At 68.1% G+C, this 56,746-nt stretch carries 51 protein-coding genes and 2 pseudogenes (2 of these 53 cut by a window edge); 21 read left to right on the top strand and 32 right to left on the bottom strand.

Translation table 11 applies throughout. From position 1 onward, the window contains the following. The 3 genes from ACW175_RS10480 to ACW175_RS10490 all read left to right on the top strand — a co-directional run. Window positions 1-1,067, top strand: partial view of a PQQ-like beta-propeller repeat protein gene (locus tag ACW175_RS10480; protein ID WP_492104424.1) — the 3' portion only. 364 nt of this gene lie to the left of the window's left edge; only the last 1,067 of its 1,431 coding nucleotides appear in the window; its start codon lies beyond the left edge, outside the window; its stop codon occupies window positions 1,065-1,067. Between the two features lie 145 nt (window positions 1,068-1,212). Further along, window positions 1,213-2,988 carry a ribosome biogenesis GTPase Der gene (gene der, locus ACW175_RS10485; protein ID WP_492104425.1) on the top strand — a complete coding sequence of 592 codons (1,776 nt, stop codon included), beginning with the start codon at window positions 1,213-1,215 and terminating at the stop codon, window positions 2,986-2,988. A gap of 90 nt (window positions 2,989-3,078) precedes the next feature. Then, the gene (locus ACW175_RS10490) at window positions 3,079-4,185 is read left to right on the top strand and encodes a serine hydrolase domain-containing protein (RefSeq protein ID WP_492104426.1); all 1,107 of its coding nucleotides are present in this window, start codon (window positions 3,079-3,081) and stop codon (window positions 4,183-4,185) included. Between the two features lie 70 nt (window positions 4,186-4,255). Here the strand turns inward: ACW175_RS10490 and ACW175_RS10495 are convergent, their stop codons facing one another. The 6 genes from ACW175_RS10495 to radA form a co-directional block, all read right to left on the bottom strand. Next, the gene (locus ACW175_RS10495) at window positions 4,256-5,665 is read right to left on the bottom strand and encodes a methyl-accepting chemotaxis protein (protein WP_492104427.1); all 1,410 of its coding nucleotides are present in this window, start codon (window positions 5,663-5,665) and stop codon (window positions 4,256-4,258) included. A gap of 194 nt (window positions 5,666-5,859) precedes the next feature. Continuing rightward, a complete protein-coding gene (locus ACW175_RS10500; RefSeq protein ID WP_492104428.1) occupies window positions 5,860-6,615 on the bottom strand; it encodes an SDR family NAD(P)-dependent oxidoreductase in 756 nt (251 codons plus the stop codon). 48 nt (window positions 6,616-6,663) lie between these two features. Further along, window positions 6,664-7,653 (bottom strand): bile acid:sodium symporter family protein, encoded by a 990-nt coding sequence (locus ACW175_RS10505; protein WP_492104429.1) that lies wholly within the window; start codon window positions 7,651-7,653, stop codon window positions 6,664-6,666. 9 nt (window positions 7,654-7,662) lie between these two features. After that, window positions 7,663-9,162 (bottom strand): amidophosphoribosyltransferase, encoded by a 1,500-nt coding sequence (purF, locus tag ACW175_RS10510; RefSeq protein WP_492104430.1) that lies wholly within the window; start codon window positions 9,160-9,162, stop codon window positions 7,663-7,665. Beyond that, entirely contained in the window at window positions 9,159-9,776 is a 618-nt protein-coding gene (locus tag ACW175_RS10515; protein ID WP_492104431.1) for a CvpA family protein, read from the bottom strand. Before ACW175_RS10515 ends, purF begins: the two co-directional genes overlap by 4 nt. Continuing rightward, window positions 9,773-11,155 (bottom strand): DNA repair protein RadA, encoded by a 1,383-nt coding sequence (gene radA / locus ACW175_RS10520; RefSeq protein ID WP_492104432.1) that lies wholly within the window; start codon window positions 11,153-11,155, stop codon window positions 9,773-9,775. The genes ACW175_RS10515 and radA overlap by 4 nt, the downstream gene beginning before the upstream one ends. A gap of 121 nt (window positions 11,156-11,276) precedes the next feature. On the opposite strand from radA, the gene ACW175_RS10525 reads away from it, so the two are divergent. After that, window positions 11,277-11,891 (top strand): hypothetical protein, encoded by a 615-nt coding sequence (locus ACW175_RS10525; protein WP_492104433.1) that lies wholly within the window; start codon window positions 11,277-11,279, stop codon window positions 11,889-11,891. 10 nt (window positions 11,892-11,901) lie between these two features. Here ACW175_RS10525 and ACW175_RS10530 read toward each other — a convergent pair whose 3' ends face one another. The 8 genes from ACW175_RS10530 to rpsF form a co-directional block, all read right to left on the bottom strand. Further along, window positions 11,902-14,079 (bottom strand): DUF6311 domain-containing protein, encoded by a 2,178-nt coding sequence (locus tag ACW175_RS10530; protein WP_492104434.1) that lies wholly within the window; start codon window positions 14,077-14,079, stop codon window positions 11,902-11,904. A gap of 40 nt (window positions 14,080-14,119) precedes the next feature. Beyond that, the gene (gene alr, locus ACW175_RS10535) at window positions 14,120-15,217 is read right to left on the bottom strand and encodes an alanine racemase (RefSeq protein ID WP_492104435.1); all 1,098 of its coding nucleotides are present in this window, start codon (window positions 15,215-15,217) and stop codon (window positions 14,120-14,122) included. 39 nt (window positions 15,218-15,256) lie between these two features. Beyond that, window positions 15,257-15,943: a MarC family protein gene (locus tag ACW175_RS10540; protein ID WP_492104436.1), complete on the bottom strand. Its 687-nt coding sequence runs from the start codon at window positions 15,941-15,943 to the stop codon at window positions 15,257-15,259. Window positions 15,944-16,055: 112 nt separating this feature from the next. Further along, a complete protein-coding gene (locus tag ACW175_RS10545; protein WP_099577442.1) occupies window positions 16,056-17,573 on the bottom strand; it encodes a replicative DNA helicase in 1,518 nt (505 codons plus the stop codon). A 214-nt stretch (window positions 17,574-17,787) separates the two neighbouring features. Continuing rightward, on the bottom strand, window positions 17,788-20,229 hold the full coding sequence (locus ACW175_RS10550) for a TonB-dependent receptor plug domain-containing protein (RefSeq protein WP_492104437.1): 2,442 nt from the start codon (window positions 20,227-20,229) through the stop codon (window positions 17,788-17,790). Between the two features lie 196 nt (window positions 20,230-20,425). Continuing rightward, entirely contained in the window at window positions 20,426-21,010 is a 585-nt protein-coding gene (gene rplI, locus ACW175_RS10555; protein ID WP_492104438.1) for a 50S ribosomal protein L9, read from the bottom strand. Between the two features lie 13 nt (window positions 21,011-21,023). Then, complete coding sequence (gene rpsR / locus ACW175_RS10560; RefSeq protein ID WP_004615089.1) at window positions 21,024-21,302, bottom strand: 30S ribosomal protein S18; 279 nt, start codon at window positions 21,300-21,302, stop codon at window positions 21,024-21,026. Window positions 21,303-21,316: 14 nt separating this feature from the next. Continuing rightward, window positions 21,317-21,697 (bottom strand): 30S ribosomal protein S6, encoded by a 381-nt coding sequence (gene rpsF, locus ACW175_RS10565; protein ID WP_099577449.1) that lies wholly within the window; start codon window positions 21,695-21,697, stop codon window positions 21,317-21,319. 269 nt (window positions 21,698-21,966) lie between these two features. On the opposite strand from rpsF, the gene ACW175_RS10570 reads away from it, so the two are divergent. After that, entirely contained in the window at window positions 21,967-22,626 is a 660-nt protein-coding gene (locus ACW175_RS10570) for a hypothetical protein (RefSeq protein ID WP_492104439.1), read from the top strand. Here the strand turns inward: ACW175_RS10570 and ACW175_RS10575 are convergent. The 3 genes from ACW175_RS10575 to ACW175_RS10585 all read right to left on the bottom strand — a co-directional run bounded on the left by ACW175_RS10575 (window position 22,601) and on the right by ACW175_RS10585 (window position 25,228). Further along, window positions 22,601-23,425 (bottom strand): sterol desaturase family protein, encoded by an 825-nt coding sequence (locus ACW175_RS10575; protein ID WP_492104440.1) that lies wholly within the window; start codon window positions 23,423-23,425, stop codon window positions 22,601-22,603. The genes ACW175_RS10570 and ACW175_RS10575 overlap by 26 nt on opposite strands. A gap of 73 nt (window positions 23,426-23,498) precedes the next feature. After that, complete coding sequence (locus tag ACW175_RS10580) at window positions 23,499-24,626, bottom strand: helix-turn-helix domain-containing protein (RefSeq protein WP_492104441.1); 1,128 nt, start codon at window positions 24,624-24,626, stop codon at window positions 23,499-23,501. A 68-nt stretch (window positions 24,627-24,694) separates the two neighbouring features. Continuing rightward, window positions 24,695-25,228 (bottom strand): peroxiredoxin, encoded by a 534-nt coding sequence (locus tag ACW175_RS10585; protein ID WP_492104442.1) that lies wholly within the window; start codon window positions 25,226-25,228, stop codon window positions 24,695-24,697. 162 nt (window positions 25,229-25,390) lie between these two features. On the opposite strand from ACW175_RS10585, the gene fabD reads away from it, so the two are divergent. The 7 genes from fabD (at window position 25,391) to gmk (ending at window position 31,684) form a co-directional block, all read left to right on the top strand. Next, entirely contained in the window at window positions 25,391-26,335 is a 945-nt protein-coding gene (gene fabD, locus ACW175_RS10590) for an ACP S-malonyltransferase (RefSeq protein WP_492104443.1), read from the top strand. 20 nt (window positions 26,336-26,355) lie between these two features. Further along, window positions 26,356-27,096, top strand: a complete 741-nt coding sequence (fabG, locus tag ACW175_RS10595; RefSeq protein WP_492104444.1) for a 3-oxoacyl-[acyl-carrier-protein] reductase — start codon at window positions 26,356-26,358, stop codon at window positions 27,094-27,096. 252 nt (window positions 27,097-27,348) lie between these two features. Continuing rightward, window positions 27,349-27,585, top strand: coding sequence for an acyl carrier protein (locus ACW175_RS10600; protein ID WP_004615098.1), 237 nt, complete (start codon window positions 27,349-27,351; stop codon window positions 27,583-27,585). A 172-nt stretch (window positions 27,586-27,757) separates the two neighbouring features. After that, window positions 27,758-29,038 (top strand): beta-ketoacyl-ACP synthase II, encoded by a 1,281-nt coding sequence (fabF, locus tag ACW175_RS10605; RefSeq protein ID WP_492104445.1) that lies wholly within the window; start codon window positions 27,758-27,760, stop codon window positions 29,036-29,038. Then, a complete protein-coding gene (mltG, locus tag ACW175_RS10610) occupies window positions 29,035-30,165 on the top strand; it encodes an endolytic transglycosylase MltG (RefSeq protein ID WP_492104446.1) in 1,131 nt (376 codons plus the stop codon). Before fabF ends, mltG begins: the two co-directional genes overlap by 4 nt. Before the next feature lie 3 nt (window positions 30,166-30,168). Continuing rightward, complete coding sequence (locus tag ACW175_RS10615) at window positions 30,169-31,050, top strand: YicC/YloC family endoribonuclease (RefSeq protein ID WP_492104447.1); 882 nt, start codon at window positions 30,169-30,171, stop codon at window positions 31,048-31,050. Then, the gene (gene gmk, locus ACW175_RS10620; RefSeq protein ID WP_492104448.1) at window positions 31,043-31,684 is read left to right on the top strand and encodes a guanylate kinase; all 642 of its coding nucleotides are present in this window, start codon (window positions 31,043-31,045) and stop codon (window positions 31,682-31,684) included. Before ACW175_RS10615 ends, gmk begins: the two co-directional genes overlap by 8 nt. Window positions 31,685-31,801: 117 nt before the next feature. On the opposite strand, the gene ACW175_RS10625 is transcribed toward gmk, so the two are convergent. The 9 genes from ACW175_RS10625 to lptF all read right to left on the bottom strand — a co-directional run bounded on the left by ACW175_RS10625 (window position 31,802) and on the right by lptF (window position 42,655). Next, a complete protein-coding gene (locus ACW175_RS10625; protein ID WP_099577473.1) occupies window positions 31,802-32,059 on the bottom strand; it encodes a GlsB/YeaQ/YmgE family stress response membrane protein in 258 nt (85 codons plus the stop codon). A gap of 279 nt (window positions 32,060-32,338) precedes the next feature. Beyond that, complete coding sequence (locus tag ACW175_RS10630; RefSeq protein WP_492104941.1) at window positions 32,339-33,967, bottom strand: sensor histidine kinase; 1,629 nt, start codon at window positions 33,965-33,967, stop codon at window positions 32,339-32,341. A gap of 164 nt (window positions 33,968-34,131) precedes the next feature. After that, complete coding sequence (locus ACW175_RS10635; protein ID WP_492104449.1) at window positions 34,132-34,590, bottom strand: GNAT family N-acetyltransferase; 459 nt, start codon at window positions 34,588-34,590, stop codon at window positions 34,132-34,134. A gap of 3 nt (window positions 34,591-34,593) precedes the next feature. Next, the gene (rsmA, locus tag ACW175_RS10640) at window positions 34,594-35,412 is read right to left on the bottom strand and encodes a 16S rRNA (adenine(1518)-N(6)/adenine(1519)-N(6))-dimethyltransferase RsmA (protein WP_492104450.1); all 819 of its coding nucleotides are present in this window, start codon (window positions 35,410-35,412) and stop codon (window positions 34,594-34,596) included. 12 nt (window positions 35,413-35,424) lie between these two features. Further along, entirely contained in the window at window positions 35,425-36,426 is a 1,002-nt protein-coding gene (gene pdxA / locus ACW175_RS10645; RefSeq protein ID WP_492104451.1) for a 4-hydroxythreonine-4-phosphate dehydrogenase PdxA, read from the bottom strand. Between the two features lie 11 nt (window positions 36,427-36,437). Continuing rightward, complete coding sequence (locus tag ACW175_RS10650) at window positions 36,438-37,808, bottom strand: peptidylprolyl isomerase (protein ID WP_492104452.1); 1,371 nt, start codon at window positions 37,806-37,808, stop codon at window positions 36,438-36,440. Between the two features lie 179 nt (window positions 37,809-37,987). Continuing rightward, the gene (locus tag ACW175_RS10655; RefSeq protein ID WP_492104453.1) at window positions 37,988-40,420 is read right to left on the bottom strand and encodes an LPS-assembly protein LptD; all 2,433 of its coding nucleotides are present in this window, start codon (window positions 40,418-40,420) and stop codon (window positions 37,988-37,990) included. Next, window positions 40,413-41,519: an LPS export ABC transporter permease LptG gene (gene lptG, locus ACW175_RS10660; protein WP_492104454.1), complete on the bottom strand. Its 1,107-nt coding sequence runs from the start codon at window positions 41,517-41,519 to the stop codon at window positions 40,413-40,415. The genes ACW175_RS10655 and lptG overlap by 8 nt, the downstream gene beginning before the upstream one ends. Then, window positions 41,516-42,655, bottom strand: coding sequence for an LPS export ABC transporter permease LptF (gene lptF, locus ACW175_RS10665; protein ID WP_492104455.1), 1,140 nt, complete (start codon window positions 42,653-42,655; stop codon window positions 41,516-41,518). Before lptF ends, lptG begins: the two co-directional genes overlap by 4 nt. 224 nt (window positions 42,656-42,879) lie before the next feature. On the opposite strand from lptF, the gene ACW175_RS10670 reads away from it, so the two are divergent. The 4 genes from ACW175_RS10670 to ACW175_RS10685 all read left to right on the top strand — a co-directional run bounded on the left by ACW175_RS10670 (window position 42,880) and on the right by ACW175_RS10685 (window position 47,752). Next, window positions 42,880-44,361 (top strand): leucyl aminopeptidase, encoded by a 1,482-nt coding sequence (locus ACW175_RS10670; protein WP_492104456.1) that lies wholly within the window; start codon window positions 42,880-42,882, stop codon window positions 44,359-44,361. A gap of 2 nt (window positions 44,362-44,363) precedes the next feature. Continuing rightward, a complete protein-coding gene (locus ACW175_RS10675; RefSeq protein WP_492104457.1) occupies window positions 44,364-44,825 on the top strand; it encodes a DNA polymerase III subunit chi in 462 nt (153 codons plus the stop codon). Continuing rightward, window positions 44,822-45,187, top strand: coding sequence for a peptidase inhibitor I78 (locus ACW175_RS10680; RefSeq protein WP_492104458.1), 366 nt, complete (start codon window positions 44,822-44,824; stop codon window positions 45,185-45,187). Before ACW175_RS10675 ends, ACW175_RS10680 begins: the two co-directional genes overlap by 4 nt. A gap of 90 nt (window positions 45,188-45,277) precedes the next feature. After that, window positions 45,278-47,752, top strand: a complete 2,475-nt coding sequence (locus ACW175_RS10685; protein ID WP_492104459.1) for an MASE1 domain-containing protein — start codon at window positions 45,278-45,280, stop codon at window positions 47,750-47,752. Here ACW175_RS10685 and ACW175_RS10690 read toward each other — a convergent pair. Together ACW175_RS10690 and ACW175_RS10695 are read right to left on the bottom strand one after the other, a co-directional pair. Continuing rightward, window positions 47,749-48,147, bottom strand: coding sequence for a hypothetical protein (locus ACW175_RS10690; RefSeq protein WP_099577498.1), 399 nt, complete (start codon window positions 48,145-48,147; stop codon window positions 47,749-47,751). The genes ACW175_RS10685 and ACW175_RS10690 overlap by 4 nt on opposite strands. A gap of 92 nt (window positions 48,148-48,239) precedes the next feature. Beyond that, entirely contained in the window at window positions 48,240-50,102 is a 1,863-nt protein-coding gene (locus ACW175_RS10695; RefSeq protein ID WP_492104460.1) for an ABC-F family ATP-binding cassette domain-containing protein, read from the bottom strand. 94 nt (window positions 50,103-50,196) lie between these two features. Here ACW175_RS10695 and ndk point away from each other — a divergent pair, with 94 nt between their 5' ends. Continuing rightward, window positions 50,197-50,616 carry a nucleoside-diphosphate kinase gene (gene ndk / locus ACW175_RS10700; protein WP_492104461.1) on the top strand — a complete coding sequence of 140 codons (420 nt, stop codon included), beginning with the start codon at window positions 50,197-50,199 and terminating at the stop codon, window positions 50,614-50,616. Between the two features lie 9 nt (window positions 50,617-50,625). Here the strand turns inward: ndk and ACW175_RS10705 are convergent. After that, a pseudogene (locus ACW175_RS10705) lies at window positions 50,626-50,871 on the bottom strand (hypothetical protein); the annotation flags it as partial. On the opposite strand from ACW175_RS10705, the gene ACW175_RS10710 reads away from it, so the two are divergent. Then, window positions 50,752-51,354 (top strand): YoaK family protein, encoded by a 603-nt coding sequence (locus ACW175_RS10710; protein WP_492104942.1) that lies wholly within the window; start codon window positions 50,752-50,754, stop codon window positions 51,352-51,354. The pseudogene ACW175_RS10705 and the gene ACW175_RS10710 overlap by 120 nt on opposite strands. Here the strand turns inward: ACW175_RS10710 and purN are convergent. The 3 genes and pseudogenes from purN to purM form a co-directional block, all read right to left on the bottom strand. Then, window positions 51,351-51,932, bottom strand: coding sequence for a phosphoribosylglycinamide formyltransferase (purN, locus tag ACW175_RS10715; RefSeq protein WP_492104462.1), 582 nt, complete (start codon window positions 51,930-51,932; stop codon window positions 51,351-51,353). The two genes, ACW175_RS10710 and purN, sit on opposite strands and share 4 nt — an antisense overlap. Window positions 51,933-51,947: 15 nt before the next feature. Beyond that, window positions 51,948-52,033 (bottom strand): annotated as a pseudogene (locus tag ACW175_RS10720) (hypothetical protein); the annotation flags it as partial. Window positions 52,034-52,043: 10 nt separating this feature from the next. Then, window positions 52,044-53,069: a phosphoribosylformylglycinamidine cyclo-ligase gene (gene purM / locus ACW175_RS10725; protein ID WP_492104463.1), complete on the bottom strand. Its 1,026-nt coding sequence runs from the start codon at window positions 53,067-53,069 to the stop codon at window positions 52,044-52,046. A 134-nt stretch (window positions 53,070-53,203) separates the two neighbouring features. Between purM and rnd the strand changes: the two genes are divergently transcribed. The 3 genes from rnd to ACW175_RS10740 form a co-directional block, all read left to right on the top strand. Further along, window positions 53,204-54,373, top strand: coding sequence for a ribonuclease D (rnd, locus tag ACW175_RS10730; RefSeq protein ID WP_492104464.1), 1,170 nt, complete (start codon window positions 53,204-53,206; stop codon window positions 54,371-54,373). Between the two features lie 173 nt (window positions 54,374-54,546). Further along, the gene (locus ACW175_RS10735; protein ID WP_492104465.1) at window positions 54,547-56,232 is read left to right on the top strand and encodes a response regulator; all 1,686 of its coding nucleotides are present in this window, start codon (window positions 54,547-54,549) and stop codon (window positions 56,230-56,232) included. Between the two features lie 127 nt (window positions 56,233-56,359). Next, window positions 56,360-56,746, top strand: the start of a protein-coding gene (locus ACW175_RS10740; RefSeq protein ID WP_492104466.1) for a serine hydrolase domain-containing protein. It continues 903 nt past the right edge of the window; only the first 387 of its 1,290 coding nucleotides appear in the window; the start codon lies at window positions 56,360-56,362; its stop codon lies off the right edge, out of view.

Here is a 56,746-nt window from a genome sequence, read left to right on the forward strand (position 1 = left end):
CGCCGCCGGTTTCGGCCGAGGGCCGCATCTTCGTGATGGACGGCGAGGCCGATGTCGTGGCGATCGACGCCAAATCGGGTTCGCAGATCTGGCGCAAGGACCTGCGTCCGGCCGCCGGTTCGATCAAGAAGGCGGGCTTCATGGGCTTGCTGCCCAAGAAGAATGACCGCACGGGCTTCGGCGGCGGCCTCGCCGTCGGCGCCGACAACAAGCTCTATGTCGCCTCGGGCTTCCGCTTCGTGGCCCAGATCGACGCCGCCTCGGGCAATCTGAACTGGACGCAGCAGGTCACCACCCCGATCCACGCCGCGCCAACCGTCGCCGACGGCCGGGTGTTCGTGGTCTCGACCGACAACGAACTGCTGACCTTCGACGCCGCTACCGGCGCGCCGGGTTGGACCTACCAGGCCCTCAGCGAACCGGCGCGCATTCTGGCCGCCTCGACCCCCGCTGTCAGCGGCGACACCGTCGTGGCCGGCTTCGCCTCGGGCGAACTGGTGGCCCTGCGCGCGACCAACGGCAACGACTTGTGGAGCGAGGCCCTGAGCCGCGCCAGCCGCACCAACGCGCTGTCGGAAATCCGCGACATCCCGGGCCGCCCGGTGATCTACAAGGGCGACGTCTTCGCCGTCAGCCACTCGGGCGTCTTCGCCGCCACCGACCTGCGCTCGGGCCAGGCCCGCTGGAGCCTGCCGGTCACCGCCATCACCACCCCATGGGTGTCCGGCGACGTCGTCTATGTGGTCGACAAGGCCGGCCAGGTGATCTGCGTCTCGCGCGAGAACGGCTCGGTCTACTGGATCCAGGACCTCAACAACACCGAGGCCCTGTCCAAGAAGCAGAAGAAGAAGCGCGCCAAGCACCCGATCCTTTGGTCGACCCCGATCCTGGCCAATGGCCGCCTGATCACGGTGTCCAGCACCGGTGAAGCCGTCGCTCTGAACGCCAAGACCGGCGTCAAGGAAAAGACCCTGAAGATCGGCGCTTCGGTGCTGATCAACCCGATCGCGGTCGGCGACATGATCTACCTCGTCACCGACGAGGCGGAGCTGGTCGCCATCCGCTAAGCCTGATGCGGGCTTTCGGGCTCGCTCGACAACTTGAAACGCTCTTGAGCCCGGGTCCGCGAAAGCTGGCCCGGGCGTTCGCTTTTCCAGCGCCTTTCGCGGGCGCGTTTTGCGACTTGGGCGAAAATCGACTACTGGACGCCCTATGCCTTTGAAACTCGCCATCGTCGGCCGCCCCAATGTGGGCAAGTCCACGCTGTTCAACCGTCTGGCCGGCAAGAAGCTGGCCATCGTCGACGACCAGCCGGGCGTCACCCGTGACCGCCGCTACGCCGACGGCCGCCTGGGCGACCTCGACCTGCATCTGATCGACACCGCTGGCTTCGAGGACGTCGCCGACGAGAGCCTGGAGGCGCGGATGCGCGCCCAGACCGAGTTGGCGATCGAAGAAGCCGACCTCTCGCTGTTCATCTACGACGCGCGCGAAGGCGTGACGCCGCTGGACGAGGTGTTCGCCGCCCTGCTGCGCCGTCGCGGCAAGCCGGTGATCATCGCCGCCAACAAGGCCGAGGGCAAAGCCGGCCAGTCGGGCATCGGCGAGGCCTACAAGCTGGGCCTGGGCGAGCCGATCCCGATCTCGGGCGAACATGGCGAAGGCATGGCCGAGCTCTACGCCGCCATGCTGGAGGCTGTCCCCGAGGATCAGTATTCCGACGAAGAGGACGACGAGGACAAGCCCATCCGTCTGGCCATCGTCGGCCGCCCGAACGCCGGCAAGTCCACCCTGATCAACCGCCTGATCGGCGAGCAACGCCTGCTGACCGGCCCGGAGGCCGGCATCACCCGCGATTCGATCTCGGTCGACTGGATCTGGGGCGACAAGAAGGTCCGCCTGGTCGACACCGCCGGCCTGCGCAAGAAGGCCAAGGTGCAGGAGAAGCTGGAAAAGCTCTCCACTCAGGACACCATCCGCGCCATCACCTTCGCCGAGGTCGTGGTGCTGGTGATGGACGCCACCCACCCGTTCGAGATCCAGGACCTGCAGATCGCCGACCTGACCGAGCGGGAAGGGCGGGCCCTGGTGTTCGTGCTGGCCAAGTGGGACCTGATCGAGGATCAGGCCGCGACCCTGGCCGCCTTCCGCGAGCACGCCGAGCGCATGCTGCCCCAGGTGCGCGGCGCGCCGGTGGTGGCGCTGTCGGGCGAAACCGGCAGCGGCGTCAACAAGCTGATGCCGGCCGTGCTGAAGATCCACAAGGACTGGTCGACCAAGGTCAAGACCCGCGACCTGAACGACTGGCTGCAGATGGCCATGCAGCGCCACCCGCCGCCCGCCGTCAGCGGCCGCCGCGTGAAGCCCAAATATATGGCCCAGACCAAGGCCCGCCCGCCGACGTTCGTGCTGTTCTCCAGCCGCGCCGACCAGATGCCCGACCACTATCGGCGCTATCTGATCAATTCCTTGCGGGAGAGCTTCGACCTGCCGGGGGTGCCGCTGCGCATCACCATCAAGTCGGGCGCCAACCCCTATGCCGACGGCGAGGCCAAGGGCCACAGCGGCCGGGGCAAGCGGGAATTCGAGCGTCGCGAACGCGAGGAGGAGCGCATCCGCGCCTCGCGCAACACGGTCAAGAAGTCCAAGCGCATCGCCGACGAAGCGGCCGCCAAGGCCGCGATCGAGGCGGGCCTGCCCGACCCCCGCGAGGCCAAGCCGGTCAAGAAGAAGGCTCCGGCGGCGTCGGCCAAGGCCGCTCTGGCTGTCGAGGGCGCGCCCAAGGACGTCGGGGCCGTCGAGCCCGGCAAGGCCGCGGTCAAGTCGGTCAAGAAGCTGGGTCCCAAGGTCCAGAAAAAGGTCTCAACCACGCCCAGCTACAAGGTCGGCGCCAAGGCCGCCGGCGGCAAGGCGGCGGGACCCAAGCGTCCGGTGTCCGGCGCGCGCACCGTCCGGGGCAACACCGGTCCGGGCCGCACCAAGCGCTAGCCTAAACTTCGCCATACGCGTTCAGCCTTATGGGCGGAACGTGGAGGGACGGCGATGCGAAGCTTAGGTCGAGGCTGGGGGCTGACGTTGATGTTGATGGCGCTGCCGGTGGCGGCGTCGGCGGCTGACTACAAGCCCGTGGTCTGCACCAGTGCGGTGACCTATGCCGGGCCGCCGCTGCGCGCCGCCGTCGCGCCGCCGTTGCTGGCCGAGGTCCCTAAGGCTCCGCTCGATCCCGAAACCGTCGCGCGTCTGGAGGCGGCTTTCGCCCGGGCCAAGGCCGCGACCAACGCGCCGGCCCTGACCGCCGCCGTGCTGATCCCCGGCAAGGGGACCTGGACGCGCACCGACAGCGGCGAGCAGCCTCCGATGCTGTTCTGGGCCAGCGCCGGCAAGAGCCTGGTGGCCGTCGTCGTCCTGCAGTTGGCCGAGGCCGGCAAGCTCAAGCTGGAAGATCCGATCTCGAAGTATGTCGCCGGCGTGCCCAACGGTGACGTGGTGACCCTCCGCGACCTGCTGGCTCACACCGGCGGCCTTTTCAGCGCCAACGAGGATCTGAAGGCCCGCGCCCAGCGCCGCGCTCACAGCCTGGACGAGGATCTGAAGATCATCGCCCGCCATGGGGCCATGTCCTGTCCCGGCGAGCGCTGGCGTTATTCCAACACCGGCTACGCCCTGCTGGGCAAGGTGATCGAGACGGTCGACGGCCAGTCCTGGCAGGCCGCCGTCGAGGCGCGGATCGTCAAGCCGCTCGGCTTGAAGTCGCTGCGGATGCTGGCCGACGGCGACAAGGCCGAGGACGTCGCCAAGCTGGTCTCGGCCAAGGAGGCTCCGATCGAGCCCGCCTGGGCCGGCGCGGCGGGCGGCGCCGTGGGTTCGGCCGAGGACATGGCCCGGGTGTGGGCGGCGCTTTTGGGCGGCAAGCTGCTGAAGCAGGAGACGCTGACGGCGATGTTCGACCAGCTCTACCCGATGTTCGACGCAGGCAGCTTCTACGGCCTGGGCGCCATGGTCATCGAGGTCCCCGAGGCCGACGGCTCGAAGAGCCTTTGGCTAGGACATCTGGGCGGAACGCCGGGCGCCAGCGCCGTCGTGGCCTATTCGGTCAGGGACAAGGCGATCGTGGCCGCCGCCCTGACCGGAGACGGCTCGGCCACGGCCACGGCGAACCTGCTGCTGAGGCAGCTACGCCCTTAGAATTCCCGCCAATTCGCCGTCGGGCGACCGCCCTTGCGGATGGAGGCTTTGATGGGCGTGCGCGGCTCCGTCACCGGATGGCGTGGCCACGCGTCGGCTCTGGACGACGCGCGAAGCTTCGTCCGGTCTGGAACCGCGATACCTGGCGGGCAAGATTCCGGGCCTCGCTCCGCAGCGACGCCGACGCGGCCGTGGCCTGCTCGACCATGGCGGCGTTCTGCTGGGTGACCTGATCCATCTGGTTGACCGCGGCGTTGACCTGGTTCAGGCCCGTGGCCTGTTCCTGGGACGACTCCGCGATCTCGCGGATCAGGCCGTGGATCTCGCCAACCCTGCCGACGATGTCGCTGAGCGCCGCGCCGGTGTCTCCGACCAGGCGTACGCCGCGCTCGACCTGGGCGGTCGAATTGGCGATCAGGTTCTTGATCTCCTTGGCGGCGTCGGCCGAGCGCTGGGCCAAGGCCCGGACTTCCTGGGCGACGACGGCGAAACCGCGACCCGCTTCGCCCGCGCGGGCGGCTTCGACCCCGGCGTTGAGGGCCAGCAGGTTGGTCTGGAAGGCGATCTCGTCGATGACGCCGATGATCTGGGTGATCTGGCCCGAGGACTTTTCGATCTCGCCCATCGCGCTGACGGCCTCGCGGACGACCTCGCCGGAACGGTCGGCGTCGGCGCGGGCGGCCGAGGCCGCGGACGAGGCCAGCTTGGCGCCATCGGCGCTGCGGCGGATCGTGACGGTGATTTCGTCGAGCGCCGCGGCTGTCTCTTCCAGGCTGGCGGCCTGCTGCTCGGTGCGCTTGGACAGATCGCTCGCGGCGCTGGCGATCTCGTTGGAACCGCTCTCCATGCCTCGGGTCGCGTCGGCGATCCCGTCCATGGCCTCTTTCAGGCTGTCGATGGCGCTGTTGAAGTCGTTTTTCAACCGGGCGTACCGCCCGGTGAACTGGGCCTCGATGCTGGCGGTCAGGTCGCCCCGCGCCAGGCGGGTCAGGCTGTCGGCCAGCGCCGACACGACGTGTTCCTGCTCGTCCTGCACGGCCTTGCGCTCGGCCTCGACCTGATGGCGCTCGGTCTCGATGGCGGTGATGTCGGAGGCGAACTTGATGATCTTCACCGGCTTGCCGGTCTTGTCGAAGACGGGATTATAGGAGGCCTGGATCCAGACCTCCTTGCCGCCCTTGCCGATGCGCTTGTACTTGTCCGCGAAGAACTCACCCGCGTTCAGGCGGCGCCAGAATTCCCGATAGTCGTTGCTCGCGGCGTAGACTTCATCGACAAAAAGGCTGTGCTTCCGGCCCTTGATCTCGCTCAGGGGGTAGCCAAGCGTTCTCAGGAAATTCTCGTTGGCGGTAATGATAGTGCCGTCGAGATCGAACTCGATGACCGCCTGGGACCGCTGGATAGCGCCCACAATGCCTTCGAGATCGGCGATCCGAGCTGCGACGCCACCAGTGTCACGGCCGCGGGAAAACAACGCCATCTGCGAACTCCAAACGGCATGTTCGCCGTGTGGCACGATGTCGCGGGCAGCCGGTTAAATAAGCGCTAACCCATCGCTGATGTGCGAAGAGTTCATCCTCGGAATTGGCGCTTCAATAGTAATTCAAATAGCCACAACTCAGACGGTTATCTGTGGAATAGTAGTCGACATCTGAGTGGATCGCGGGGTGCGTCTCAAGCGTCGACGCTAGGCGCTTCCTGGCCGCGATCCTTGAAGCGAACCACACCCTTGGGCGGTTCGCGGTCAGGGCGGACCAGGTCGATGACGAACGGCACGATGGTCTCGGGCGCTGGAACGGTCCGGGGATCCTCGCCGGGGAACGCGCCCGAGCGCATCCGGGTGCGCATCGCGCCGGGATCGACGCACAGGGCGCGGACGGGGGTGTTCTCCATCTCGTCGGCATAGACGTCGACAATGGCTTCCAGGGCCGCCTTGGTGGCCGCGTAGGCGCCCCAGAAGGCCGGACGGGTCTTGGCCACGCTGCTGGAGAAGAACAGCGCCCGGCCGGCGTCCGACGCGCGCAGCAGCGGATCCATGGCGCGGATCAGGCGCCAGTTGGCCGTCAGGTTGGTGGACAGGATCATGTCCCAGCCCTTCGGCTCCAGGTGGCTCACCGGCGTGAGCGGACCCAGCAGGCCGGCCGCGCCGACCACGATGTCGAGCTTGCCCCAACGCTGATGGATGGCCGCGCCCAGGTGGTCCAGGCCGTCGGGCTCGCGGAGGTCCAGCGGGACGAGGGTGGCGCGCTCGCCGGTCGCTTCCAGGATGGAGTCGTCCAGGGCCTCCAGGGCGCCTTGGGTGCGGCCCACCGCGATCACGTGAGCGCCGGCCTGGGCCAGGCCAAGGGCGACCGCGCCGCCGATGCCGCGCGTGGCGCCGGTGACGAGGGCGATGCGGCCGGCCAGCGGCTTTTGGGAGTCGGAAGTCATGGGCGGGTTCTAGAACAGACGAGGGCGGACGGAAACCGGGGCAAGCCCTTAAGCTCGCATCTCCTGCTCCGCGATTTTCCGGGCGTAGTGCTGGGCGATGACCGAACAGGCCATCAGCTGGATCTGGTGGAAGATCATCAGCGGCAGGACGATGATCCCCGCCGTGGGACCGGGGAACAGGATGCCCGCCATCGGCACGCCGGTGGCCAGGCTCTTCTTGGAGCCGCAGAAGGTGATGGCCCTCTCGTCCTCGGGCGAAAAGCCAAGGGCGCGGGCGCCGAAGGTGGTGGCGGCCAGCACGACAGCCAGCAGAACGCCGCACACCGCCAGCAGGATCGCCAGCTGCAGCGGCGAGATCTTGTGCCAGATGCCGCCGACCACGGCCTCGCTGAAGGCAGCGTAGACGACCAGCAGGATCGAGCCGCGGTCGACATAGCCGATCAGCTGCTTGTGGCGCTCGATCCACCTGGCGATCAGGGGGCGGGCCAGCTGGCCGGCGATGAACGGCAGGAGAAGCTGGACGACGATGTCCTGCACCGACTTCCAGCCGCCCGAGGCGCCGCCCTGGGTATGCATCAGCAGGCTGACCAGAACCGGGGTGATGAAGATCCCGAACAGGTTCGAGGCGCTGGCCGCCACGACGGCCGCCGCGACATTGCCGCGTGCGATCGAGGTGAACGCGATCGATGACTGCACCGTGGAGGGCAGGCAGCACAGGAACAGGATTCCCGCGGCCAGGGTCGGCGGCAGCAAGTTGAGCTTGCTGGCCAGCAAGCCCAGGATCGGGAACATCACGAAGGTGAAGGCCAGGATCAGCAGGTGCAGCCGCCAATGGGTGAGGCCCGCCACCACGTTGTCGCGCGACAGCTTGGCCCCGTGCAGGAAGAACAGCAGGGCGATGGCCAGCTTGACGACGATGTTCAGGCCGTGCGCGGCCTCGCCACGCACGGGCAGGATCGAGGCCAGCACGACCATGCCGAACAGGGCGAGGACGTACGGCTCGAGCTTCAGCTTGTCGAGAACGCTCTTCAGGGTCACGTAAAAGACTTAGGCGCTGAGCAGCGAAAGCTGCTTGTCGTTGGTCTCGTTGCGGCCTTCGGCGATTTCACGATCCGTCAGGCGGGTCGGATAGTCGCCAGTGAAGTAGTGGTCGGTGAACTGCGGGGCGGCCGGATCGCGCGGGCCTGCCTCCAGGGCGTCGTACAGACCCTCGACCGAGAGGAAGCCCAGGCTGTCCACTTCCAGGAACTTGGCCATCTCTTCCAACGACTTGTTGGCCGCCAGCAGCTGTTCGCGCTCGGGCATGTCGATGCCGTAGAAGTCGGGCCACTTGATCGGCGGGCTGGCCGAGCGGAGGTGAACCTCGGTGGCGCCGGCCTCGCGGACCATGCGGACGATCTTCAGCGAGGTGGTGCCGCGCACGATCGAGTCGTCGATCAGGACAACGCGCTTGCCGGCCAGGATGGCGCGATTGGGGCTGTGCTTCATGCGCACGCCAAGTTCGCGCACGCCCTGGGTCGGCTGGATGAAGGTGCGGCCCACATAGTGGTTGCGGATGATGCCCATCTCGAACGGGATGCCGCTCTCCTGGGCGAAGCCCAGGGCCGCGGGCACGCCCGAGTCCGGCACCGGCACCACGACATCGGCCTCGACGCCGGTTTCCTTGGCGAGGTTGCGGCCCATGCGCTTGCGCACGCCATAGACCGAGCGACCGTTCACGACGCTGTCGGGACGGGCGAAATAGACATACTCGAACACGCAGGGGCGCGCGGCCTGGGTCTGGAACGGCTTGGTCGAGGTGATGCCGGTCTCCTCGATCACCACCATCTCGCCGTGCTCGATGTCGCGCACGAAGCGGGCGCCGATCATGTCGAGGGCGCAGGTCTCGGACGCCAGGACGGGTTTGCCTTCCAGGTCGCCAAGCACCAGCGGGCGGATGCCCAGCGGGTCGCGCAGGCCGATCATCTTCTTGTTGGTGATGGCCACCAGGGCGTAGCCGCCTTCGATCTGGCCGACGGCGTCGACGAAGCGGTCGACGATCTTTGCCTTCCGCGAACGGGCGATCAGGTGAAGGATCACCTCGGAGTCCGAGGTCGACTGGAAGATCGCGCCTTCCTGCACAAGGCGCTCGCGCAGGGTCAGGAAGTTGGTCAGATTGCCGTTGTGGGCGATGGCCACGCCGCCGGTTTCCAGATCGGCGAACATCGGCTGGACGTTGCGGATGCCCGCGCCGCCGGCGGTGGAGTAGCGGGTGTGGCCGATGGCCAGGGCGCCCGGCAGGCGCTGGACGAGGTCAGCGCCGGTGAAGGCGTCGCCGACGTGGCCCATGTGGCGTTCGGTGTGGAAGCGGGCGCCGTCGTAGGCGGCGATGCCGCAGGCTTCCTGGCCGCGGTGCTGCAGGGCGTGCAGGCCCAGCGCCGCGATGGCGGCGGCGTCACGCACGCCGAACACGCCGAATACGCCGCATTCCAGGCGCAGGGTGTCGTCCTCGGGATCGCGCCACGGCGACGAGGAATAGCGGTCGGTCGACTGGCCCAGGAAGGTCATCGTGATTTCTCCACCAGGTCGTCGAGCTTCCGACGCTGGTCATCATCATAGCCTTTATCCGACGACTTCTCGCCGGACGTATTGTCGCCGCCCTCATGAACGGCTTCCTTGATCGCGGGGGCCAGCTTGCCGGCCAGGGCCTTGCCCTTCGGGGCGAAGACCTTGAGCACCGTGCCGCTGGCTTCGGACAAGGGATAGAACATCGAATCCTGGACCCAGTGCGGCATGCGGTCCGGCGGCGTCGCCAGGTGCAGCAGCAGGTTGAAGACGCCCAGGATGACCACGGCCCGGATCACGCCGAAGGTCGCGCCGACCGCGCGGTCCAGCGTGCCAGCCGAGGTCTCGTGCAGGCCGGCGGTGAGTTGGCCGCCGATCAGGCGAATGATCAGGAAAAAGACGACGAACACCACCACGATCGCGGCGGCCGTGGCGGCCCAGTCCGGGTCCATGAGGCCGCGGAAGATCGGACCCGAAATGCGCAGGCCGAACAACGAGATGGCGGCGGCGATGATGAACGACAGGGCCGAGGTCAGCTCCCGCGAGGCGCCGCGCGTCCAGCCGGTGAGGGCGGAGACCAGCAGCAGCAGCCCGGCGATGATGTCGAACGGCGTCACGTCAGGCTGCTCCAGATCTCGTCGCCGATGCGGCGGACGGCGTCCGCGACACGGGCGACGCCCGCGACCGGCAGGGCTCCGCCGCCTTCGGGAAGACCCGAGAGCGGGCCGAGGGCCCGGCCAAATCCCAGTTTCGCGGCTTCCTTCAAACGCGTCTCCATCCGGCTGACGGGCCGTACTTCACCCGACAGGCTGAGCTCGCCGAACACGACGCAGTCCTGGGGCAGGGCGACGTCCAGAGCGGAGGAGGCCAGGGCCGCCGCCGCCGCGAGATCCGCCGCCGGCTCCGTGATCCGGATGCCGCCAGCGACGTTCAGATAGACGTCCTTATCGCCAAAACCAAGGCCGCATCGGGATTCCAGGATCGCCAGGACCATGGCGAGGCGTCCGGAGTCCCATCCGACCACGGCGCGGCGCGGCGTCCCATACGCGGAAGGCGCGACCAGGGCCTGGAATTCCACCAGGACGGGCCGCGAGCCTTCGATGCCGGCGAACACCGCCGCGCCGGCCGAGCGTTCCCCGCCCTCGTTGAGGAACAGGGCCGAGGGGTTCTTGACCTCGCGAAGGCCGACGTCGCCCATCTCGAAGACGCCGATCTCGTCGGTGGCCCCGAAGCGGTTCTTGGCCCCGCGCAGGATGCGGAACGGATAGCCACGCTCGCCTTCGAAGGCCAGGACGGCGTCGACCAGGTGCTCGACCACGCGGGGACCGGCGATCTGCCCATCCTTGGTGACGTGGCCGACCAGCAGGATCGCCACGCCCTTCTTCTTGGCCAGGCGCACCAGTTCGGTGGCGCAGGCGCGGACCTGGGTGACGGTGCCGGGCCCGGCCTCGTGCGCATCGCTCCACATCGTCTGGATCGAGTCGATGACCACGAGATCGAAGTTGTCGCGTTTCAGGCCGTCCAGGATGTCACGCAGCGAGGTCTCGGCGGCCAGGCTGACATTGGCCTGGGCGAGGTCCATGCGGTCGGCGCGGCCGCGGATCTGCTCGACGGCTTCCTCGCCCGAGATATAGGCGCAGGAGACACCGCGCAGGGCGGCGCTGGCGCAGACCTGGAGCAGCAGGGTCGACTTGCCCACGCCCGGGTCGCCGCCGATCAGGATGGCCGAGCCCGGCACCACGCCGCCGCCGCAGACGCGGTCGAACTCGTCGACGCCCGTCATGATGCGCGGGGGCGGGGCGGTGTCGCTCTGCAAGCCCGTGAACTGCAGGCCGCGCACGCGGGTGGCCTTGGTCGATGACAGGGCGCCGGGCGGCTTGGCGCCGACCTCCTCGACCAGGGTGTTCCAGCTCTGGCAGGCAGGGCACTGTCCGGACCACTTGGTCTGGACCGCGCCACAGGACTGGCAGGCGTAGACGGCGCCGTCGCGGGCCATGAGGTCTCCTGATTCTCGGATAGCGGGAGACTACAGGGTGGCGGGCCGCTGCGCCAAAGCCGGACGCAGCCAAGCTGTGAGCCGATGCGTTTGTATAGGGCGAATGTCGAGGAGCGAGACCATGTGGAATAGGGCCTTGGGCGTGGCGATCCTGGCGACGGCGGCCCTGGCGGCCTGCGGGCGCTCCCAGTCGAAGGACCCGGACGCCTCGGCGCGCGTCGAGGTCAATGGCGGCGAGGTTACGGTCGGCCAGTTGCAGAAGGACTCCGCCCGCGCCGAGAGGGCGGCGGTGAAGGGAACGAAGCCCCTGGCGCCGGCCAGCCTGCCGGCCTTGCTGCCGGCCACGGTCGGCGGCTTCGCGCGCACCGATGTGCGGACCCAGGCCGGGACGGAGCCAGGCATGACCACGGTCAGCGCGCGCTACGTCAAGGGCGCGGCGAGCTTCACAATCGAGTTCGTGGACATGGGCGCGATCGGTTCGGTGGGCGCCAGCGACGACGCGGTCGGCGCGTACAGCACCCGTCGCACGGCCACCGGCTATGAAACCGTAACCACGGCCGCCGGCCACGCCGTCACCGAGCAGTGGGACGAAACCGCGAAGAAGGGCCGCTACGCCGTTGTCGCCGCCGACCGCTACAGCATCGTGGCCGATGGCGCCGCCGACAGCGCCGCCGTGCTGAAGGCGGCCGTCGAGACGGTCAACGCCGCGCGGCTACGGGCGTTGGCGGCCCCGTAGCGCGCGACGCCTACTGGCTGATGATCACCTTCTCGACGCCCAAGCCGATCCTGCGCTGGTCCTCGGGCGTCGAGGGCATGGGAGCGCCGATCGTGTAGTCGATCGTCAGAGGCTGGCCCGGCGTGACGAGGTCGGCCGGAACGCTGACGCGATACGGTCGCCAGTTGGCCCTCTCGACATTCCAGGTGACCAGCTTGCGGCCCTTTACCGACACCTCGATCTTCTGCATCACCGATGGCGGCGTCGTGAAGCTCATGGCGTGCAGCTCGACGATCAGCGGCGCGCCGGGCGCGATGCCGGGGACGTCGACGGTCATGGTCGAGTGCGGGCCGTTGGACCAGACGCCCTTCGGGTCCGCGCCGGACCAGCCGGAGACCAGTTCCGGCGGATTGACGCCCTTGTCGAAGTAAGCCGTCGCCAGCACGCGGCTGCCGTTCGGGACGTAGGGCGCGATCTCGGTCAGGCCCGGAACCTTGTCCAGCCCCTGGCCGCACATCAGCCCGCGCAGGAAGCGGTGGCAATCCGTGCGCTGGGTGAAGCGGCCGTACTCCGCGCCGGCGCTCTCTTCCATGACCACGGTGATGCGCGGATCATTGGGCGCGGCGACCTTGAACAGGTCTTCCGGCGTCTGGCACGCGATGCCCTGGTCGCGGGCCGTGGAGGCGCTGTTCGACGTTCCGCCGGTGCGCACCGCCGCCAGGGTCAGCTGCGAGATCTCCATCTGGTCGATGACGTTGTTGGCGCAGAAATAGGTCGGAGCGAACACCCAGGGGCGGTTGTGCAGCACCGTCGATTTCTCGAGGTCGACCGGGTGATAGGACGGCGCGCCTTCGCTGAAGGTGTGGCGCACGCCGGCCCGCATCTCGTGGCTGTCGCCCCATTGCAGGCCGACGGCGATCGCGGCGATGGCCAGCAGGGTGATGGGACGGGCGTAACGGCCGATCTGCACGATCGAGACGGCGGTCAGCAGATAACCGGCGGCCCAGAACAGGCGGCCATGGGCGCGGAACAGGCTCAGCCACTCGAACACTCCCGACAGCTTCGGACCGGTGAACAGCAGGCGCTGGGCCAGATAGGGGTTGGGACCGATGGCCCAGACGGTCAGCACGACCATGGCCAGGGCCAGCGGCAGCCAGCGGCGGCTCCACACGTGAGCGGGCGTCGGCAGCCAACCGTGGCGCACCGACAGGAAGACGCCGGCGGCGGTCGTGAAGAGCACGCCCGCGCCCAGGTAGTTGTAGCCCTCGAACCACTGGCCGCCGTTGGGATCCAGGGTCTGCTTGAACCAGCCGCCCTCGAAGGTCTGGCCGAACAGAGCCGAGCCCTGCGGCAGGATCGGGCCTAGGATGTTCATCGAGTAGTAGCCGATGATCGGACTCTTGCCGCCGCCCGCGCCCTGGCCGACGCCGTAGCCCAGCAAGATGGCGGTCAGGACCATGCCGCCCAGCACAAGGCCCGCGGCCTTGGCGCAGCTCAGCCAGGCCTTCGGGCGCTTCTGGGCGATCTCCGAGGCCATGGCGGCGGCGAAGCAGAAGCCTATCGGCGGCAGGTGATAGGCGTGAACGCCCATGGCCAGGGCCGCCAGGCCCGCGAAGACGCCGGCGCGGCGCAAGGTCAGGCCGTGGCGAATGCTGTCGACAGCAGCGGCCAGGGCGAAGATCACCACCCAGTGACCGCTCAGGGCCACGTGGCCATGGCGCATCAGGAAGGCTGGCGTCAGCAGGGCCAGCAGAGCGCCGGTCGCCAGCAGCACGACCTGACGGACGTCCAGGGCGCGGAGCAGGGCGATCATCGCCACTGGCTGCAGAGCGTAGGACACGAGGAAGAACAGGCCCAGGCCGTTCAGCCAATGCCAAAGGCCCGTGACCTTCAGCACCACCGTCATCCAGGGGATGCTGTCGGTATAGACCGTAGACAGCAGGGTCGGGTGCAGCAGGCGGTCGGTGACGACCAGCGGGAAGCGCCAGGCCTGGCGGAAGACCGCCTCCTGGCCGGCTAGCATGGTGGCCATGTCGTTGTGCGGCGCGCGCCAGAAGTCGGCATGGGCGCCGATCAGCTTGAAGCCGATCAGATGATGGAAGAGGCCGATGGCGGCGACCACGATGGCCAGGGCGACCCAGCGCCAGCCCGTCTCCTGGCGCGCGGCGGTCAGCAGCGCGCGCTTGGCTTCTTCGTACAGGTCCGACATCAACGCGCCCCCGGGCGGAAACTCAATTTCAGGCTGAGCGCTAGCCGCTCCGCCGCCCCACATAGCGGCGCGTCGCGCGGAGCGTCAATCGCGTCAGACGCTCGTAGGCCGTGGTGGCGGCGGCCTCGGCCGCGTCGTCGATCGGCAGGTTCGGACCGAACAATTCGACCATCGCGCCGGGCCTGGCGGCGTCGCAATCGGTGATGTCGACGGCGATCAGATCCATGGACACGCGACCCAGCATCGGCCGCCGAGCGCCGTCGAACCAGACCGCCCCGCGCGGATAGGCGGCGCGCGGAACGCCGTCGGCATAGCCGGCCGCGATGATGGCCACGCGCGTGGTCTCGGTCGCCGTCCAGCCGGCGCCGTAGCCGATGCTTTCGCCGCGCGGCACGACGCGGACTTGCAGGATCGGGGCCTCGACCGTTGCGACGGCGCGGATCTCCGGATGTGGCCGGCCTTCCGGGCCGCCGCCATAGAGGCTGATCCCCGGCCGAGCCTGATCGAAGCGCCACGCCTCGCCCAGGAAGATCCCCGCCGAGTTGGCCAGGCTGCGCCGGGCGTTCGGCAGCAGGGCGACGGCCTCCTGGAAGCGTTCCAGCTGGGTTGCGTTCAACGGATGGGCGGGCTCGTCGGCGCAGGCCAGGTGACTGACGACGAGCTCGATATCGAGCCGCTTGAGCCGATCAAAGGCGCCGACCAGCACCTTCAGCTCTTCGGGGCGCAGGCCCAGGCGGTTCATACCGGTGTCGACATGCAGGGCGGCCTTGAGGCGGCCCGCGCGCGCCTGGGCGTTCCAGGCCTCGACCTGGGGCAGGCTGTTGAGCACCGGCGTCAGCTTCGCGCCCTCCAGCGTGTCGCCGGAACCGGGCGTGGCGCCGTCGAGCACATAGATGGCGGCGTCACGATCGCCCAGCGAAGCGCGAAGGGCCACGCCCTCGGACAGGCGGGCGACATAGAAGCTCCGCGCGCCCTCGGCCCACAGGCGGTCGGCGACCTGGGCCGCGCCCAGTCCATAGCCGTCGGCCTTGACCGCCGGCGCCACCTCGGCTCCGCCGGCGCGGGCGCGCAGGGCCGCATGGTTGGCGGCCAGGGCGTCAAGGTCGATGGTGATGCGGGTGTCGGTGGTGTCGGTCACGGATGGGGCGTAGCCGACGCGGGCAGGGGGTTCAACGCCTTAACCGTGGTGGACGGCCAGGAACCGCGCGACCAGATTCTCCGCCCCCGAGGCGATGATCTGCACGCCGATGCACAGCAGCAGGAACGCCACCAGCCGCGACAGCACCCGCGCGCCGCCGGGACCCAGCAGGCGCATGACCAGGCCCGAGGCGCTGTAGAGCAGCCAGACCAGGATCGCCACCAGGGCGGCGGCCAGGCTGGCGCCGATGAAGAAGGGCGCCACGGCGCTGCCTTCGGTGGGGCGCTGGGACGACAGGGCGATGGCCACGGAGATCGAGCCCGGTCCGGTCGTGAACGGCATGGTCAGCGGGAAAAAGGCGACGTCCTCGTGACTCTGGGCCGTTTCCGTCTGGCTGGTCTTGCGGTCCTCGTGTTCCTGCGGGTCCATCAACAGGCCCCAGGCGCGGATCGCCACCACCAGGCCGCCTGCCACCCGCAGGGCGCCCAGGCTGACGCCGAAGAAGTTGAGGATGTAGCCGCCCAGCAGCAGCGAACCCAGCAGCACCAGGAAGGCGTAGAGGCCGATCAGTCGCGCCAGCCGCAGCCGCTCGGAACGGTCCCGCCCGGCCATCGCCTGATCGAAGATCAGCGACGCTCCGACAGGATTGACGATCGAGAACAGCGCCGGAAACGCCAGCAGGAAGGCGCCGACCAGGCTGGAGGTGGGCAGAGGGCTGAAGTCCATGTGACTCGTCGGGGCAGGGGGCGAGGCGGGGACGGTGGCTTGAGGCGCGCGCCTTAGTCAAACACCCAACGCGGTTTCCCCGGCTTTCACCGGGAAGATCGGATCCGCGGAGCTATTCGTCCGACGGAATGTTCCGCGCCTGGGCGAAGTAGTGGTCGCGGGCCAGGTTGCCGAACTTGGTGGTGTCGCTGTTGAACGACAGGCGAACGGTGCCGATGGGGCCGTGACGCTGCTTGGCGATGATCACCTCGGCCAGGCCGTGCAGGCGGTCCATCTCTTCCTGCCAGGTCAGGTGCTCGGGCGTGCCTTCGCGCGGCTCGGCGCGGCCCACGTAGTAGGCCTCGCGATACACGAACCACACCATGTCGGCGTCCTGTTCGATCGAGCCCGATTCCCGAAGGTCGGAAAGCTGGGGCCGCTTGTCGTCGCGCTGCTCGACCTGACGCGACAGCTGCGAGAGGGCGATGACCGGACAGGCCAGTTCCTTGGCCAGGGCCTTGAGGCCCATGGTGATCTGCGAGACTTCCTGCACGCGGTTGGCGTTGGAGCCGAGGTCCGAGCCGGTGACGAGCTGCAGGTAGTCGACCACGACCAGATCCAGGCCGACCTGGCGCTTCAGGCGACGGGCGCGGGCGGTCAGCTTGGCGATCGAGATACCGCCGGTGGCGTCGATATAGAGCGGCGCTTCCTGCAGCTCCATGGCCGCGTCGCGGACCCGGCCAAACTCGGACGCGTCGATCTCGCCCTTGCGGAGCTTGTCGCCCGACACGCCCGAAGCGTCGGCCAGCATACGCAGGGCCAGCTGTTCGGCGCTCATTTCCAGCGAGTAGAAGGCCACGACGCCGCCCTGCACGGTCTTCTTGGTGCCGTCAGGCTGGATCTCGTAGGCGTACTTCTTGGCGATGTTGAAGGCGATGTTGGTCGCCAGCGCCGTCTTGCCCATCGACGGACGGCCCGCCAGCACCACGAGGTCGGAGGGGTGCAGACCACCGATCTTCTGGTCGAGATCGACCAGGTCGGTCGCCACGCCCGACATGCCGCCCTCGCGGCTGTAGGCTTCGGCCGTCATCTCGACCGCGCCGCGAAGGGCGTCGCCGAACGTCACGAAGCCCGACGAGGCCGCGCCGCTTTCGGCCAGGCTGTAGAGGCTCTGTTCCGCCGACTCGATCTGGTCGCGGGCGGTGCGCTTTTCCTCGTTGCCGCCTTGCGCGGCGGTGGCGATGTCGCCGCCGATGCGGATCAGCTCGCGGCGCAGCGACAGGTCGAAGATCACCCGGGCGTAGTCGCCGACATTGGCCGCCGGGGGGGCGCGGTCGACGAGGTCGGCCAGGTAGCGCAGGCCGCCCAGTTCCTCGAACGCGGGGTCCTTCTTGAACTCGTCGGCCAGCAGGATGGGCTCGGCCAGCTGACCCTTGCGGACGTGGGTCTCGATCGACTGGAAAAGGCGCTGGTGGAAGGGCTCGTAGAAGCAGCGGGCTTGCAGGTTGTCGCTGAGCCGTTCGTAGGCGGCGTTGTCATAGAGCAGAATGCCCAGCAGCGCTTGCTCGGCTTCCATGTTGTGGGGCGCCACGTTGATCGTGGGCTCGGGAAGGCCGGGGAGAACAAGGTCGAGCGCGGGTACGAGAGACATCGGCGGAATTTACCGCGAGGGCGGAGGCAAGGCTTGCCCGAGTTCAGTCGGGCCATCCAAAGGTGTGGGCTTATCTGAGGATGTTCTGTGTATGTTTTGACGCCTGTTGCGTCAGAATCGGACGTCGCGAAAGGTCTGTGCGATCGCACTTTTTGCCAAAAGAAAAGGGCCCGGAGATCGCTCTCCGGGCCCAATCGTTTGCGCGCCTTTCAGCCTACCAGTTGATCGCCAGACGCCCGTAGAGGAAGCGGCCGTTGAAGCCGAACGGCGAGAAGCTGGAGAACGGGTTGCCGCCGCTGGTGTTGAGGTTCGGCGGCACCTGGTCGGGATACTGGTCGAACAGGTTGTCCGCGCCGAGCGAGACCGTGGCGTGCTCGCCGAAGCGGCGGCGCGCCTCCAGGTCGACAATGCCTTGCGAGCCCGTGTGCCAGTCGCCGCTGCCGTCCGCGGCGGAGCCGGGCGACAGGACGTTGCCATAGAGGGTGGTGCGCAGGGTGGCGCCCCACTGACCCTTGCTCCAGTCGCCTTGCAGCGAGACCTTGTTGCGCGGCGTGCCTTCCTCGAAGCGCAGCGTGGCCTGGCGGCCGAACAGCGTGGTCTGGGTCGGCAGGACCGAGGTGGACGGCGTGCGGTTGACCTTGAAGTCGTTGATATTGGCCGCGGCCGTCAGGTCGAACGTGCCGGCCTGTTCGTCGAGGATGCGATAACGCGCCACGATGTCGACGCCCTTGGTCTTGGTGTCGACGCCGTTGGTGAAGAAGCGGCCCGCCGACGCGCCATAGTCCTTCAGCAGGTCGAAGATCACCCGGGCGTTGGTCCCCGGCGTCGCCGTGGCGCTGCCCGTCAGGGTCTCGCTGAGGACGATGCGGTTGTCGACATTGATCTGGTAGGCGTCGACCGTCAGCTCGAACGGGCCCTTGTGGTAGACCGCGCCCAGCGAGAAGTTCTTGGACTTCTCCGGCTCCAGCGGCTTGCCGCCGAGGGCCTTGCCGACCGTGCTGACCGACGGATAGGTGCCGGTCTCGAACGGCACGGCCGTGGTCACCCCGCCGACCGACTGGTTGATATAGAGGATCGAGGTCGAGGTGAAGTACTGCTGCTGCAGGCTCGGGGCGCGGAAGCCGGTCGAGACCGCGCCGCGCAGGGCGAAGGCGTCGGTGAAGTCGTAGCGGCCCGCCAGCTTCCAGCTCGTGTTGTTGCCGAAGTCCGAATAGTGCTCACGACGGACGGCCGCCGAGGCGGTCAGCTTCTCGGTCAGCTTGCCTTCCAGGTCCAGATAGGCGCCGACGGCGTCGCGATCGACGTCGATGACGTTGCTGGGCGTGAAGCCGGTGAAGCCGCGCGAGCCGAAAGCCAGGGTCGGCGAGACCGTGCCACGGGCATAGGACGCCACTTCGCCAGCGTTGATCTTGTAGGTCTCGCGACGGGCTTCCAGGCCGAAGGCGACGTTCAGCGGGCCGGCCAGGCCGACATCGAATTCCTGGCTGGCGTCGAGGCCGAAGACCAGTTGGTCATAGGTCAGGCCGCCGGCCTGGAAGTTCGTCGGCGAGCTAGGGCCATACGACGGGTTGAGGGTGTTCTTGACCCCGAAATCGAGGTCGTTCTTGCCGTAGACCAGATTGGTGTCGATCTTCCAGCCGGCCAGGTCGCCGCGCAGTCCGATGGCGGCGGTGACGTCCTCGGTGTTGGTGGTGATCAGCGGCAGATAGCCGTTGGGATAGACGCTGGTGATGGTCTGCTGGGCGTCGGTCGGCAGGCGGTAGGTGGCCGAGGCCTCGCTGTCTCGCTGCTGATAGCCGTACCAGCCGTAGAGCTGCCAGTTGTCGCCGATCGGCTTGCCGGCGTTGGCGTAGAAGCTGACCTGCTCGACCTCGGGATCGCCGAAGCGCGAGGTGACGCGCTGCGGGGTGACGCGGGTGTCGGTGTCGCTGCGGTTGGTGAAGTCGCGGTCCACATACTCGGCCGACAGGGTCAGGAAGCCGTCCGAACCGAGCTTCAGGCCTTGCCAGCCGGCGACGGTCTTGGTCGCGCCGTCGCGACGCTTCTGCTTGGCGCCGGTCTGCAGGCCGTCGAAGCTGGTGATGTACTTGCCGGCCGTGACCGTGACGCCGCCGCCGTGGTCGGCTTCGCGCAGACGCAGGTTGATGACGCCGGCGATGGCGTCCGAGCCGTACTGGGCCGCGGCGCCGTCGCGCAGGACTTCGATGCGATCCAGGGCGACCGACGGGATGGCGTTGAGGTCGACGGCGGCCGAGCCGCGGCCGACCGAGCCGTTCAGGTTGACCAGCGCCGTGGTGTGGCGGCGCGTGCCGTTGACCAGCACCAGGGTCTGGTCGGGGCCTTGGCCGCGCAGCACGGCCGGGCGGACCGAGTCGGTGCCGTCGGTATTGGACGGGCGAGGGAAGGTGATCGACGGGACCGTGGCGGCCAGGGCGGTGGCCAGCTCGGTGCTGCCGCGCTGTTGCAGGGTCTTGGCGGTGACGACGTCGACCGGCGCCAGAGTGTCCAGGCGCGAGCGGCCGGCGGTGCGGGTGCCGGTGACGACGATCTCGTCGACATTGGTGTTATCGGTCGCGGGCGCCGCCGTTTGGGCATGGGCGGTGGCGGCGAAGGCCGCCAGCGAAGCGGCGGTCAGCAGTAAGCTTCTGTAATGCATGAGATATCCCCTGTCTTGGCCGGGGATGAGGCGCGCGTCCTCATGCCCCGAAGCGGGGGTCTTGATTGCCCCCAAACCGAACATGGGATTTCAGCGTTCTGCACACAAGCTGAACATTTCTATGCTGCGGCGCAGAAAAAAACGGCGTGGATCGCTCCACGCCGTTCTCTTGAAACGTTCAGAACCCAGACAGGTCTTAGGCTTCGTAGTGGTCGCCTTCGAACGAGCCGGCGCCGCCTTCCGCCATGTCTTGGGCGGCTTCGGCTTCGGCCGCGCGATCTTCCTCGAATTGCGAGTTGATCACGTTTTCGCCGCGCGCTTGGCGATCGGCTTCGTCCTGGCTGCGCGCGATGTTGAGGGTGACCGTGATGGTCACTTCAGCGTGCAGCTTCACCTTCACTTCGTGGACGCCCAGCGTCTTGATCGGCTTGTCCAGCACGATCATCGAGCGGTCGACCTTGCCGCCTTCGGCCTTGATGGCGTCGGCGACGTCGCGGCCCGCGACCGAACCGTACAGCTGGCCGCTTTCGCCAGCTTGACGGATCATCACGTATTGCGTGCCGTCCAGCGCTTCACCGTTCTTGCCGGCGGCTTCACGGTTCTTGACGTTGCGGGCTTCGATCTCGGCGCGTTGCGCTTCAAAGGTCGCTTCGTTGGCCTTGGTGGCGCGCAGGGCCTTGTGGCGCGGCAGCAGGAAGTTACGGGCGAAGCCGTCCTTCACGGTGACCACGTCGCCGAGGACGCCAGTGCCTTCGACGCGTTCGAGCAGAATGATTTTCATCGTGGTGTCTCCCTTACTTCACGACGTAGGGGAGCAGAGCCAGGAAACGGGCGCGCTTGATGGCCTTGGCCAGTTCGCGTTGCTTCTTGGCCGACACCGCGGTGATGCGCGACGGGACGATCTTGCCGCGCTCGGAAACGTAACGCTGCAGCAGCTTCACGTCCTTGTAGTCGATCTTCGGCGCGTTGGCGCCCGAGAACGGGCAAACCTTGCGGCGACGGAAGAACGGGCGGCGAGCGCCGCCAGCGGCGGCGGCCGGAGCGCCGGCTTCGGGAGCAGTCGTATCGGTCATGATCTATCTCTCCCTTACGCTTGAGCCTGGGGCGCGAAGTCTTCGCGCGGACGTTCCGGGCGATCGCCACGGTCACGACGGGCGAGAACCGGCGACAGTTCCAGGTCCAGCTCTTCCACGCGGATGGTCATGAAGCGCAGCACATCTTCGTTGATGAGCAGCTGACGCTCCATTTCCTTCACGGCCGGCGCCGGGGCGTCGATCGCGAGCAGGGAGTAGTGGCCCTTGCGGTTCTTCTTAATGCGGTAGGTGAGGTTGCGAAGGCCCCAGTACTCGATCTTGGCGATGTGGCCGCCATTCTCTTCGATGAGGGTCTTCAGTTGCTCGTTCAGAGCTTCGGCCTGTTGCGGCGAGATATCTTGCCGCGCGATGACCACGTGTTCGTAGAACGCCATGTTTTCCTTCTTCCGTTGGGGGAGGCGGCGCGGTCGTCGGCGGAAGTCCGACGTCCACGATGGATCCTGCACACCGAGCGGGGAAATCCCCGGTCCCGGATGGGTGCGTGCAAGACCGCTCTTCCGTGAGAACGCGCGCTCTTACAGAAGATGGGCCCGAAAGGCAAGCCGCATGGGTTTTGCCGCCGAACCAGGCGATGGCCCTCAATGTCCGATAAATGACATTGGGTGGGTTCCATCCCCGCGGCCAACTATGCTAGCAGGCGACCATGGGGATCGGTGATCGTCTCTTGGTGGCATTCGCAGCGGCCTTGGCCGCCGGGACGGCGCACGCCGAGATCATCCAGAAGCCGGTCACCTCGGTTTCGGCCCGTGAAGGGCGCTTCGCCGGCTATTCGGCGGCTCTGCCGCTGGACCTGTCCACCGACACCGAGAAAGTCGCTCTGACGGTCAGGTCCTCGGGCATGATCGAGAACCCGACCTACGATTTCGACCTGAACCTGACCCAGAAGCCCGACGATCAGCGCATCGGTCAGCGGTCGATGGCGCTGGGCGCCTCGTGGAACGAAAACGAGGCCAAGCTTCGCTCGTCGATGTCCAAGGCGTTCGGCTTCGGCTTGCTGCCGCGCGCCAACTATGTGCGCGTCTCGATGGACATGGACGCCAGCCAGAGCATCGCCGTGCCGGGCAAGATCCCGATCGCCCGCGCCAACATCCGCTCGTCCCTGACCCTGGACGGCAGGCCGGTCGGCTCGATCGCCTTTGGCGGCGGCTCGGCGGGCGACGAGGGTGTCGATCTGAGCCTGACCCGGCCGTTCGACATCCCCGCCGAGTTCACCGTCAGCGTGCGGGGCGTCAACAACCAGCGCGAAAGCTGGCGGCTGCAGGACGCCCGCGCCATGATCAAGCTGGTGAAGGTCGGCTGGTAGCCTCCAGCTCGCGATCCTTGTCCTTCTTCGACTTTTGGGCGGCCACGGCCGCGAAGCGCTTCGGATATTCAGGGTGCTCCGTGCCCATCACCTTGTCCCAGAAGGTGAAGTAGAGGCCGTAGTTCCAGCCCGCCTGGGCGTGGTGCAGGTCGTGGTGGGTCACGGTCGTCAGGAACGGGATCAGCGGCCGGCCGTCCTTGCGGGCGGGGAACAGCTCGTAGCCCGAGTGGCCGATCGTGTTGCGGACGATCTGGTGCAGCATGAACAGACCGATCACCGGCCACTGGGTGGGAACGACGATCATCCACAGCGGCACGAACACGCCGTTGATGAAGGCCTCGCCCAGGTCGAAGCTGTAGGCCGTGAATGGCGAGGGATTGTTCGACCGGTGGTGCCGGCGATGAAAGCGCCGGAACAGTCGGCGGTCGTGGATCAGCCGATGCGTCCAGTAGAACCAGGCGTCGTGGGCCACGATCATAAGGACGAGGCTGGTCCAGAACCAGACCGGCCCCCAGCTCTTGGCGATATAGGGTCCCGGCAGCCAGCCGGCGCGGAACAGGCCGAAGGTCAAAAGCCCCAGGGTCGAGAAGATGGCGATCGAACGGATCGAGGTCGCGAACTCGATCAACAGTTGGAGCGCTGGCGGGCGGCTGTCGCGGATCTTGCGGCTGGCCAGCGGGATGGCCAGGGCGACCCAAAGCGCCAGCCAGACGCCGACCGAGAAGATCACGTAGCGGGTGACGTCGACCCACATGCTGGCCAGCCAATTGCTGGCGAAGGGGAGGAGAGTGTCGAGCATTTATCGGGGCTCCAGAGTGGAAGGCCTCGCCAAGGAAGCCCCTCGTTCTCAGGCCGTCGCGCCGAACTTGAAATCAGGCCCGTTTGTCGCTTTTCGACCGACCTTCGCCGGTTTCGACCAGCCGCGGTCGCGGGTGCGCGGGCGTGACCTCCTGACGCCAGGCGGTCGGGGTGACGCCGGTGGCGGCGCGGAAGGCGCGGTTGAACGGACCCAGCGAGGCGAATCCCAGCTCATACGCGATGGTTGAGACCGACTTCAGCGCCTGCTCCGGATCGGCCAGGGCGACCTTGGCCGCCTCGATCCGCCGGCCGTTGACGTAGTCGGCGAAGTTGCGGTGGCCCAGCGTGCCGTTGATCAGCTTGCGCAGGCGGTGCTCGGGCGCGCCGACCAGGGCGGCCAGGGTTCCGATCGACAGGTCCTCGCCGCGCCAGACCTCGTTTTCGTTCATGGCCTTGTCCAGGCGGGCCAGGACCAAGCGGTCGGCGGGGGTGAGGTCGAGGGTCTCGACGGGCTTGACCACGGGCGGCTCGCCGGCTGCGGGCGAAGCCTGGACCAGCACCGGTTCGGCGCGCAGCAAGGCCAGGGCCGAACCGACCCCCAGGCCGGCCAAGGCGATAGCCTGGATCAGGCTAGGCAGCATGGGGCCTTTCCCAAGTCCGAAGTCGCATAGGGTCTGGACCAGCATGTAGCCCGTCGCCGCAGCCGCGATCGGCGCGCGCAGATGCCGGCGGCGCTCCACGAGGTCGATCCGCCAGCCGCGCCAGGTCATCACCAGGATGTGCGCGTTGATCGCCAGCGAGACGGCGGCGAAGATCCACCAGGCGGTCACGCGGGCTTGCGAGGGCGGTAGAAGCGCGCCCGGGATCCAGAGCGCTATGACCGTCGCGGGCACGGCGAAGCGCCAAGCCGGGATTTTCGGCTCGTCCTCGAACAGCACCGAGCAGAACAGCCAGAGCACCGCCGCTGCCATCGAGCTCAGGAACCAGGTCAGCAGGCTGAAGTGCCGGTGCGTCGCGTAGTAGAAATGGCTCTCGAACCCGTGGGCGATGGCGCAGGCCATCAGCAGCACGCCGACCCAGCGCGTCGGCGTCATGTTGCGGCTGGCGGCCAGGGAAACACCGGTCGCGGCGAACGCGCCGATGGCGACGCCGCGAAGTCCGAGCTCGAGGCCGGAAAGGTCGATATGGGCGGGATCGATCATGGCCGATCATCTCCCGTGCGCCGCGCGAGCCTCAACCCGCGCGGCTGGCCGGAACCCGAAAAGGCTGGCTACTTCTTGGCCTTGTAGGCCTTCACGGCGTCCATGGTGTTGGTCACGTGGCCGGCGAAGTTGCCGTCGGTGTAGGACATCAGGATCTTGCCGTCCGGGGCGATCACGTAGGACGTGCGGTTCGACCAGTCCGGCTTCACCATGAGGGCCACGTCGTAGCTCTTGATAAGCGCCTTGTCGGCGGCGGCCACGGCGAACTTGTCGCGGCAGTGCTCCTTGGAGAAGTCCTTGATGCGGTCGACGTTGCCGGCCGTGACGCCGATCACCGTGGCGCCCAGCTTTTCGAACTCGGGCGTGGCCTCGGCGAACTCGTGGGCCTCGGCGGTGCAGCCCGAGGTGTAGGCGGCTGGGAAGAAGTACAGGACCACCGGGCCCTTTTTCAGGGCCTTGGCCAGCGTGAAATCGAAGTCCTTGCCGGCGAGAGCGGCCTTGGCGGTGAAGTCCGGGGCCTTGTCGCCGACCTTGAGGGCGGCGAGGGCGGGGGAAGCGGCGGCGAGGGCGAACGCGGCGACGCCGGCGAGGATGAGTTTCATGGCGCGACTCCGAGGAAGGATGGCCCAGCTACGCTGGCGGGCGCACTTTGGATGTGGCCGCTGTAATTGCAAGCACTCAGCGCTCCCCGCCGCACTTGCCCAGTGGGGGCCTTTCGCCTAACCCTCCGGCCCTTGAATTTACAAAAGACGGAGCGGGCCATCATGAGCATCGCCTTCATTTTCCCCGGCCAGGGCAGTCAGTCGGTCGGCATGGGCGTCGATCTCGCCGCGGCTTTCGCCAGCGCTCGCGAGGTCTTCCAGGAAGTCGACGACGCGCTGGGCCAGAAGCTGTTCGCGCTGATGAAGGAAGGTCCCGAAGGCGACCTGACCCTGACCGAGAACGCCCAGCCGGCCCTGATGGCCGTCAGCCTGGCGGTCACCCGGACCCTGGAAAAGGAGTTCGGTGTCGGCATCGATCGCGCCGCCTTCGTGGCCGGCCACAGCCTGGGTGAATACTCGGCCCTGGCCGCCGCCGGCGCCATCACCCTGGCCGACACCGCGCGCCTGCTGAAGCTGCGCGGCCAGGCCATGCAGCGCGCCGTGCCGGTGGGCGAGGGCGCCATGGCCTCGCTCATTGGTCCGAAGACGGACCTGGCCCTGGCCGAAGCGGCCGCCGCCGCCGGCTCGGAGGTCGGCGTCTGCGTCGTGGCTAACGACAACAACAACGGCAATGTCGTGATCTCCGGCGCCAAGGCCGCCGTCGACAAGGCCATCGAGAAGGCCAAGGAGCTGGGCGCGCGGGCCATCCCGCTGAACGTCTCGGCGCCCTTCCACTGCCCGCTGATGCAGCCGGCGGCCGACGAGATGGCCGAGGCCCTGTCCAAGACCACCATCATCACCCCGCGCGCGCCGCTGGTGGCCAATGTCACCGCCGCCCCGGTCCACGACCCGGACGTCATCCGCGGGCTGCTGGTCGAGCAGGTCACCGGCCGCGTCCGCTGGCGCGAGAGCATGACCTGGCTGGCGACCGAAGGCGGCATCACCCGTTTCGCCGAAGCCGGCGCCGGCAAGGTGCTCTCGGGCATGGCCAAGCGCATCGCCCCGGACTCCGAGGCGACACCGCTCAACACGCCCGCCGATCTCGAAGCCTTCGCGGCCTCGCTCTAGTTCAAAAGGAAGACCGACACATGTTCGATCTGACCGGCAAGACCGCTCTCGTCACCGGCGCCACCGGCGGCATCGGCGGAGCCATCGCCAAGGCCCTGCACGACCAGGGCGCCCATGTCGTGCTCTCGGGCACCCGCGAATCAGCGCTCTCGGAACTGGCCGCCCAGTTCGGCGAGCGCGTCTCGTTCGTCGCCGCGAATCTGTCCGACTCGGCCGCCGTCGACGGTCTGGTCGCCAAGGCGGAGGAAGCCGCCGGCGCGCCGCTGGACATCCTGATCGCCAATGCGGGCGTCACCCGCGACGGCCTGCTCGTCCGCATGAAGGACGAAGACTGGGAGACCGTGATCAAGGTCAATCTGGAAGGCTATTTCCGCCTGGCCCGCGCGGCCGCCAAGGGCATGATGAAGCGCCGCGCCGGTCGCATCATCGGCATCACCTCGGTGGTCGGCGTGACCGGCAACCCGGGCCAGACCAACTACGCGGCCTCCAAGGCCGGCATGATCGGCTTTTCCAAGGCCTTGGCCCAGGAACTGGCCAGCCGTGGCGTGACGGTCAACTGCGTGGCCCCCGGCTTCATAGCCAGCCCGATGACCGACTCGCTGAACGAGCAGCAGAAGGCCGGCATCCTGGCGACCATTCCCGCCGGCAAGCTGGGCGAGGGCAGCGATATCGCCGCCGCGTGCGTTTTCCTGGCCAGCGACCAGGCCAGCTACGTCACCGGCCAGACCTTGCACGTCAACGGCGGCATGGCCATGATCTAGAACCGCCAGAGCCTGTCCGTTTCAGGTGCCTCCACCTGAAACGGATAAACAGGCTTTGACGTTAAAAGTCTGAAGCGCATTACGCGGCGAAACCGCTAACACTTCCGCCAAACGCGCTTCGGGTCCTCTTTCGGTCTGCCGCTAGCAAGCCGAAAAGGAACGTGATAGGCGGAGCCCGACACTTCCCGCGGATCGCGAGGCTTAGGCCTCGATGTCCGAGGGCCGAAATTTCATAATGAGGGACTGAACAGAATGTCCGACATTCTCGAGCGCGTGCGTAAGATCGTCATCGAACACCTGGATGCCGATCCCGAGAAGGTCACCGAGAAGGCTTCCTTCATCGATGACCTGGGCGCCGACAGCCTCGACAACGTTGAGCTGGTGATGGCGTTCGAAGAAGAGTTCGACATCGAAATCCCGGACGACGCCGCCGAGCACATCCAGACCGTTGGCGACGCCGTGAAGTTCATCACGGAAAAGACCGCCTAATTAGGTTCGAGTTCGCTAGTCGGACCTGCCGCCGCGTCGCACGGGCTATTGCCATCGTGCGCGCGGCGGTTTTCGTTTGAGGCCCAAGAATCGAGGCCAAGATTCGCGACTGGCGCAGGTCGGGTGTTATCCCCACATCCCGCGTCCCGCATCGAAGGTTTGGGAGTGATCCATGCGTAGAGTTGTCGTCACGGGTATCGGCCTGCTGACCCCTCTGGGCCACGGCGTTGACGTGACCTGGAAGAACATCCTCGCCGGTAAGTCCGGCGCCAACCGCATCACGGCCTTCGATCCGACCGACTATGCCTGCAAGGTCGCCTGCGAGGTTCCGCGCGTCGATGGACGCGGCGGCGGCGGCCCGGATGTCGAGGGCTCGTTTGACCCCGACCAGACCATGAGCCCGCGCGACCAGAAGCGCGTGGACGATTTCATCCTGTACGGCATCGCCGCGGCCGACGAGGCCATCAAGGATTCGGGCTGGGTTCCGGAGACCGACGAGGACAAGTGGCGCACCGGCGTCATCCTGGGCTCGGGCATCGGCGGCCTGTCGACGATCGCCGACACCGCGCTGGAGCTGGAGGCCAAGGGCCCGCGCCGCGTCAGCCCGTTCTTCATTTCCTCGGCCCTGATCAACCTGATCTCGGGTCAGGTCTCGATCAAGTACGGCTTCAAGGGCCCCAACCACGCGGTCGTCACGGCCTGCGCCACCGGGGCCCACGCCATCGGCGACGCCATGCGCCTGATCAAGTACGGCGACGCCGACGTGATGGTGGCCGGCGGCGCCGAAGCGGCCGTCTGCAAGGTCGGCGTGGCCGGCTTCATCGCCTGCCGCGCCATGTCGACCGAGTGGAACGACACGCCCGAAAAGGCTTCGCGTCCCTATGACAAGGACCGCGACGGCTTCGTCATGGGCGAGGGCGCCGGCGCCCTGGTGCTGGAAGAGTACGAGCATGCCAAGGCCCGTGGCGCGAAGATCTACGCCGAAGTCGTCGGGTACGGCCTGTCGGGCGACGCGCACCACATCACCGCCCCGTCGGAAGACGGCGAAGGCGGCGGCCGCGCCCTGGCCTCGGCCATCAAGGACGCGGGCCTGAAGCCCTCGGACATCGACTACATCAACGCCCACGGCACCTCGACCATGGCCGACGGCCTGGAAGCCGGCGCCGTCGAGCGGTTCCTGGGCGACCACGCCAAGAACGTCGTCATGTCCTCGACCAAGTCGATGACGGGCCACCTGCTGGGCGCGGCTGGCGCGATCGAGGGGATCTTCTCGGTCCTGGCGATCCGCGACCAGATCGCCCCGCCGACCATCAACCTCGACAACCCCGACGTTCACGTCGCCATGAACCTGGCCCCGAACAAGGCCGTGCCGATGAAGATCGACGTGGCCGTGTCCAACAGCTTCGGCTTCGGCGGCACCAACGCCACCGTGGTGTTCAAGAAGGTCTCGTGAGCAAGAAGCCGCCAGCCCCGCCTCGGGCTCCCCGCGCGCCCAAGCGCTCACCCGCTCGGGCGAACCGTCGCGAAACCGCGTCCGTGGGGCGGCGGCTGATCCGCGCCTTCTTTGGCGCCGTCACGACCCTGATCGTGGTTGGCATGGTCGCCATTGTCGGCGCGACCTGGGTCTATAACGGCCCGGGTCCCGCTTCGAAGGCTGGCGACAAGACCACCGTCGTGCTGCGCAAGGGCGCCAGCCTTCCGGAGATCGCCTCAAGCCTGGAGCGGGGCGGGGTGATCCGCTCCTCGTCGATCTTCATGACCGCCGCCAAGGCCACGGGCGCGGCCCGGACCCTGAAGGCCGGCGAATACGAATTCGCCAGCCGCGCCTCGATGGCCCAGGTGCTGGACGCCATCCGCCACGGCCGCATCGTCCGGCACTGGATCACCATCCCCGAGGGCCTGACCTCGGACATGGTCATGGATATCCTGTCCAAGTCCGACATTCTCGAGGGCAGCGCCGCGACCCCGCCCGAGGGCGCGATCCTGCCGGAGACCTACGAGGTCCAGCGCGGCGAGGACCGCGCCGCCGTCCTCAAGCGCATGATGGACGACCGCGACAAGCTGCTGAACCAGCTGTGGGCCAACCGCCAGCCGGGCCTGCCTTACCAGTCGAAGGACGATGCCGTGATCATGGCCTCGATCGTCGAGAAGGAGACGGGCGTGAAGGGTGAGCGCCCGCGGGTGGCGGCGGTGTTCATCAATCGCCTGCGCACCGGCATGCGCCTGGATACCGATCCGACCGTGATCTACGGCATATCGCGCGGCCGTCCGCTGGGCCGTGGCCTGCGCCGGTCAGAGCTGGATACGGTGACGCCCTACAACACCTACAAGATCGACGGCCTGCCGCCGACGCCGATCGCCAATCCGGGCCGCGCGGCCCTGGAAGCGGCGCTGAATCCGGCCAAGACGAACGACCTCTATTTCGTCGCCGACGGCACGGGCGGCCACGTGTTCGCCTCGACGCTGGAGCAGCACAACGCCAATGTCGCCAAGTGGCGTCAGATCGAGGGCCAGCGGGCGGGCGAAGGCGTCCCCGTGGTCCCGGCGCCGCCGGCCGCCAAGCCGCTGGCGGGTGGCTAGGTCATGACCATTTCGGGCATGACGGGCTTTGCCCGGGTCGAGGGCGCCCACGGCGCCTGGACCTGGGCGGTCGAGGCGCGCAGCGTCAACGGCCGCAATCTCGAGACTCGCTTTCGCGGCCCGCCCGGCTTCGAGAGCCTGGAGCGCGCCGCGCGTGAAGGCTCGCAAAGCCGCTTTCAGCGCGGCCAACTGACGGTCAATGTTCAGGCCAAGCGCGCCGAGACCTCGGGCGAGACCCAGGTCAATATCGCGACCCTGGAGCGCTACCTGACCGCCGGCGGGCCCTATGTGGCCACCGGCATGGTCGCCAAGCCCACGCTGGACGGCCTGCTGTCGCTGAAGGGCGTGATCGAGGCCCGCGAGGACGAGGACGACGCCGAGACCCGCGCCAGCGTCGAAGCCGCCATGGCCGCCTCGGTTGCCAGGGCGCTGGACGGTCTCAAGACCGCGCGCCTGGAGGAGGGCGCGGCGCTCGATCCGGTGCTGAAGGGCCTGATCGACAAGATCGAGGACCAGACCGGCCAGGCCGAACGCGAGGCCGCTGGCCAGCCGGCGGTGCTGAAGGATCGCTTCGCCCGGCGCATGGCCGAGTTGATCGGCGAGGCCGCCTCCGAGGAGCGCATCGTCCAGGAAGCCGCCGCCCAGGCCGTCAAGGCCGACGTGCGCGAGGAACTGGACCGCCTGGCCAGCCATGTGGCGGCCGCGCGCGGCCTGCTGTCGGGCGAGGGGGCGTCGGGCCGCCGGCTCGACTTCCTTTCCCAGGAATTCATGCGAGAATCCAATACCCTCTGCTCGAAATCGGCCCTGACCGCCTTGACCGCGATCGGTCTGGAGCTGAAGGCCGTGATCGAACAGTTCCGCGAGCAGGTCCAGAACGTTGAATAAGCCCCACGACAACACGCGCGGCCTGCTGCTGATGGTCGTCGCGCCGTCGGGCGTCGGCAAGACCTCGTTGACGCGCCGCCTGGTGGCCGATCACAACGACCTGCACCTGTCGATCAGCTACACCACGCGCGAGCCGCGTCCCGGCGAACATGACGGCCGTGACTATCACTTCGTCACGCGGGAAGCGTTCCAGGCGATGATCGACGAGGACGCCTTCCTGGAGTGGGCCGAGGTCTACGGGAACTTCTACGGCAGCCCCAAGCCACCGATCATGCAGGCCCTGGAGCGGGGCGAGAGCGCCCTGTTCGACATCGATTTCCAAGGCGCCATGAAGGTGCATGCTCAGGCCAAGGAAGACAGCGTTCTGGTCTATATCCTGCCGCCGTCGCTGGCCGAGATGAGCCGTCGCCTGCACGCGCGCAGCCAGGACAGCGAAGAGGTCATCCACCGTCGCCTGTCGCGCGCCAAGGACGAAGTCGCCGACTGGGAGCGCTTCGACTACGTCATTCTCAATGAGGATTTCGATCGGGCCTATTCGGATCTGGCCCACATCTATCACGCCGAACGTCTGAAGCGGGCGCGTAACCCGTGGATCGGCGACTTGGTCAGTGATCTGCTCAAGGAAGAGATCTGAGAGCGGAGAAGTCGTCCTCGTCCTTCGACAGGCTCAGGATGAGGACGACTTCACGCCTTAGCGCTAGAAAACCTCATCCTGAGCTTGTCGAAGGACGAGGTTTTCGGGACCGTGCGCCTACAGCGCGCGACGGCCGAAGATCAGGTGGTACAGCGCCAGGATGACGACGGCGCCGATCGTGGCAACGGCGAGGCTGTACAGGTTGAAACCCGACACGCCGCCATTGCCGAACTGGTTGAACAGCCAGCCGCCGACGAACGCGCCGACGATGCCGAGCACGATATCGAGCAGCACGCCGCTGCCGGAACGGTTGACGAGCTTGCTGGCGATGAAGCCGGCGATCAGGCCCAGAAGGAGCCAGGCGAGAATGGACATCGTAGGGACTCCGTGAGCGGCCGCCCTGTGCGGCCTTGCCCAATGAAGTCCCCGACGGTGAAGTTAGTTCCCGCGCATGCGTTCCTGCACGAGAGCGATCAGCTTTTCGGCCGGCGGTCGGCCGAACGCGATGAACAGGCCCGAGCCCAGAACGGCTCCGATCAGGAATGTCAGGTCCATCGATAGTTCCCCTGCGACTGGGGAGAGCTATTGCAGACGCGGTGTGGCCAAGCCAAGGCGACAAGGGGGCGCTGCGACGATCGGTCTTGGCTTGCCCGCTCAGACGGCGCCTTTCGCCAAAGAGACCTGGGGTGGCGCGATGATGCTCATGACGCAGGTGAGCCCTTCGGGGGCGTAGTCGAACGTCGCCGAACCCGCGAGATCGCCCTTCAAGCTGGCGGCGATGAGGCGCGAGCCAAACCCGCCGCGCTCGGGAGGCTTGACCATCGGGCCGCCGCGCTCGCGCCACTCGATGGTCAGCAGGGTGCGGCCGCCCAGGCTCCAGGACACCGCGACCTTGCCGCTTTCCGTGGACAGGGCGCCGTATTTCGACGCGTTGGTGGCCAGCTCGTGGAAGATCATCGCCAGGGCCACGGCGGCGTTGGGCGCCAGCGGTACGGAAGGTCCGTCGAGGCTCACCTGGCTGGCATAGGGCTTCAGCGCCTCGGCCATCAGTTCGCCCAGGTCCGCGCCTTCCCAGTTGCGACGGGTCAGCAGGTCGTGCGCCGAGGCCAGGGTGTAGAGGCGGTCGTTGAACTGGTTCAGGCCGTTCTCCACGGCGCCCTGATCGGGCGCGGGGCGCAGGCTGTGACGCGCCAGGGACTGGACCACCACCAGCGTGTTCTTCACCCGGTGATTCAGCTCGTTGATCATCAGCTGCTGGCGCTCGGCGGCGCGGCGGGCCTCGTCGTCGCGAGCCCGCAGGATGTCGGCGGCGGCCTGCAGCGAGCCGCGCACCTCCGCGATCTCCTGCAAGTGGGAGGGCGCCGGGTCGAGCGGCGCGCCAGCCGCGAGGGCTTCGGCCTCGCCGACCAGGCCCCGCACGTCACGTGAGATCGGGCGCGCGAAGCCGAGCGCGGCCGCCACGGCCAGGGCGATCAGCAGGGCCGCGCCGGCGACAGCCGGTCCCAACGAGGTCAGCACGGTCCGGTTCAACTCGTCGCGCGGCACGCCGACGATGAAGGTCCAGCCGGACTTCTGCGAACGGCTGAACGCCGACAGCGTCTTGACCCCATCCAGGGTCTGACTGTGGAGCACGCCCTCGTTGGCGTGGGCCATGGCCCGCCGCATGTCCTGGCTGGCGTACTTGCCCTGCATCTTCTGCTGGTCGCGGGAGCGGGCCACCAGGGCGGCCTTGCGGTCGACGATGCTGGCCGTCCAGGTGTCCGGGAAGGCTTGGGCCGTCATCAGGCTGTGGAAGTTGTCCGGAGACTGGATGTAGCCCAGCACGAAGATCTCGCCCTCGACCAGCACCGGCATGTCGAAGCCGATGATCGGCGGCAGCGGGGCGGGGCGTTCGATGAGATCCGAAACCGTGGTGCGGCCGTGGGACATCCGATCCCAGTCGGCGTCCGACAGGCGCATGGCCGGCGGCGACTCGCCGGGCCCCATGCGGGTGTTGAGCCACTGGCGGTCCTGGCTCATCAGCACGACCCAGGCGTCACGGCCCTTGGTGGCCTCGCGGGCCTGTTTCTCGAAGGTCTTGAGATCGCCTTCGGCCAGGGCGGGCGACACCGACAAGCCTTGCAGAATGCTCTGTCCCTGGCCGATCTGGCGGTCGGTGGCCAGGGACAGGGCGCGGGTCATCGCCGTCAGCTGCGTGGCGAAGCGCCGTTGGCCTTCCGAATACTGCATGGCCACCAGAGCGCCCATCAGCAGGATAGCCGGCGCCGCCAGCGTCAGCGCCATGAACAGGAGCCGTCGCGCCACCGTCGAAGGCGCCTTCACCGTACTGTTGGTGGTCACGTTCGCCCCGCTCAGCCCGGGCGCAAGCTGGAGAGCGCGAGCCCCAGCGTCAATAGGGTTTGGCGTCTATCTGAGGCGCGCGGGCAAAGCTGGACGTTCGAGATGCGCTAGTCCTGCGCGCCCCGCTTGCGAAGCGCGCGTGTGAAGGCCTCTCCCGTCCGCGCGAAACCCGTGGCGAGACAGAAGGCGCGCAGATCGCCCATTTCGGCGGGCGCGTCGAGGATCAGTTCGCCGCATCCGGCGGACCGCGCGGCTTGAGAGGCGGACTTCAGAAGCAGCCGGGCGATGCCGTTGCGCCGCCGTTCGGGATCGACGAGCAGCATGGAGATCGATCCGACCTTCAGGTCGGCCGTGAGGACCGTCTTCCAATGCGCCGCGATGACGCCGGAGGGCGGCCCCCATTCCTCGGCGATCAGCAGGACGCCGGGCTGGTCAAGAAGCGCGGGCAGGCGTTGCGCCAGCCGGTCCTTGGCGACGGCTTGGCCGGCGGTCGAGAGCAGTTCGGCCAAGCCCTCCGCGTCGCTGATCTGCGCGGCTCTGACGGAGAGGCCGTAGCGGCTCGACACGCCTCAGCTCAGGCTCGCCCGCGCCAGGGCCAGGAAGCCGGCCAGGTCGACGACCTCGGCGCGAACGTCGGGGCTGATCCCGGCCTTCTCGCAGAGCTCGCCGCCCCCCAGGCCCTTCAGGCTGGAGCGCAGCATCTTGCGGCGTTGGCCAAAGGCGGCGGCGGTGACGCGTTCGAGCGCGGCGATCAGGTCGGCGGGCGGCGGGTCGGCCTTGGGCACGAGGCGAACCACGGCCGAGGCGACCTTGGGCGGCGGGGTGAAGGCCTTGGCCGGCAGGTCCATGACGATCTTGGCGTCGCACAGCACCTGGGAGATCACGGCCAGGCGGCCGTAAGCGTCGTCGTCGGTCTGCGCGACGATGCGTTCGGCGACTTCCTTCTGGAACATCAAGGTCATCGACAGCGGCCTGAACGGGCCCGTGAGCCAGTTGATCAACAGCTGGGTGCCGACATTGTAGGGCAGGTTGGAAACGACGTGGGCCGGCCCGCCGACCGCCTTCAGCGCGTCGACCCTCAGGGCGTCGCCCTCGACCAGCTCCAGGCGGCCGTCTGCGACCTCGGCGAGCTCGGACAGCAGGGGCAGGAAGCGGCTGTCCTTCTCGATGGCCACGACGCGGGCGCCGGTCTCCAGCAGGGCGCGGGTCAGGCCGCCGGGACCAGGACCGACCTCGACCACCGTGTCGCCTTCGCCCACCTGGGCCATGCGGGCGATCTTGCGCGTGATGTTCAGGTCCAGCAGGAAGTGCTGGCCGAAACTTTTGCGCGCCAGCAGGTCGTGGCGCTCCAGGGCCTCGCGCAGGGGCGGCAGGTCGGCCAGGCTCATGGTCTCTATCTTTCAGCCGCCGCGGCGGGCGGCGATGTCGGCCGCCAGCTTGATGGCGGCGATCAGGCTATCGGCACGGGCGATGCCGCGTCCAGCGATGTCGAACGCGGCGCCGTGGTCGGGCGAGGTGCGCACGATCGGCAGGCCTAGGGTGATGTTCACCCCGCCCCAGAAGTCCAGCATCTTGACCGGGATAAGGGCCTGATCGTGATACATGCACAGCACCCCGTCGTAGCCGAGGCGGGCGGCCGGGTGGAACAGGCTGTCGGCCGGGGCCGGCCCGAAGGCGTCGACGCCGAGGTCCTTCAAGGCGCGGACGGCCGGCGCGATGATCTCGATCTCCTCGCGACCCAGGGCCCCGCCTTCGCCGGCGTGGGGGTTGAGGGCGGCGACGGCCAGGCGCGGGGAGGCGATGCCGAAGTCCTTGCGCAGGGCCTGGGCGGTGACGAGGCCGCTGGTGACCACCTTTTCGATGGTCAGGGCGGCCGGGACCTTGGCGAGGGCCGTGTGGATGGTCACCAGGGTCGCCCGCAGATCGCCGGCGGCCAGCATCATCACCGGTCCACGCGCGCCGTCGAACGTCTCGTCGACGGTCAGCTCGGCCAGGAACTCGGTGTGGCCCGGGAACTTGAAGCCCGCCTCGTACAGCGGAGCCTTGGCGATCGGCGCGGTGACCAGGCCCGAGACGGCGCCGGACAGCGCAAGCCCGACGCCGGTCTCGATCCAGCGGATCACCTGGGGCGCATAGGCGGGTGAGGGCTGGCCGGAAACCACGGGAGTGAGCAAGGGAATGTCTATGACCGGCAGCGCCTCGGCGAAGACGGCGACGGCCTCTTCCGGACCGGTCACGGCGCGGACCTTCACCCCGCCGCCGGCCGAGGCCAGCAGCTGGGCGTCGCCCACGACCACGAAGGTCGGGCCGTCCTGACGCAGGGCGGCCCAGGCCTTGGCGATGATCTCCGCGCCGACGCCGGCGGGATCACCGGCGCTGAGGGCAAGCGGGCGGAGGGGCACCGGGGTCTGGCCTATCGGGTCTCGATGGTCGCCTGGTTGCGCAGGTCGCGCAGGTAGCGCTTGGAGATCAGCGCCAACTGCTGGCCGCGCAGGCGGTTTTCGATCTGGTCGTGCGACGGGGCGTTGGCGCCGCCCTGGCGCTTACCGCAGACCGCGATCAGGTGCATGCCGGCGTCGGTGCGGATCGGATCCGAGACCTGGCCGACGTCCAGCTTGTTGGCGGCCTCCTGGAAGGCGGGGGCCAGATCGGTGATCTCGGCCTCGCCAAGGTCGCCGGCGACCAGGCCGTCGACCTTGGCGGCGACGGTTTCCAGCGTCGAGCAGTTGCTGATCTTGGGCTTCAGGTCGGTCAGCAGCTTGGTCGCCGCGGCGACCTGGGCCTCGGTGGCGTTGGCGGCCAGCGGCGCGGCGACCTGCTTGAGGTCGACGATCGCGGTCTTGGAGCCGGCGCGCTTGTCGCGCAGATAGACGATGTAGACGCCGTCCTTGACCGGGATCGGCTTGGACAGCTGGCCGGGACGCAGCTCTTCGAGCGCGGCGTCGACTTCCGGCGGCATTTCGCCCGGGCTGACCCAGCCCACGTCGCCGCCGTTGGCGGCCGTGGCCGAGCCCGAGAACTGGCGGGCGACGGCCGCGAAGGGCGCGCCTTGCTGCATCTGGTTCAGCAGCTGGGCCGCGCCGTTGGTGGCGACTTCCATGCCGCCGACACGGGCCGCGTCGAGGAAGACTTCGCTGACCTGATACTGCGGCTTGGCCGCGGCGTCGGCGAGGCGCTTCTGGTAGGCCTTGACCTGGTCCTCGCCGATACGAAGGCGCGAACCGTAGCGGCCCTGGATCCAGCTCTGCCACGAGGAGTCGGCGCGCAGCTGAGCGCGCCAGGTGTCCAGGCCGATGCCTTGCTGAACCAGCGATTGCTTCAGCTGGTCGGCGCTCATCTTGTTGGACTGGGCGATGTCGCCGATCTGCTCGTCGACTTCCTTGTCGGTCGAGATGATCGTGATCTTCTGCTGCTTCTCGAGGCGCTTCAGCTCCTGCATCTGCAGGTGCTCGTCGATCAGCGAGCGTAGGGCTTCCTGCTCGATCTGCGGCAGGTTCTCCTGGGTGGGTTGCATGCCCGAGGTGGCCATCAGCAGGCGCATGCGCTGCATCAGGTCATAGCTGGAGACGATCTCGTCGTTGACGACCGCCGCCACGCTCTCGGACAGCGGGTTCACCGGAGCCGCTGGCGCGGCCTGGGCGGCCGGAGCCGCCACCTGCGGCGGCGCGGCCTCCGGCTGTTGGGCCTGGAGGGCTTGAGCGGGCAGGCCGAGGCTCGCCACGGTCAGGGCGAGAATGGACGCGGCGCCGGCCGCGAAAGTCGTGACGCTACGCGCAGACCGCATGGATAGTGTCGTTCCTCTAGTCCCTGGCCGCACCCGGGGGGCGCGGTCGGTTATCATGTTTTCCGAAGTGACGAACGCCAAATCTGACGTTTCCCCCTGGTCGACCAAGCGGTCGTCGCCCCCGAGACACACTGGGCGGACGCGCGCGAACGCGGCACGCCCCCCCAAGACGTGTTCACTCATTTGGTCACGTATCCTGCTGCGCCCAATGTGGCGAACGAAAGGCTGAACACGATCGTATGGTCAGGCTGCAGGCGCAGACCGGTGGCCGTCGAGGCGTAGCGGTCCTGCTGCTGGTAGATCACATCGATGCGGATGCAGTCGTCCTGGTAGGCGACGCCGAGGTCGCGGCGACGCCAGACGTCGGCGACCATGTCGCGCGCGCCGTAGGTGGTCACCGACCAGTGCTTGGTCAGCTTCAGCTCGCCACGGGCTTCGAAGTTTTCCTGGCGGTTGCCGTTGGTGTCCAGCTCGTCCTTCAGGTAGCGCACCGAGGCGTAGCCGCGGCTCGTGAAGGCGTCGATGCCCGTTTCCAGGCGACGGATCTCCTGGGTATCCGAATCGAGGCGCGTGCGGGCGAAGGCGGTGATGCCGCGGATCGGGGTGACCGTGGCGGCCACGATCCAGTCGGACGACTTGCTCTGCAGGCCGGTGCGGGCCGGGATCAGCGGATCGAACTCCGAGCGGAAGCTGCGGCCGACCAGGATGCTGCCGCTGCGGCCGCCCGGCAGGGTGTAGGTGGCGCGGCCGCCGAGGTTCAGGCGTTGTCCGCCCTCATAGAGGTCGAAGCCCGGAGACTTGTTGGCCTGGAACAGGTTGGTCTCGTCGAACTCCAGGGTCGCGCTGTCCTCGTTGTAGAGGTAGGTCGTCGTCCCGTTGCGGGCCACGACGGTCGGCACGCGCGAGCTGTCCGAGCCGACGGCGACCTGGGCCAGGGGCTCCAGCACGATGCTGCCGCCCTTCTTCAACGGCTTGTAGAACGGCAAGGTGAAGTCGACGCCGCCCACGCCGACGGCGCGGGTGTAGGTGTCCTTGTCGTCGTCGCCCAGAGCCGCCGCGGTCGGCGTGACGTAGGACTTGATCGAATAGGCGTCGCCGCGCGCCTGGGCGAAGGGCGAGACCTTCAGGCCGTTGCCGACGATCGTGCTGGACCGCCAGTCGGCCTTGAAGCTGGCGCGGGTGGAGTCGACGCCGTTCTGGCCCTTGTAGTCGGGCAGGTAGTAGGGCGGTTCGCCGTACTGGGACTCCGAGCGGTTGAGCATGACGCCCGAGCCCTGCAGGCGCAGGCGGCCGCCCAGCACCGGGCGGTCCGGCTCCCAGCGGGCCTCGACCAGCGGGCCGATCAGCGGGAAGGCGCCGCTGTTTTCGAAGGCGTTGGCCGAGTTGGTCGTCGGGTTGATGCCCACGACGCGCAGGCCCTGGATCGAGACGGCCGAGACCGAGAACCAAGAACGGGCGTCCTGGCGGGTGGCGTAGAGCTGCGACACAAGGCGATGGTCGTCGCTCGTGAACAGGCCGCGCTGCACGTAGACGTCGTTGACCTTGTACTTGTCGAACAGCAGGGCGTCGGAGACGCGCTCGGCCGTGAAGCCCCACTTCCACTTGTCGTTGATGTCGAACTTGCCGTTGGCCAGGATGTAGCTGCGAGCCGTCGACTGACCGAAGCGGTCGCCGTGGATGTCGAAGTCCTTGTCGTAGGTGAAGCCGCCGCGCGCCTCGATCGTCCCCGAATAGAAACGCTTGCGATAGTTCACGTTCAGGAACGGATTGACGCCCGTATTGATCTGCGGGGCGATGATCACGTCAGAGGACGGCGAGATCACGTAGTAATAGGGCTGGTTGTACGACGTGCCCCGGCCCTTGGAGAAGTCGATCTTCGGCGCCAGGAAGCCCGAGCTCCGCTTGGCCTGCGGATCCGGGTGCCAGAACAGCGGCATGTACAGGATCGGCGCGCCCCACAGACGGATGGTGGCGTTCTTGTAGTAGATCAGCTGCTTGCGCTTATCCTGGACGATCTTGTCGGCCGAGACGGACCAGGTGGGGGTCGGCTTCTCGGCGCAGACCTCGCAAGGGGTGTAGATGGCCCGGTTCAGTTCCTGGATGTTGGCGTTGCGACGCACGGCCGTGACCGATGCGATCTTCATGTTCTGGTCGAGGCGGGCCGAGAAGTTCTTGGCGAAGCCCGCCTTCATGTCCTTGTCGATTTCCATGTGGTCGGCGAACTCGGCCGTGCCGTCGGGATTGATCAACTGGACGTGGCCGTTGGCCGTGATCTCGCCGGTCTTGGCGTTGTAGATCACTTCGTCGGCGCGCAGCGTACGGCCCTGGTAGCGGCTCTGCACCTTGCCGCGCGCGGTCATGATCTGGTTCGCGTCGTCGCGGATCAGCAGGTCGGACTCGAGGTAATAGCCCTCGTCCGTCAGGCCGTCGGACGGCGTGGCCGGGACCACCGGCGTCGGCGGGATCGTGGCCAGGCTTTGCTGGGCGTGGGCCGCGCCCGCGCAGGCGAGCGCCAGCCAGGCCGCGCCGCTGAACAACAGCGCGCGGCAGGCGGACGGGACGCTGGGACGCGTTTCAGTCATGAATGACCCTGGAAGCAATGACTCACCCATCTTCCGTATAGCAAAGCAAAGTGAAGCCCGCCAAAAGCGCGACGGTCGGCGGTGTCCATGCGGCGATGAACGGGGCCAGAACATCGGCCTTGCCCAAGGTGCTGCATAGCTCGTTGAAGAAAAAGAACCCAAAGCCGAGGGCGACGCCAGAACCCGCCAGCGCGGCCAGGCCGCCAAGCCGCATCAGGCGCAGCGAAAACGCCGCCGCCAGCACCGACATGGCGGCGAACAGGATGGGCGTGGCCAGGTCCTGCTGCAGGCGCAGCTTGAACGGCGCGGCCGAGAAACCGGCGTCCTCGGTGCGCTGGATCGTCGCCGGCAGCCGCCACAGGGCCACGGCCTGAGGGGTGTTGAAACGCTCCGAGGCGGTGCGGTCGTCGAGGTTCGAGGGGATCGACAGGCTGTCGGACCGGATCGCCCCGGCGCCGGGCGTGGCCTCACGCACGCCGGTCAGCCGCCAGAAGCCCGGCTCCAGCCGCGCCTCGTTGGCCTCGATCCGGCGGGTGAAGTCCATCACGCCCTTGGCGTTGAGACTGTAGACGAACAGCGACACGCCCTTCAGCCGCACCGAGCCGTCGACCAGGTCGCGAGCCCGGGCGCGGATGACGATCTGGGTCTTGTCGTCGCCCTGGCGCAGCCAGATGCCCTTGGGGGCCTCTTTCAGATAGCCGTTCATGACCCGGTCGCGCTCGGTCTCGAACTTCGCGGTCATGGCCGTGGTCAGCGGGTTGAGCAGGGTGATGCTCAGCAGGCCGATGAAGAACGAGGCCATCGCCGCGGGCATGATGAACCGCCAGGCCGAGACGCCGGCCGCGCGCATGGCGATCAGCTCGCTGCGGCGGTTCAGCTCGACGAAGGCCCACATGGTGCCGAACAGGAACACGAACGGCGCCAGAACCAGGATGGTGGCCGGGGACTGCAGGACGGTCAGGTACAGCAGCTGGAAGAAGCTGGCGTCGGCGCGGGTGCCCACGTTGCGGGCGATGTCGACGAAGGCGATCAGCATCACCATCGCGCCCAGCACGGCCAGGGCCGCCACCAGGGCGCTCATGGTGCGCTTGAGGACGTAGCGTTCCAGCATGCCCATGGTCAGCATCACGCGGCTCCCGACAGGGCGGGGGCGGCCTTGGCCATCCGGGCGGCGCGGCGCGGCGAGACCTTCTGGCGGAAGATCTGCGACAGGCCCCAACCCATGGCGGCCAGCGGCACCATGTACTGCAGGACGTTCAGCCAGGCGCTGTCCTCGCAGGCGGCCTGCACGCCGAAGCCGACAATGCGGACCACAGCGGCGGCGGCGCCGACGGCGGCCATTCGCTTGCCATAGCCCATGCGGCTGAACGAGCCGCCCAGCACGGCCGCCAGGGCCATGGTCATCAGGGCGATGTTGTAGAGCGGGGCGGCGAAGCGCGAATGGCCCTCGGCCAGCAGCTTACCCTTGTTCCGCTGCTCCCAGTCCTGGGTCAGGTCGGGGAAGAACAGCTCGTGCGGATAGCGGTCGGCGATCTTGTAGTGCAGCAGCTCGTCGGTGTGCGACAGGCTGGACAGGTCGAAGGTGTACTCGTCGAACGAAGTGTATTGCAGCACGCCCTGGCGTGAGAACTGCTGGTTGGAACCGTGGCGCATGATCAGCACCGGTTCGCCCTTGCGGGTGGCGATCTCGGCCTCGCGCGACGAATAGGTCGAGGCGCCGCCGTTGGCCGTGTCCTGGTGGATGAACAGGTTCTGGATCTTGTTGTCGCGGTCGATCGACTGCGCGTAGACGGTCAGGCCCGGGCCCGGCTCGGTGAACTGACCCGGCTGGACCAGGGTCGAGGCGACGTCGGTCTTGATGTCGAAGGACGTCTCGCGGATCTGGCGGGCGCTCCACGGTTGCAGCCACAAGCCCGAGACCAGCGAGACCAGGGCGGCGATCACCGCCAGACGCATGGCGGGCGAGATGACGCTCCAGCGACTCATGCCGCCGGCGAAGCAGACGACGATCTCCTGTTCGGTATGCAGACGGTTCAGCGCCACCAGCGCGGCCACGAACAGGGCCAGCGGCATCATGATGCCCAAGAGCTGGGGCAGGGCCAGGACGATGATCTTGAGGAACACCAGCGCGCTCTGGCGCTGTTCCACCAGGACGTCGAACTCCGACAGGCTGCGCGCCAGCAGCGCGAGCGCCACCAGGGCCGCCGTCGCCAGCAGCGTCGGACCCAACAACTGGCGGAAGAGATAGCGTTCTATGAGGCGCATCGAGTGGGGGTTCGGGCGGATGGATTCGTGGGACGAACCCCGAAGATGGGTCGTTCTACACGGGGGCTTCGCGTCGGCACAACCAGTGAGCTGACTTAGCTGTGCCGAGTGGGGGGCAACGGAGCCTTTTCTATGGCGCGGCATTGGACTATGCCGCCTAATTCAAGATGAGTGGCGGCGCGTCACAACGCGCCATGGAAGTCGCCCAAATGCAGGAGCGCGGCATGCGTATCGAGTTCGTCCCCGTCGACACCCAGGCCGGCGCCACGGCCGCCCTCGCGGTCCTGGCTCATGAGGGCGCGGCCCTATCGCCGGAGGCCAAGGCCGCCAACGAGTCGACCGGCGGCGCCTTGGCGCGGGCCATCGCCGGCGGTCGCTTCACCGGCGCCAAGGGGCAGACCCTGGATCTCGTCGCCCCGCACGGCCTGGAAGCCGCCCGCCTGGTGCTGGTCGGCGTCGACGGCTCGGGCGCGGTGGAGCCGGAAGCGGTCGAGACCGCCGCCGCCTCGGCCTATCAGGCCGTCAAGACCACGGGCGTCACCGAACTGGTGCTGAAGCTGGGCGCCGACGCCGAGAGCGCCGCCCGCGCGGCGTTCGGCGCGCGCCTGGCCGCCTATCGCTTCGACAAGTACCGCACCACCGAAAAGGCCGAGAAGAAGCCCTCGGTCCAAGTGGTGAAGGTCGCCGCCGCCGACCCGATCAAGGCCCAGAAGGCTTACGAGCCGCTGGCCGCCCTGGCCGACGCCATCGTCTTCAGCCGTGACCTGGTGTCCGAGCCGGCCAACATCCTGCATCCCGAGGAGTTCGCCGCGCGCGCCAAGAGCCTCGAGAGCCTGGGCCTGGAGGTCGAAATCCTGGGCGAGGCCCAGATGGCCGAACTCGGCATGGGCAGCCTGCTGGGCGTGGGGCAGGGCAGCCGCCGCGAGAGCCAGCTGGTGATCATGAAATGGCTGGGCGGGGCGGACAAGAACGCTCAACCCATCGCCTTCGTCGGCAAGGGCGTCACCTTCGACACCGGCGGCATCTCGATCAAACCGGCCGACGGCATGGAGGACATGAAGTGGGACATGGGCGGCGCGGCCGCCGTGACCGGCGTCATGCACGCCCTGGCCGGCCGCAAGGCCAAGGTCAACGCCATCGGCATTCTCGGTCTCGTCGAGAACATGCCCGACGGCAACGCCCAGCGTCCGGGCGACGTGGTCACCTCGATGTCGGGCCAGACGATCGAGGTCATCAACACCGACGCCGAAGGCCGTCTCGTGCTGGCCGACGCCCTCTGGTACTGCCAGGAGCGATTCAAGCCGCGGTTCATGATCGACCTGGCCACCCTGACCGGCGCGATCATCATCTCGCTGGGTCACGACTATGCGGGTTTGTTCAGCAATAACGATGGCTTGTCGGAGAAACTTCTCGCCGCAGGCAAGGACGAGCGAGAGCCCCTGTGGCGCCTGCCGCTGCCGGCGTCCTACGAAAAGCAGATCGAAAGCCCGATCGCCGACATGAAGAACATCGGCGGCCGCCCGGCCGGCTCGATCACGGCGGGCCTGTTCCTGCAGCGCTTCGTCAACAACGTGCCGTGGGCTCACCTCGACATCGCCTCGGTGGCCTGGAAGAAGCCCTCCACCGACCCGACCGTACCGGACGGCGCGGCCGGCTACGGCGTGCGCCTGCTCAACCGTCTCGTCGCTGACGCCTACGAAGGCTGAGCATGACCGCCGCGCCGTGCGAGGTCTGGTTCTACCACCTGGAGCGCTCGCCGCTCGAGGCGGTGCTGCCCGAGCTTCTGGAAAAGACGCTGGGCAGGGGCTGGAAGGCGCTGGTGCGCGGCGGCGATGCGCGTCGGATGGAGGCGCTGGACCAGCACCTGTGGACTTGGCGCGAGGACAGCTTCCTGCCGCACGGCCTGGCCAGCGAGCCGATGGCCGAGCGCCAGCCGGTGCTGCTGACCGCCGAGGACGGCAACCCGAACGCCGGTGATGCGCTGTTCCTGATCGACGGGGCCGAGCCGGGCGATCTGGCCGGGGTTTCGCGCTGCATCCTGCTGTTCGACGGCCGGGATGACCGGGCGCTGGCCATGGCGCGCGGACGCTGGTCCGTCTTCAAGAAGGCCGGGCATCCGGTGTCCTACTGGCGCCAGGGCGCCGAACGCGGTTGGGAGAAGCAGGCATGACGCGCGTCATTTCGGGTATCGTGGCCGCGATGGCCTTGGGTCTGGTCCTGGCCTCTTGCTCCAGCGCGCCCGAGCCGGCCCCGCCGCCGCCGCCCAGCACGCCCACCGCGCCGCCGGCCATCGCGCTGCCCGCCAAGCCGCCGGCGTCGTCGGCGTCGGAAGCGGCCAAGGACCAATGCGGGCTAAAGGACGCCCAGGCCTTCGTCGGCAAGCCGCGCACCAGCCTGCCGGCCCCGGTCGACCCGTCGCGTTGGCGCGTGGCCTGCACGACCTGTCCGGTGACGATGGACTACCGCGCCGATCGCCTGAATATCCTGTTCAACGCGGATACGGGCGTCGTCCAGGAAGTGAAGTGCGGCTAGAAACCATGGTATTCCAAGCTTTTCTGGCGTTTTCACGGATCCGATGAAATAACCGAGTCGCCGGGGATTCCGCGCCGGCCGGTTCAGCGCATGGTCGACAACCCGAAGATCGGATCCAAGACCGATGACAACTTGGCGGCCACGCTGTTGGCCGCCGTGGGCGTCGCTTTTGGTTTCGCCGGTCTAGCCTATCTCTGCGTCGAGATCCCACGCGCCTACGATCACGTTACGCCGATCTGGCTGTCGAACGGCTTCCTGGCCGCGTGTCTGCTGTCGTCGCCGACGAGACGGTGGCCCGCACTGGTGGTCGGCGCGCTGCTGGGCGCCTTGGCGGCTGGCGCCCATGCCGGCGACAGGCCGACGCTCAACGCCATCTTGACCACCCTGAACGTCTCCCAAGGCCTGATGGCCGCCTTGGCGGTGCGCAGGGTCACGGGCGAGGCGATCGACCTGGGCCGGCCCCGCGACATGCTGGCCTTCGTCCTCCTGGGCGGCTTCCTGGCTCCGACGATCCTGGGGACCATCGCCGCCTCGATCCACACCCTGATGCGCGGCGGCGACCTGCTGAGCAACGTGACCGGTTGGGTGCTCAACGACATCCTGGGCATGCTGACCATTGGCCCCTGCCTGCTGGTGCTGTTCAGGGCCAAGCTCTATTTGCGTGAGCGCCCGCTGACCCGCGACGGCGTCCTGTCGATCGTCGCCTGTGGCTTGATGACCGCCGTGGTCTTCGGTCAGACCAAGTATCCGATGCTGTTCTTGGTGCCGCCGTTCATGTTCCTGGCGGCCTGGCGTCAGGAGGTGCTGGGCGCGGTTCTGGGCGTGGTGCTGGTGGCGGCGATCGCGCTCGTCCTGACCATCGCCGGCCGCGGACCCATCCACCTGATCCTGGCGGGTTCGGCCACCCAGTCGACCGTGCTGCAGCTTTTCCTGGCCGTCTCGACCTTCGTCGCCCTGCCGGTGGCCGCCTTCCAGCGTCAACGGCGCGCGATCATGGCCGAGCTGGTCGAGACCAGCGCCGCGGCCGAACGCAGCGAGGTCAAGTTCCGTCTTCTGGCCGAGAACGCCCTCGACATCATCGCCCACAGCGACCTCCACGGGCAGATGACCTATATTTCGCCCGCGGCGAGGGTCATCGTCGGTTATGAGCCGGAAGAGCTGCTGGGCGCGCGGGCGCTTGAGATTCTTCACGACGACGATCGCGCTGAACTCCGCCGCGTCGTCGATGCGCAGCGGAACGCTCCCCGCGGGATCGCTCCGCCGCCGGCCGAGGCCGTCGAATATCGTGTGTTCCGCAAGGACGGCGTGATGATCTGGCTGGAGGCGCGCCCGACGCTGGTCTGCGATCCGGTCACCGGCGAGCCAACGGGCATCACCGACATCATCCGTGATATCACCGCCCGCAAGACGCTGGAACTTGAGCTGCGGGCCGCGCGCGCCGAGGCGGAAACCGCCGCCGCCGTGAAGGGCGAATTCCTGGCGAACATGAGCCACGAACTGCGCACGCCGCTCACCGCCGTCATCGGCTTCGCCAACCTGGCGGCGGACGAGCCGGATTTGTCACCCCGCGCGCGCCGATATCTCGATCGCATCGCCACGGGCGGCCAGACCCTGCTGACGACGATCAACGACATTCTCGACTTCTCGCGGCTGGAATCAGGGCGCATCGCGCTGAATGTGCGCCCGACAAGTGTCGCCGACTTGGTCGCCGAGGTGCTGGAACTGAGCAGCGCCGACGCCATGGCCAAGGGCCTCGCGCTCGCGGCCGACGGCCTGACGGCGCTGCCGCCTCACGTGATGATCGACCCCGAGCGCGTGCGGCAGGTGCTGGTCAACCTGGTCGGCAACGCCGTGAAGTTCACTGAAACGGGCAAGGTCAGCCTTGCCGTCGTTCACCACGAGAACCGCTTGCGCATCGCCGTGGTCGACACCGGGCGTGGCGTGGCGGCCGAGGATCAGGCGCTGCTATTCGCCCGCTTCTCGCAGATCGACGCGGCCCTGAACCGCCAGCACGGCGGCGCCGGCCTGGGCCTGGCCATCTCCAAGGGCCTGGTCGAGCTGATGGGCGGCCAGATCGGCGTCGAGAGCGAGGAGGGCCGGGGCGCGCGGTTCTGGTTCGAGATTCCGGCCCATGTCGCTCAGGCCGCCGATGGGGAGCCGTCCGAGGACGACATCCCGCTGCCGCCGCCTGGCAGCCGCGTGCTGGTGGTCGACGACAATGCCGGCAACCGCGAGCTGGTCCGCTCGGTGCTGGAAGCCGTCGGGGTCGAGGTCGCCGAGGCCGAGGACGGCGAGGAAGGTGTCGCCGCCGCCGCGGCCGCGCCCTACGACGCCATCCTGATGGACCTGCGGATGCCACGCCTTGACGGCGTCTCGGCCGCCCGGCGGATCCGGGCCGAGCGGGGACTCAGCGCCGGGGCGCCGATCATCGCCTTCTCGGCCGATGTGCGGATGGGGCCGCTGGACCCGGTGTTCGACGGCGCGACCCCCAAGCCCCTGACGGTGATATCCTTGCTGTCGACCCTGGCGCAGGCCATGAGCGAACCCGCACCGGCCACCGCCTAACGCTTGCCGACGCCCGGGAACATCGCCACGCCGTCCTCGAACACGCCCAGATAGCCCAGCTCGCCCAGCAGAGGCGTCAGGTCCTCGACCAGGTCGCCCGAGTGGGGCAGGTGGGCCGGGCGGCCGGTCTGGTCGTGCAGGCGGTAGACCGTCCACATCTTGCCCTTGGGCGCGGCCGCGCCGGGCTGGATGAACTTGTGCTCCCAGCCGATCAGGGGCGGGACGCGGCCGACCACGATGTCGAACGGCCGGTCGCGGAAGGCCAGGTCCATCTCGATCCGCATGGCCTCGCCAATCCGAGCGTTCACCCAATCGGCGAACGCTTCCAGGACCGAGGACGCGGACAAGCCTTCCGGATTGGCCACGACATGGTTGCGAGGATGGGCGGTGCTCATGCGGCGCACCCTGCGCCGCCAGATGTCGCGGAAGCGCTAAACTTCTTGGTTCACGAGGGTTTACCCTAAACCCTCGATGTCTCCAGTGAAGCTCAGGCCTCCGCCGACGCCAGTTCCTCGGCCAGGGTCATCCAGGTCGCCTCGGCGTCGTCCAGCTTGGCCTTGGCGTTGTCGCGGCGCTTGGTCAGCTCGGCCACCTTGGTCGGGTTCTTGTAGAGCTGCGGGTCGGCCAACTGGGCTTCCAGCTCGTTCACCTGACGCGTCGTGCGCATGACCACCTGCTCGGCGGCCTCGATCTTGCGCTTCAGGGGCTCGATGGCGACGGACTTCTTCGGCGCGGACGCCGCCGGCTCGGGGGCGCGGGCCACCTGGGTCGGCTTCACGGCCTGCTTGGCGCGGTCCAGCACGAACTTGGCGTAGTCGTCCATGTCGCCGTCGAACGGCTTCACCGTGCCGTCGGCGGCCAGCCAAAGGCGGTCGGCGACCAGCTCCATCAGCGAGCGGTCGTGGGTGATCAGGATCACCGCGCCGCTGTAGTCGTTCAGCGCGTCCAGCAGGGCGCGGCGGCTGTCGATGTCCAGGTGGTTCGTCGGTTCGTCGAGGATCAGCATGTGCGGGGCTTCCATCGCCACCATGTTGAGCAGCAGTCGGGCCCGCTCGCCGCCCGACAGGTTGGCCACCGTGGTCTCCTGCTTCTCGAAGCCCAGGCCGAACTGCGCCAGTTTCGACCGGCGCGAGCTCTCCGACGCGTCCGGCATGGCGCGGCGGATGATCTCGAGCGGGGTGTCCACCGGATCCATCGCCTCGATCTGGTGCTGGTGGAACCAGCCGACCTTCATCTTGCGGTCGCGGTGGAATTCGCCCGACTGCACGCCCAGCGCGCCGGCGATCATCTTGGCGAAGGTCGACTTGCCCGCGCCGTTGACGCCCAGCAGGCCGATGCGGTCGTCCAGGTCCATGCGCAGGTTGAGGTTCTTGAGGATCGAGCGGCCTTCCTCATAGCCCACGTTCGCCCGTTCAAGGCGAATGAGCGGCGGCGCCAGCGGGCGCGGCGGCGAGGGCAGGGTGAAGGGCGCGACGCGCTCCTCGATCGTGGTCGACACCGGCTCCATCTTGGCCAGGCGCTTCATCCGCGACTGGGCCTGGGCGGCCTTGGAGGCCTTGGCCTTGAAGCGATCGACGAAGGCCTGCAGGTGGGCGCGCTCGGCGTCCTGCTTGGCCTTGGCCGACAGCTGCAGGCGGGCCTTCTCGGCGCGGCGCTTCTCGAAGTCGTCGTAGCCGCCGGTGTAGAGTTCCAGCTTGCCGCCCGCCAGGTGCAGCATGTGCGTACAGCTGTTGTTGAGCAGTTCGCGGTCGTGGCTGACGATCAGGGCCGTGTGCGGGTACTTCTGGAGCCTCGCTTCGAGCCACAGCGCGCCTTCCAGGTCGAGATAGTTGGTCGGTTCGTCCAGCAGCAGCATGTCAGGCTCGGCGAACAGCGCCGCGGCCAGGGCCACGCGCATCCGCCAGCCGCCGGAGAACTCGCTCATGGGACGCGCCAGGTCGTCTTGCGTGAAGCCCAGGCCCACCAGGATTTCCGAAGCCTTGGCGGGGGCGGCGTCGGAATCGATCTCGATCAGCCGCGCCCAGATCTCGCCCATCGCCTCGGGATCGGCCGTCTCCAGCCGGGTCAGCAGGTCGTGGCGCTCCTCGTCGGCCTCCAGCACCGTATCCAGCAGGGTGAACGGCGTGGCCGGGTGCTCCTGGTCGACCGAGCCGATCCGCGCGGACTTGGGCAGGCTGATCTCGTCGTCGCCGGCGTGCAGCTGGCCCAGGATCAGCTTGAACAGGGTCGATTTGCCGACGCCATTGCGGCCGATCAGACCGACCTTGGCGCCCGGCGGCAGGCTGACGCTGGCGTGGTCGAAGAACTTCCGACCCCAGGCGTTGAAGGTCAGGTCACGGATCTGAAGCATTTTATGAAGGTTACGCGTCGGGGTTGGCGGGGAGGAGGCGCCCGGCTATAAGCCCGCAACCTCCCAATCCACAACTTTTCTGTGAGATCACTCCGTGACCGAACGCACCTTCTCGATCATCAAGCCGGACGCCACCCGTCGTAACCTGACCGGCGCCATCAACGCGGTGATCGAGGCCGCTGGCCTGCGCATCGTCGCTCAGCGCCGCGTGCACCTGACCGAAGACCAAGCCAAGAAGTTCTACGAAGTGCACGCCGAGCGTCCGTTCTACGGCGAACTCGTCGGCCAGATGATCGCCGAGCCGGTTGTCGTGCAGGTCCTGGAAGCCGAAGGCGCCGTTGCCAAGTATCGCGACGTCATGGGCGCCACCAACCCGAAGGACGCCGCCGAAGGCACCATCCGCAAGCTGTTCGCCCTGTCGATCGGCGAAAACTCGGTCCACGGTTCGGACAGCCTGGAGAACGCCGCGATCGAAATCGCCCAGTTCTTCACGGACGACCAAATCGTCGGCTAATCCCGGCCGGACTTTTCTGATGACTTGGAGCGGCCGGATCGGAGACGATCCGGCCGTTTCCTTTTGCGCCTTCAGAGTCGCGTCGGGGAGTTGCCGGTGAAACACTACGAACGGAACGAGGTGGCGCTGGCCGTCGTGCTGGCGGGCGTAGCCGGCTATGTCGACGCGATCGGCTTCCTGAAGCTGGGCGGCTTCTTCGTCTCGTTCATGAGCGGCAACTCCACGCGCCTCGGCGTGGCCCTGGCCACGGCCAACTGGGCGGCGGCGGCGACCGTGCTGACCCTGGTCGGATCGTTCGTCGCCGGCGTGGTGCTGGGCGCCCTCACGGCGCGGGCGCTCGGCGAGAACCGCCGCTCGCCGGTTCTGGCCCTGGAGGCGACGCTGCTAGCGGCGGGCGCGGGCCTGCTGGCCTTCGGCTTCGATACCGCCGGCGTCACGGCCGTGGCCATGGCCATGGGGGCCGAGAACGCGGTCTTTCAGCGGAACGGCGACGTGGCCGTGGGGCTGACCTACATGACCGGCGCGCTCGTGAAGGCCGGCCAGCGCATCGCCGGCGCGCTTACCGGCGGCGAGCCCGCCGACTGGCTGCGCTACGTGCTGCTGTGGATGGGGCTTTCGGCCGGCGGCGCGCTGGGCGCCCTGACCTATCTGACGATCGGCGCCAGCGCGCTCTGGGCGGCCGTGGCGGTTGTCCTGGGCGGCGCGATCTGGGCCGAGCGGCGCTGGCGGTCCGTCTAGAGACCGCGCACGAAGTCGGCCAGGGTCGCCGCGTAGAGCCTATGCTCCTGCTCCAGCACCCGCGCCGCCAGGCTGTGGTCGTCGTCGCCAGGCAGGATCGGCACGCGGGCCTGGCCCAGGATCGGACCTTCGTCGACGCCGGCCGTGACCAGGTGGACGGTGCAGCCGGCCTCCGCCTCGCCCGCCGCGATGGCGCGGGCGTGGGTGTCCAGGCCGGGATAGGCCGGCAGCAGGGACGGGTGGATGTTCAGCATCCGGCCCTCCCAGGCGTCGACCAGGAACGGGGTGAGAATCCGCATGTAGCCGGCCAGGGCGATGACCTGGATGCCGCGCTCGCGCAGGGCCGCGTCGATGGCCCGCTCATGGGCCTCGCGATCCTTGCCGAAGGGCTTGCTGTCGACGCACAGCGCCTCGATCCCCTCGGCCGCCGCCGTGGCCAGGCCGCCGGCGTCGGGCTTGTTGGCCAGGACGAGGGCGATGTCGAACGGGCAGTCGTCGGCCTTCGCCGCGCGGACCAGGGCTTCCATGTTGGAACCCCGGCCAGAGATCAGGACGGCGACCTTGGTGCGTTGGGTCATAATTTCAGCTCCGTGGAGCCGTCCTCGTCCTTCGACAAGCTCAGGATGAGGACTACTGCGGCTTGAGTGAAAACCTCACCCTGAGCCTGTCGAAGGGCGGGGTTTTCAGGCTCAGGCCTTGACCAGCTGGCCGCAGATGAAGGCGTCCTCGCCGGCGTTGAGCAGGGCGGCCAGGACAGGCTCGGCGTCGGCTTGCGCCACGATGATGATGAAGCCGACGCCGCAGTTGAACGTACGACGCATCTCGTGCTCGGAGACGCCGCCCACCTTGGCCATCCACTCGAACACCGGGGGCAGGGCCCAGGCGTTCCAGTCGAACTCGGCCGCCAGGCCTTCGGCGATGGCGCGGGGCGGGTTCTCGATCAGGCCGCCGCCGGTGATGTGGGCGCCGCCCTTGACGCGACCCGACTGCAGCAGCGGCAGCAGCGACTTCACATAGATGCGGGTCGGGGCCATCAGGGCCTCGGCCAGGGTCTTGCCGTCCTCGAAGGGGGCCGGCGCGTCCCAGGCCAGGCCCGAGCGCTCGACCACGCGGCGCACCAGCGAATAGCCGTTGGAGTGCGGGCCCGAGGAGCCGAGGCCAATGATGATGTCGCCGGCGCGCTGCTTGTCCAGCTTGGGCAGGACGTCGTCGCGGTCGACCGCGCCGACCGAGAAGCCGGCCAGGTCGTACTCACCGTCACTGTACATGCCCGGCATCTCGGCGGTCTCGCCGCCCACCAGAGCCGCGCCGGCCAGCTTGCAGCCCTCGGCGATGCCGGCGACGACGCTCTTGGCGACCTCGATGTCCAGCTTGCCGGTGGCGAAATAGTCCAGGAACATCAGCGGCTCGGCGCCCTGCGCCAGCAGGTCGTTGACGCACATGGCGACCAGGTCGATGCCGACCGTGGCGTGCATGCCCGCGTCGATGGCGATGCGCAGCTTGGTGCCGACGCCGTCGGTGGTGGTGACCAGCAGCGGGTCGTCATAGCCGGCGGCCTTGAGGTCGAAGAGCGCGCCGAAGCCGCCCAGGCTGGCTTCCGCGCCGGGGCGGCGGGTCGCTTTCGCGAGCGGCTTGATGGCGTCCACCAGGGCGTTGCCCGCGTCGATATCGACACCCGCCTGGGCGTAGGTAAGGCCGTTCGGCTGATCGCTCATGGTCGCTCTGGCGCTCGCTCTGGTCTATCGGAGGGCGGTGAGCCGTCCGAACACGCGGAAAATTTGCTTTCCCGAGACGCTGGGCGCGTCTTGACGCTTGCAGACTCGGGGGTGCGCGAGGCTATTAGCAGCCGATGAAGCCGATCACCACTACCGCCGAGCTGGCGGCGTTCTGTAATGCGCTCGCGGGCGAGCCTTTCGTCGCCGTCGACACCGAGTTCATGCGCGAGACGACCTACTGGCCCAAGTTGTGCCTGATCCAGGTCGCCTCGCCCACGCACGAAGCCGTCATCGATCCGCTGGCCGAGGGCATCGACCTCGAGCCGCTGCTGGCCGTCATGCGCGACACGAGCATCCTCAAGGTGTTCCACGCCGCCCGCCAGGACGTCGAGATCTTCAACAATCTGAAGGCCATGCCGAGGCCGTTGTTCGACACCCAGGTGGCGGGCATGGCGGCGGGCTTTGGCGAGCAGATCGCCTATGACGCCCTGGTCCGCCAGATGCTGCGCATCGACCTCGACAAGTCCAGCCGGTTCACCGACTGGGCCCGGCGGCCGCTCAGCGAAGCCCAGCTGACCTACGCCCTGGCCGACGTCACCCACCTAGCCGCCCTGTTCCCGACCCTGCGCGAGCGCCTCGAGACCTCGGGCCGCCTGGCCTGGGTCGAGGAAGAGATGACCGCCATCTCGGATCCGGCCGCCTACGATGTCGATCCCGAGAAGGCCTGGCGTCGCCTGCGTCCGCGCAAGACCGCGGCGAAGTACCTGGCGGTGTTCAAGGCCGTCGCCGCCTGGCGCGAGCGCACCGCCCAGAATCGTGACCAGCCGCGTGGCCGGATCCTGAAGGACGAGGCCATCGACGAACTGGCCACCCAGGCGCCGACCAGCCTTGAGGCGCTGAACAACCTGCGCGGCGTGCCCAAGGGCTTCGGCGGCAGCAAGTTCGGTCCGGACCTGCTGGCCGCGATCAAGGCGGCGCTCGCCGATCCGGAAGGCTACGCCCCGACCGTCGACAAGCCTGGTCCGCCGCCGCCCCAGAACGCCGGCGCCGTGGTCGAGCTGCTCAAGGTGTTGCTGAAGGCGCGGGCGGAGGAGGCGGGGGTCGCCTCCAAGCTGATCGCCACGGTCTCTGACCTGGAGAAGATCGCCGCCGACGACAACGCCGCCACCCCGGCCCTGGTCGGCTGGCGCCGCGACGCCTTCGGGGCCGACGCCCTGAAGATCAAGCGCGGCGAGCTGGCCCTGGTGCTGGACGGCGCCAAGGTCCGTGTCGTCGAGGTGCGCCGCGCGCCGAAGGCCGAATAGAACTCGCGACAGACGTCCGTAGAAAAGGCGAGGGCGGGGCTAACGCTGAGGTTGTCGCGCCCTCCGCTACCCGGAACGGGCCATTTTCCCGTGCGTGCAAAGGTTTGCTGGCGTACAACGCCGCGACGTTCGCACTCCCTCGGGAGTAGAGCGCGCCGTGTACGGGGGTTGCGTTGAGTGCTTTCTGGGAGAACCTGGCGGACGCCTACCGCCCCGCCGCGGTGTCGCGGCGTCGCCTGATCCCCCTTCGGCTCGTGGTCGTCCTGGTCCTCTGCGCGATGGCGCTGGTGTGGCCGCGCCTGCACTTCCTGCTTGCCTGGTCTGGCGTCTTCGTCGTCGTCCAGGCGGCCAAATTCCTGGCCTTGCGCCATTTCCTGAACGAGGCGGCCCCCGGACGCGCCGTGGCGCTGAACCTCGTCAGCGATTTCCTGATGGCGACGATCTTCGGCTGGCTGGCCATTCCGCTTTGGGCGATGGACACGCAGATGGGCGCGGCCGGCGCCGTCTTGCTGCTGTCCGGCTCGATCTTCACCGCCCTGATGGGCGCCGAGGGTTGCCTCGTCGCCTTCGTCGCGGCTGCCGCTCCGCATATCGCCTATCTGTTCGTCACGCCGCTGGTCGCCGGCGACGCGCACGATCCGGTCACCGTCTACTTCCTGATCGGTTGCGGCCTGTTCTGCCTGACCCTGTCGATGGTCTTCCTGTGGTCGGAGCGGACCATGGCCGCCGAGCGCGCAGCGAGGCGAGCGGCCGAGCGTCAGACAGCGGCCAAGTCGGCCTTCATCGCCATGGTCAGCCACGAGCTACGCACCCCGATCAACGCCATCCTGAACGGCGCGGCGGCCCTGGACCGTGAGGGCGCCGCCGCCCTGGTCACCGACGCCGGGTTGATGATGCGGGCCCTGCTCAACGACCTGCTGGACCTTTCCAAGATCGAGGCCGGCCGCATGGGCGTCGAGGTTGTCGACTATGACCTGCCAGCCGTGGTCGGTGACGCCGTCGAGTTCTGGCGCTGTACCGCCGCGGCCAAGGGAGTCGCGCTGGCCCTGACCGGCGTCGAGACCCTGCCGCGCTGGGTGCGGGGCGATCCGATGCGCACCCGACAGATCCTCAACAACCTGCTCAGTAACGCCATCAAGTTCACGCCCGAGGTCAAGGTGAATGGGCCGGGCGAGGTCACCGTCGACGTCCGCGTCGAGCGTGAGCGGCCGCGCCAGGTGGCCATCGTCGTGCGCGACACCGGCCCCGGCCTGAAGGACGACCAGATCGAGCGGCTGTTCAGCCCCTACGAGCAGCTGGGCGCCGAGACCGCCCGGGCCTTCGGCGGCACGGGGCTTGGCCTGTCGATCAGCCGCGACCTGGCCCGGCTGATGGGGGGCGAGTTGACGGCGGCCAATGTTCCGGAAGGCGGCGCGCGCTTCACCCTGCGCCTGCCCGCGCCCGAGGGCGCCGCGCCGGTCGAGCCGGCCGAGGATGATGTCCAGGCCCTGGCCGTGCGCGAAGAGGCCCCGGTGATCCTGGTCGTCGACGACCACGACATCAACCGCCGCGCCCTGCGCCAGATGCTGGAGGCGTTCGGCGCGCGCGTGGAAACCGCCGAGGACGCCCAGGCGGCGCTGCTGGCGGCCGAGCGGCAAATCTTCGACGCCATTCTGATGGACGTCCGCATGCCCGGCATGGATGGGCTGGAGGCCTCGCGCCGCCTGCGCGAGGACGGGGCCAATCGTCAGACGCCGATCATCGCCGTCACCGGCGGCGCCTCGCCCGAGGAGGTCGCCGCCTGCGGTGAGGCGGGCATGACGGGGTGGGTGGAAAAGCCGGTCAACCCACGCGATCTCTACAAGGCCCTGTTCGGCTAGGATCGCCGCGCCGCCCCTTTTTCGGCGCATATCGCGGGCGTTCTCGCTAGAAGGAGACCGGACGGAACGAGTCGCCCCGCGCGTCTCGCCTGATCGGTTTCCAATTCAGTTCAAGAGTTTAGGCGCCGTGTCGAGGATCTGGCAGAGCGAGTGGGAAAAGCGTCGGCGCCTGAAGTGGATCGCCGCTGGCGCGGCGGGCCTTGTCCTGGTCGGCGGCCTGGCGACCCTGCCGTTCCTGAAGAAGGCTCCCAAGGCGGTGTCCGAGGCGATCGAGCAGGCGGCGCTGAACACCCCGGAGAAGCCGTCCGCCTGGCATGGCGATATCGACTACGACGCCCTGAACGCCCGCATCACGGCCATGGCCGCCGACAAGACCATGGAAGGCTTGGCCGTGGCCGTGGTCGAGAAGGGGCGGTTGTCTTTTGTCCACGGCTATGGCCGCACCACCGAGGGCGGTCAGAAGGTCGACGCCCGCACGGTGTTCCGCTGGGCCTCGCTGTCCAAGACCGTTTCG

Source organism: Caulobacter sp. FV1ye6ST (assembly GCF_058681225.1).

Excerpts from the sequence above, each read along its gene's own strand:
- der (WP_492104425.1), top strand. The coding sequence starts at position 1,213 with ATGCCTTTGAAACTCGCCATCGTCGGCCGCCCCAATGTGGGCAAGTCC.
- ACW175_RS10490 (WP_492104426.1), top strand. The coding sequence starts at position 3,079 with ATGTTGATGGCGCTGCCGGTGGCGGCGTCGGCGGCTGACTACAAGCCC.
- ACW175_RS10495 (WP_492104427.1), bottom strand. The coding sequence starts at position 5,665 with ATGGCGTTGTTTTCCCGCGGCCGTGACACTGGTGGCGTCGCAGCTCGG.
- ACW175_RS10500 (WP_492104428.1), bottom strand. The coding sequence starts at position 6,615 with ATGACTTCCGACTCCCAAAAGCCGCTGGCCGGCCGCATCGCCCTCGTC.
- purF (WP_492104430.1), bottom strand. The coding sequence starts at position 9,162 with ATGACCTTCCTGGGCCAGTCGACCGACCGCTATTCCTCGTCGCCGTGG.
- radA (WP_492104432.1), bottom strand. The coding sequence starts at position 11,155 with ATGGCCCGCGACGGCGCCGTCTACGCCTGCCAGTCCTGTGGCGCGGTC.
- ACW175_RS10525 (WP_492104433.1), top strand. The coding sequence starts at position 11,277 with ATGTGGAATAGGGCCTTGGGCGTGGCGATCCTGGCGACGGCGGCCCTG.
- ACW175_RS10530 (WP_492104434.1), bottom strand. The coding sequence starts at position 14,079 with ATGTCGGACCTGTACGAAGAAGCCAAGCGCGCGCTGCTGACCGCCGCG.
- ACW175_RS10540 (WP_492104436.1), bottom strand. The coding sequence starts at position 15,943 with ATGGACTTCAGCCCTCTGCCCACCTCCAGCCTGGTCGGCGCCTTCCTG.
- ACW175_RS10545 (WP_099577442.1), bottom strand. The coding sequence starts at position 17,573 with ATGTCTCTCGTACCCGCGCTCGACCTTGTTCTCCCCGGCCTTCCCGAG.
- ACW175_RS10550 (WP_492104437.1), bottom strand. The coding sequence starts at position 20,229 with ATGCATTACAGAAGCTTACTGCTGACCGCCGCTTCGCTGGCGGCCTTC.
- rplI (WP_492104438.1), bottom strand. The coding sequence starts at position 21,010 with ATGAAAATCATTCTGCTCGAACGCGTCGAAGGCACTGGCGTCCTCGGC.
- rpsR (WP_004615089.1), bottom strand. The coding sequence starts at position 21,302 with ATGACCGATACGACTGCTCCCGAAGCCGGCGCTCCGGCCGCCGCCGCT.
- rpsF (WP_099577449.1), bottom strand. The coding sequence starts at position 21,697 with ATGGCGTTCTACGAACACGTGGTCATCGCGCGGCAAGATATCTCGCCG.
- ACW175_RS10570 (WP_492104439.1), top strand. The coding sequence starts at position 21,967 with ATGGGGATCGGTGATCGTCTCTTGGTGGCATTCGCAGCGGCCTTGGCC.
- ACW175_RS10575 (WP_492104440.1), bottom strand. The coding sequence starts at position 23,425 with ATGCTCGACACTCTCCTCCCCTTCGCCAGCAATTGGCTGGCCAGCATG.
- ACW175_RS10580 (WP_492104441.1), bottom strand. The coding sequence starts at position 24,626 with ATGATCGATCCCGCCCATATCGACCTTTCCGGCCTCGAGCTCGGACTT.
- ACW175_RS10585 (WP_492104442.1), bottom strand. The coding sequence starts at position 25,228 with ATGAAACTCATCCTCGCCGGCGTCGCCGCGTTCGCCCTCGCCGCCGCT.
- fabD (WP_492104443.1), top strand. The coding sequence starts at position 25,391 with ATGAGCATCGCCTTCATTTTCCCCGGCCAGGGCAGTCAGTCGGTCGGC.
- fabG (WP_492104444.1), top strand. The coding sequence starts at position 26,356 with ATGTTCGATCTGACCGGCAAGACCGCTCTCGTCACCGGCGCCACCGGC.
- ACW175_RS10600 (WP_004615098.1), top strand. The coding sequence starts at position 27,349 with ATGTCCGACATTCTCGAGCGCGTGCGTAAGATCGTCATCGAACACCTG.
- fabF (WP_492104445.1), top strand. The coding sequence starts at position 27,758 with ATGCGTAGAGTTGTCGTCACGGGTATCGGCCTGCTGACCCCTCTGGGC.
- ACW175_RS10615 (WP_492104447.1), top strand. The coding sequence starts at position 30,169 with ATGACCATTTCGGGCATGACGGGCTTTGCCCGGGTCGAGGGCGCCCAC.
- ACW175_RS10625 (WP_099577473.1), bottom strand. The coding sequence starts at position 32,059 with ATGTCCATTCTCGCCTGGCTCCTTCTGGGCCTGATCGCCGGCTTCATC.
- ACW175_RS10630 (WP_492104941.1), bottom strand. The coding sequence starts at position 33,967 with ATGGCGCTGACGCTGGCGGCGCCGGCTATCCTGCTGATGGGCGCTCTG.
- rsmA (WP_492104450.1), bottom strand. The coding sequence starts at position 35,412 with ATGAGCCTGGCCGACCTGCCGCCCCTGCGCGAGGCCCTGGAGCGCCAC.
- ACW175_RS10650 (WP_492104452.1), bottom strand. The coding sequence starts at position 37,808 with ATGCGGTCTGCGCGTAGCGTCACGACTTTCGCGGCCGGCGCCGCGTCC.
- ACW175_RS10655 (WP_492104453.1), bottom strand. The coding sequence starts at position 40,420 with ATGGGTGAGTCATTGCTTCCAGGGTCATTCATGACTGAAACGCGTCCC.
- lptF (WP_492104455.1), bottom strand. The coding sequence starts at position 42,655 with ATGCGCCTCATAGAACGCTATCTCTTCCGCCAGTTGTTGGGTCCGACG.
- ACW175_RS10670 (WP_492104456.1), top strand. The coding sequence starts at position 42,880 with ATGCGTATCGAGTTCGTCCCCGTCGACACCCAGGCCGGCGCCACGGCC.
- ACW175_RS10675 (WP_492104457.1), top strand. The coding sequence starts at position 44,364 with ATGACCGCCGCGCCGTGCGAGGTCTGGTTCTACCACCTGGAGCGCTCG.
- ACW175_RS10680 (WP_492104458.1), top strand. The coding sequence starts at position 44,822 with ATGACGCGCGTCATTTCGGGTATCGTGGCCGCGATGGCCTTGGGTCTG.
- ACW175_RS10685 (WP_492104459.1), top strand. The coding sequence starts at position 45,278 with ATGGTCGACAACCCGAAGATCGGATCCAAGACCGATGACAACTTGGCG.
- ACW175_RS10690 (WP_099577498.1), bottom strand. The coding sequence starts at position 48,147 with ATGAGCACCGCCCATCCTCGCAACCATGTCGTGGCCAATCCGGAAGGC.
- ACW175_RS10695 (WP_492104460.1), bottom strand. The coding sequence starts at position 50,102 with ATGCTTCAGATCCGTGACCTGACCTTCAACGCCTGGGGTCGGAAGTTC.
- purN (WP_492104462.1), bottom strand. The coding sequence starts at position 51,932 with ATGACCCAACGCACCAAGGTCGCCGTCCTGATCTCTGGCCGGGGTTCC.
- purM (WP_492104463.1), bottom strand. The coding sequence starts at position 53,069 with ATGAGCGATCAGCCGAACGGCCTTACCTACGCCCAGGCGGGTGTCGAT.
- rnd (WP_492104464.1), top strand. The coding sequence starts at position 53,204 with ATGAAGCCGATCACCACTACCGCCGAGCTGGCGGCGTTCTGTAATGCG.